The organism is Microbacterium enclense (assembly GCF_001456955.1).
Lineage (GTDB): Bacteria > Actinomycetota > Actinomycetes > Actinomycetales > Microbacteriaceae > Microbacterium > Microbacterium enclense.
Window position 1 is genome coordinate 283,918 of record NZ_KQ758467.1, and the last position, 56,400, is coordinate 340,317.

Below are 56,400 nucleotides of genomic sequence, written 5' to 3' on the forward strand. Positions count from 1 at the left end.
GCCGAGCGCTACCGCAACCTCCGCGACGTCGCGGTGCTCGCGCCCCACGTCTACTCCTGACGGCCGGCGGCGCGGCCGCCGGGCACCCTGTACGCCCAAAACGAACGCACAGGCCCGGCATAGTCGACACACGTTAGCCTGATGCGACCGCATTTCTGCGGAGGATCACGAAAGGGCTGGGCTCGCCCACCATGAATTTCAAGAAGATCACGCGCAATCCGATCATCTACGTTCTGCTGGTCGTTCTGCTTCTGATCATCGGTTTCTCCCTCATCTCCAACCTCACCGGCGCCCGTCAGGTGTCGACGAAGGAGGGTCTGGAGCTGCTCAAGGGCAGCACCGTGACCAAGGTGGTGACGAACGATCCCGATCAGCGCGTCGATCTGACGCTCTCCGAGCCCTTCGAGGGCGCCGAGAACGTGCAGTTCTACTACGGTCAGGCCCGCGCGGCCGAGGTCGCGAACGCGATCGACGCCGCCGCCCCCTCCGACGGCTTCAACGACGTCGTGCCCAAGCCCAGCTGGTTCGACGGATTCCTGGGACTCATGCTCCCCCTCGTGCTCCTCGGCCTGCTGTTCTGGTGGCTGCTGTCCAGCGCCCAGGGTGGCGGCAGCAAGGTCATGCAGTTCGGCAAGTCGCGCGCGAAGCTCGTCACGAAAGAGACGCCGACGGTCACCTTCCAAGACGTCGCGGGCTCCGACGAGGCCATCGAAGAGCTCGACGAGATCAAGGAGTTCCTCAAGGATCCGAAGAAGTTCGAAGAGGTCGGCGCCCGCATCCCGAAGGGCGTGCTGCTGTACGGCCCTCCCGGAACCGGTAAGACCCTGCTCGCCCGCGCCGTCGCAGGCGAGGCCGGGGTTCCCTTCTACTCGATCTCGGGCTCGGACTTCGTCGAGATGTTCGTCGGCGTCGGCGCCAGCCGCGTGCGCGACCTGTTCAACCAGGCGAAAGAGAGCTCCCCGGCGATCATCTTCATCGACGAGATCGACGCCGTCGGCCGCCACCGCGGCGCCGGCATGGGCGGCGGTCACGACGAGCGCGAGCAGACGCTGAACCAGATGCTCGTCGAGATGGACGGCTTCGACCCGAAGGTCAACGTCATCGTCATCGCGGCGACCAACCGTCCCGACATCCTCGACCCCGCCCTGTTGCGCCCCGGCCGCTTCGACCGTCAGATCGGCGTCGACGCCCCCGACCTGAAGGGCCGCCAGCGCATCCTCGAGGTGCACGGTCGCGGCAAGCCGCTGTCGGACTCGGTCGACCTCGAGGTCGTCGCGCGCAAGACGCCCGGCTTCACCGGTGCCGATCTGGCCAACGTGCTCAACGAGGCGGCCCTGCTGACCGCGCGCTCGAACGCGCAGCTCATCGACAACCGCGCGCTCGACGAGGCGATCGACCGCGTCATCGCCGGCCCGCAGCGCCGCACCCGCGTGATGAAGGACAAAGAGAAGCTCATCACGGCCTACCACGAGGGCGGTCACGCGCTCGCGGCCGCGGCGATGAACCACACCGACCCCGTCACGAAGGTCACGATCCTGCCGCGCGGCAAGGCGCTGGGGTACACGATGGTGCTGCCGCTCGACGACAAGTACTCCGTCACCCGCAACGAGCTGCAGGACCAGCTGACCTACGCCATGGGCGGCCGCGTCGCGGAGGAGATCGTCTTCCACGACCCCACCACCGGCGCGTCGAACGACATCGAGAAGGCGACGAGCATCGCCCGCAAGATGGTCACCGAGTACGGCATGACCAACGAGGTCGGCCCGGTCAAGCTCGGCTCGTCGTCGGGCGAGGTCTTCATGGGCCGCGACATGGGTCACGGCCGCGACTTCTCGGAGCGCATCGCCGAGCGCGTCGACGCCCAGGTGCGCGCGCTCATCGAGCAGGCGCACAACGAGGCGTACCAGGTCATCAACGACAACCGCGAGGTGCTCGACAAGCTCGCGCTGGCCCTTCTCGAGAAGGAGACGCTCGACCACAACGAGCTGGCCGACATCTTCAAAGACGTCAAGCGTCTCAGCCCGCGTCCGCAGTGGCTCTCGTCGGGCGACCGTCCCGTCTCGACGCTGCCGCCGGTGAACGTGCCGCGTCGCGAGCAGCCCGCGGGCGTGGCGGCATCCACCGAGGCCGAGGCGCAGACGCAGGCCCAGGCGCAGCCCCGTCCGAGCGGACAGACGCGCCCGGCCACCGCCTGAGGCGCCGTGGCCGTCGATCGAGAACGCATCGCGGCGCTCGTCCGTGAGTTGCTGGAGGCGATCGGGGAGGACCCCGATCGCCCCGGCCTCCGGCAGACGCCCACGCGCGTGGCCGACTCCTGGGCCGAGTTCTTCGGCGGAGTGGGTCAGGATGCCGGTGCCCCGCTCGAGCACACCATCTCGGTGTCGCGAGGGCCGGCGCCCGACACCCTGCCCTCCGGCGCGGTGATGGTGCGCGACATCGCCTTCCGTTCGATGTGCGAGCACCACCTGCTGCCCTTCCGTGGCCGTGCCCACGTGGCGTATCTGCCCGGTGAAGAGGTCGTGGGCCTCGGCGCGCTGCCGCGGGTCATCGACATCCTGGCCGCCCGCCCGCAGGTGCAGGAACGGCTCGGGGAGCAGATCGCGGATGCCATCGCCTCGGCGCTCGACGCCCGCGGCGTGCTGGTCGTGCTCGACGCCACGCACGAGTGCGTCACCATGCGCGGCGGACGTCAGCCCGACGCGTCGACGGTCACGATCGCCGCGCGCGGCGTCTACACCGAACCCACGGCGCGGGCCGAACTCGTCGCGTTGATCGGAGCGCGCGCGTGACCCTCGTCATGGGGATCGTCAACGTCACCCCCGACTCGTTCAGCGACGGTGGCCGCTATCTCGACCCCGACGTCGCGATCGCGCACGCGCGGCTCCTGCGAGAGCAGGGCGCCGAAATCCTCGACGTGGGCGGCGAGTCCACGCGGCCGGGAGCCGAGCGCGTCGCGCCCCGGGTCGAGCAGCAGCGGGTGCTGCCGGTCGTCGAGGCCTTGGCATCCGAGGGCTCGTCCGTGAGCATCGACACGATGAACGCCTCGACGGCGGTCGCCGCGGTCGACGCGGGAGCGCGGCTGGTCAACGACGTCTCGGGCGGGCTCGCCGACCCCGAGATGTTGGCCGCCGTCGCCGCGACCGGTGCCGACATCGCGCTGGGGCATTGGCGCGGTCCGTCGGCCGAGATGTACGCCCGCGCCGACTATGCCGACGTGGGCCGCGACGTCGCCGCCGAGCTCAAGGAGCGCGTCGCCGCCGCGGTCGCCGCGGGGATCGACCCGTCGCGGATCGTCGTCGACCCCGGCATCGGCTTCGGCAAGCGCGGTGCGCAGAACTGGCAGACGCTGCGGGCGCTGCCCGCACTCGGCGCCCTCGGCTACCGCGTGCTCGTGGGGACCAGCCGCAAGAGGTTCCTCGCCGAGGTGCTCGAGGGCGATGCCGACCTCGGCCGCCGAGACCTCGCCACCGCCGTCACCAGCGCCCTGGCCGCTCAGGCCGGCGCGTGGGCGGTGCGCGTGCACGATGTCCCGACCACCCTCGACGCGCTCGCCGTCGCCCGCGCCTGGGAGGCCTGATGGATGCCGCCGACCACATCACCCTGACGGGCGTGCGCGCCTACGGGTACCACGGCGTGTACGCCGACGAAAGGCGCGAGGGCCAGGAGTTCGTCGTCGATGCCGTGCTGGCCCTGTCGCTGCGGCGCGCGGCCGAGACCGACGACGTGGCCGACACCGTGCACTACGGCGAACTGGCCGAGCGCCTCGTCGCGGTCGTCGCGGGCGAACCGGTCGATCTGCTCGAGACCCTCGCGCAGCGCCTCGCCGACGACGTGCTGACCGACGAGCGCGTGGATGCCGTGACCATCACGGTGCACAAGCCGCAGGCGCCGATCCCGGTGCCGTTCGGCGACGTCGCGGTGACCATCACGCGGGTCCGCCCGTGAGCGTGCGACTGGCGCACGGCCCGGGCGAGGCTCCGCGGACGACGCCCGTCACCGCGGTCGTCGCGCTCGGCGCCAACCTCGGCCGCCGCGCGGAGACGCTGGCCGCGGCGGTCGACGAACTGCGACGCTTGACCCTCACCAACGACGTCCGCGTGTCGACACCGATCGAGACCGTCGCGGTGACCCTCGACGGCGAAGACGAAGACGCCCCGCGTTACCTGAACGCCGTCGCCCTGCTCACGACCCGACTGGCTCCGGCGGAACTGCTGGCATCCCTCCACCGCATCGAAGCGCGGCACGGGCGCGTGCGGCGGGAGCGCTGGGGCGACCGCACCCTCGACCTCGACCTCATCGCGTACGGTGACGACGTCATCGACGGCCCCGACCTCGTCGTGCCGCACCCGCGGGCTCACGAGCGCGAGTTCGTGCTCGGCCCCTGGGCGGAGTTGGATCCGGATGCCGAGATCCCCGGACGAGGGCGCATCGCCGACCTGCTGGAAGGGCTCCGACGATGAAACGCACGGGTGCCGGCATCCTGACCATCGCCGTCATCATCGGCGCCGCGGTCGGCTTCATCCTCGACACGCTGCTGACAGCGATGGGACGACCGACGTTCTCACCCGCCGCGAGCCTGCCCACGATCCTCGCCCTGCTCGGCGTGGTGATCGTCATGCTGGCCGTGCCGGTGCACCGTGCGGCGCGGAACCGCGGCGGGCGGCGCATCAACCCCTTCCAGGCGCTGCGCATCGCGATGCTCGCGAAGGCGTCGTCGCTGCTGGGCGCGGTGTCGCTCGGGTTCTCGCTGGGGCTCCTGGTCTTCCTGACGACCCGGCCGGTCACTCCGTCGCTAGGCTCGATGGGAACGATCATCGCGACGCTCGTGTGCGCTGTCGTCCTCGTCGTCGCGGGGCTCGTCGCCGAGCAGTTGTGCACCATCCGGAAGGACGACGATGACGACACCCCCGGAAACACCCCGACCGGACCCGTTCAGGCCTGACGGCGACGCGGACGCGCCGCCCGCGGAGCGCCTCGACGCGCCGGCGCACCACGGCCCGTCGGAGAGCGCCGCACCCGACCCGGGCGACGACGCCGTGCTCGGGGAGCGCACGTACGACCGGATCCTCGAGCCGCGTTCCCGCCGTCGCCTGCCCCTCGGCGACGGCACCTGGTATCAGCTCGCCCGTGCCTACGTGCGCGTGCAGCTCATCACCCAGGGCGCGGTCGTCGTCCTCGTGCTGGCCGCCGCCATCGTGGCCCAGGTGATCACCGGGGTGCGCTGGCAGTGGATCCCCGCCGGGATCATCCTCCTCGTGACGCTGGTGGGGCTCGTCATCACGCCGCGGCAGGCGCGTTCGTTCGGTTATCAGTTGCGCCGCGACGATCTCGTCTTCCGCCGGGGGATCCTCTGGCAGCGGGTGGTGGCGGTGCCCTACGGCCGCATGCAGCTCGTGGACATCACGCACGGTCCGCTGGACCGCGGTTTCGGCATCGCCCAGCTGAAGCTGGTCACGGCCGCGGCGTCGACGGGCGTCACCATCCCGGGGCTCACGCAGGAGGCGGCCGAGCATCTGCGCGACACGCTCGTCGCCGTGGCCGAGACGCGTCGGACGGGACTGTGAGCGACCCGGACGGCCCGCTCCCCGCTCCGGCGCGGACGCTCGTGCGCTCGCCCTACAGCGACGGCGAGTGGCATCGGCTGCATCCCCTCACCCCGCTGTTGCGCGGGGGTCTGACGCTGCTCGTCATCATCGGCCTGATCGTCGCGAACCTGCGCGAGAGGCTCGTGGAGTTCCTCTTCCCCGCGTTCACCGATCTGCCGCCGGGGGCGATCCCGCCGGACCCCGTCGATTTCCTCTTCGCGAACAACCTCCTCCTCATCGCGGGCGGTGCGGCCCTGGTGGTTCTCATCGTGCTGCTCGTGCTGTTCCGTCTGTCGTGGCGGTTCCACATGCTGCGCATCGGCGACGACGACGTGGAGGTGCGCTCGGGCGTGCTCTTCCGCACCCATCGGCGGGCCCCGCTCGACCGCGTGCAGGGGGTCAACCTCACGAGGCCGATGATCGCCCGGCTCCTCGGGCTCGCGAAGCTCGAGGTCGTGGGGGCCGGACTCGACGCGAACGTCAAGCTCGAGTACCTGTCGGGAAAGGATGCCGAGGCCATTCGCGGCGACATCCTGCGGCTCGCTTCCGGCCGCCGTCTCGCCGCGGGCACGGCGACCGCGGCGGAGCGCTCTTCGCTCGCACGCCAGGCCGCGGCGGCCGTGGGCTCGGGCCTGCAGGGGCTCGTCGACGGGGAGGACCTCTCCGACGCCGAGCCGGAGAGCATCGTGCGCATCCCGCTGGGCCGTTTGGTGGCATCCCGGGTGCTGAGCGGGTCGACGCTCTTCCTGATCGCGCTGGTCGTCGGGATCGTCGTGGCGGCGTCTTTGTCGACGCTCTGGTTGCTCTTCACCGTCGTTCCGATGTTCCTGGCCTTCGGGGCGTACTACCTGCGGTCCATCGCGCGTGGTCTGCGCTATTCGATCGCGCCCACGAGCGACGGAGTGCGGGTCACCTTCGGTCTCTTCACCACGGTCTCCGAGATCGTGCCGCCAGGGCGCGTGCACGCGATCGAGGTGCGCCAGCCCCTGATGTGGCGGCCGTTCGGGTGGTGGACGGTCTCGGTGAACCGCCTGTCGGGGCGTTCGTCGACCGACACCAGCACCGACCAGTTCGCCGCCGTCCTTCCGATCGGTACCCGCGACGACGTCGAACGCGTGCTCGCGATCCTCGCGCCCGCCCTGACCGGCGGCGAGTGGACGGGCGTGTTCCGTGACGGCATCCTGGGTCCCGTGGACGACGACCCCTACATGACGACCCCGCCGCGGGCGCGATGGCTGCGGCCGTTCTCGTGGCGGCGCAACGGCGTGCTGCTCACCGACGAGGCCCTGCTCATGCGTCGAGGGTGGGTGTGGCGCTCGCTCAGCATCCTGCCGCTGGCGCGCCTGCAGTCGGTCGGCGTGCAGCAGGGTCCGCTGGCCCGCGCGTTCGGCGCGGCGACCCTGACCGGTCACGTGATCGCCGGCACGGTGCAGACCTCCGTCGGCGCGCTCGATCGCGACGAGGTCGTCCGCGTCTTCGAGCGCACCGCGCGGGCGAGCGTCATGGCGGCCTCCACCGACCGCAGTCACCGGTGGGCCGGATGAGCGGCCGCGACGGACGCCTCGGCGTCGGGGTGATCGGCGCCGGCCGCGTGGGGCCGGTGATCGCCGCCGCGCTCGCCGGCGCCGGGCACGCCCTGACGGGGATCACCTCGGGATCGGACGACGACCGGGTCGAGGCGATCCTCCCCGGTCTGCCGGTCCTCACCGCGGACGAGGTCGTCAGACGGAGCGAGCTCGTCGTCCTCGCCGTTCCGCACGACCAGCTGCCCGCTCTCGTGACGGGTCTCGCGGAGCTCGGAGCCTGGCAGCCGGGGCAGCTCGTGCTGCACACCGACCCCGCGTACGGCGCGCGCGTGCTCGACCCGGCTGCGCGGTCGGGAGCCATTCCGCTCGCCATCCACCCGGCCATCGCCTTCACCGGCGCGTCGTCGATCGACCTGCGCCAGCTCGCACAGGCGTACGCCGCCGTGACGGCGCCGGCGCCGGTGCTGCCCATCGCGCAGGCCCTGGCGGTCGAGTTGGGCTGTGAACCCGTCGTCGTCGCGGAGGACGACCGCGCCACCTACGCCGAGGCGATCGCCACGGCGACGGAGTTCTCACGCTCGATCGTGCGGCAGTCCTCGGAGATGCTCGCCCGCGTCGGGGTCGACAACCCCGGCGGCTACCTCTCGGCGTTGGTCAGGTCGAGTGTCGACCAGGCCCTCGTCGAGGGCAGCGGGCGCCGCACGCCCGGCGGCGACGCTACGATCGACGGATGATCCGCACCCTCGAGGATCTGCGCACCCGACTCGGCGAGATCCGAGGCGCAGACCGTTCGTCCGGCGGCCCTCGCGTCGCGCTCGTCTCGACGTTGGGGGCTCTGCACGACGGCCACGTCGACCTCGTCCACGAAGCGCGCGAGCGCGCCGACGTCGTCGTGGTGTCGACCTTCGTGAACCCGCTGCGCTTCCGCACCGCCGACGAGACGGCGGCCTATCCGCGCTCGCCGGAGGCGGACGAGCGAGTGCTCCGCGACCTCGGCGTCGACGTGGTCTTCGCGCCCGGCGCGGCAGAGTTGCTGCCCGCGGGCACGGCGACCACCCGGGTGTCGGCGGGCGACGTGGGTCTGCGGTACGAGGGGCGGGTGCGCCCGTTCTACTTCGATGGCGTCCTGACCGTCGAGGCGAAGCTGTTCAACCTGGTGCGCCCCGACGTCGCCGTCTACGGCGAGCGAGACCTCCAGCGGGTCTTCCTCGTGGAGCGCATGGTGCGCGACCTCGATTTCGCGGTCGAGATAGCCACGGTGCCCACCGTGCGCACCGACGACGGGCTGCCGGTGTCCAGCCGTATCGGCCTGCTCGAGCCCGCCGATCGTCGCGCGGCGGCCAAGCTGCCGCGGGCGCTCGAGGCCGCGGCATCCAATGCCGATCTCGGCGTCGACGCGTGCATCGCGGCCGCCCAGTCGGCGCTGATGGGGGAGCAGCGCATCGCGCTGGAGTACCTGAGCGTCGTCGATCCCGCCACCTTCCTGCCCGTCGACGACGGACACCGCGGGCGCGCGCTGGCTCTCATCGCGGCGACCGTGGGCGGGCACCGTTTCATCGACAACGCTGAGATCTCGCTGCGCTGACAGCGGGGCCCGGCCTTGGGCGGGCACCGTCTCACCGACAACGCTGAAATCTTGCTGCGCTGACAGCGGGGCCCGTCCGTGGGCGGGCGACGACGGGCGGACTGCTCGTGGCCCCGGGCCGCGCGATCGCGGCGAATAGACTGGGGAAGACCCCGAGGAGCTTCACGATGACCGACGCGCCCGCGAACGACGCCGCCGAACCCACCGAAGACGAGGTCTTCGAGCAGAAGGCGGTACGCCTGGCCAAGCGCGAGCGACTGCTCGCCGAGCGCACGGACGCGGCCGGTGGACCGTACCCCGTGGCCGTGCCCGTCACGGTGACCATCCCCGAGCTGCGCGCGCGCTTCGGGGCGCTCGAAGCCGGCGACGAGACCGGCGAGACCGCGGGCGTCGCGGGACGCGTGGTGTTCAGCCGCAACACCGGCAAGCTGTGCTTCGCCTCGCTGCAGGCGGGCGACGGCAGCCGCATCCAGGCCATGGTCTCGCTGGCGAACGTCGGCGAGGAATCGCTGCAGGCGTGGAAGGAGCTCGTCGACCTGGGCGACCACGTCTTCGTCTCGGGCGAGGTCATCTCCAGCCGCCGCGGCGAGCTGTCGATCATGGTCGCCGAGTGGCGCATCGCCGCGAAGGCCGTGCTGCCCCTGCCCAACCTGCACACCGAGCTGAGCGAGGAGAGCAGGGTTCGCAGCCGCTTCCTCGACCTCATCGTGCGCGACCGCGCCCGCGCGACGGTGCTCGCCCGGGCCAAGGTCAACCAGAGCCTGCGTCGCACGTTCACCGAGCGCGACTTCGTCGAGGTCGAGACGCCCATGCTGCAGGTGCAGCACGGCGGCGCGAGCGCCCGGCCCTTCACGACGCACTCCAACGCCTTCGACACGGAGCTCTTCCTGCGCATCGCGCCGGAGCTCTACCTGAAGCGCGCCGTGGTCGGCGGCATCGACCGCGTCTACGAGATCAACCGCAACTTCCGCAATGAGGGCGCCGACACCACGCACAGCCCCGAGTTCGCGATGCTCGAGGCCTACCAGGCCTATACCGACTACAACGGCATCGCCGACCTCACGCAGACCCTGATCCAGGATGCCGCCGTCGCGGTCGCCGGCTCCACCACGGTGACGTGGGCCGACGGCACCGAGTACGACCTCGGCGGCGAGTGGGACCGCATCTCGATGTACGACTCGCTGTCGGAGGCCGCGGGCCGCTCGATCACGCCCGACACCCCCCTCGAGGAGCTTCGGGCCCTCGGTGCCGAGAACGAGGTCGATGCCCCGCCGCACGAGACGCACGGCAAGTGGGTCGAAGAGCTGTGGGAGCACTTCGTGAAGCCCGGCCTCACCCGTCCGACCTTCGTCATGGACTTCCCCGTCGACACCAGCCCGCTCGTGCGCGAGCATCGCTCGATCGCCGGAGTCGTGGAGAAGTGGGACCTGTACGTGCGCGGCTTCGAGCTGGCCACCGGTTACTCGGAGCTCGTCGACCCGGTCATCCAGCGTCACCGCTTCACCGAGCAGGCGAAGCTCGCCGCCCGCGGTGATGCGGAGGCCATGCCCATCGACGAGGAGTTCCTCCGCGCGCTCGAACACGGCATGCCGCCCACCGGGGGGATGGGCATGGGGATCGACCGACTGCTCATGGCCATCACGGGACTCGGGATCCGCGAGACGATCCTGTTCCCGCTGGTGAAGTAGGACGCTCGAACACCCACTCGGGAAGGCGTCCGGCGTCGATCATGGTGCGCATGATGTCGCTGAGACCGTGCCGGCCGTCGATCTCGAGGGCGGCCTCGGCGTAAGCGGCGGCGTGCGTCGAGCGCCCCGTCGCCCACGCGAGCCACGCGCACGCCGCGAGGGGCCCCGGTCGCCGTTCCCGGACCACGAGTGACGCGACCCGGCGGCAGAGCTCCAGCCCGATGCGTAGCCGCGCCGGATCGGGGCACGCGCCCTCGCCCCACATCGGGCGGGCGAGATCTTCCGGCACGGACTCGCCGCCGCGGAACGCGGTCTGGGCACGGAACACGGCGTCGCCGGTCGCCAGGTCTCCGGTCCACTGCATGAGGGCGACGTCGCGCAGCGCCGGTCGCTCGAGGCAGAAGGCCAGCGCTGCCAGCTGAGACAGCTCGACGTGCTCTCCAGGCAGGGTGACGACGTTCTCGAACAGGGCCGGCGGGTCGGCGATCTCGGCCGCGACCGCTTCGGCGGCTGCCCGCCGAGCGGGGGAGAGCCGGCGACGGTCGCGCGAGCGTCTCAGGGAGTGCTCCACGTCGATCAGAAGCTGCTCCACGCGCTCGGCGTCGGCGACGGATGACGCGGGCAGCCCGGCGGCGGCGAGGTGGTCGCCGCTGACGTCGCCCGCGAGCTCCGGGCGCGCGGCATCCTGGATCTCGCTCAGGGGACGCGTCTCCGCCGACGGATCGAGGTAGCTCGTCCATCCGTCGGCGCCCACGGCGAGCGCGTCGACGACGCGCAGTCCGCAGATGTCGGCCCGGGCGCGCACCGCATCCACGATCCCGGTGTGGGGAGCGTGGGCCCCGCCGGTCAAGACGTCGTCGGTGTACACGGCGATGGCGACGGCGTCGGTGCGGGCGACCTTGCAGGCCATCCCGATGACGGTCGAGGCCACGCCGTCTTCGGTCGATGCGTCACCGGCCGGCGGGAGATCGACGCGCATCGCCCCGAGCGAGCGGCCCCGGCCGAAGGGGACGACGACGAGGCTCTCGCGCGGCGTGCATTCGAGCAGGTGCGGGACGAGGGCGAGGAAAGCGGGCGACGAGGTGGCCCGAACGACGGTGGTTGTCATGCGTCGAGAGTGGCGCGCGGGGGTCGTCCGGCGCGGGGCGGAATCGCTCGATCGTGGATCATTCCGCGCATCGGTGCCGTGGGGAGAAGGCCTGCACGGGCGTTCGCCCAGCCGCCGCGGGTATCCTCGGAGCATGGATGCCACCTGGACCGCGATGCTGTGGGCGATCCTGCCGACCCTCGTCGTCTCGGTCGTCTTCTTCTTCATCCTGCGCGGTGCCATCCGCCTCGACCGCACGGAGCGCAAGGTGTACTCCCGGATCGAGGCGGAGGAACGGGCCAAGCGCGGGCTGCCGCCGGTCGCCCCCACCGGCGACGCTTCGGCGAACTGACGATCGCGCCACCGCTGTCGGGGGCCATCGCTACGCTGGGTCCACGACCTGTCCAGGAGGACCCGTGATCAATGCCACGTTCGACGCGAGCTGGCTCGTCATCACGCTGTTCGTCGTCGACCTGGTGGTGCGCATCGCGGCGGTCATCATCGTTCCGCGCAACCGTCGTCCCACCGCCGCCATGGCGTGGCTGCTGGCGATCTACTTCATCCCCTTCGTGGGGGTCTTCCTCTTCCTGCTGATCGGCAACCCGCGGCTGCCGCGGAAGCGGCGGCGCAAGCAGACGGCGATCAACCACTACATCCACGACACCAGCGAGTCCCTCGACTTCGGCACGCTCCGGCCGAACGCGCCGCAGTGGTTCCGGGCGCTGGTGCGGCTGAACCGCAATCTCGGCGCCATGCCGATCGCGGGCGACAACGCCGCGACCCTCATCGCCGACTATCAGCAGAGCCTCGATGCGATGGCCGAGGCGATCCGTCAGGCCACCCGCTACGTGCACGTCGAGTTCTACATCCTGCAGTCCGACGACTCCACCGACAACTTCTTCCGCGCGCTCGAAGAGGCGTCGGAGCGCGGTGTGGTGGTGCGCGTGCTGCTCGACCACTGGGCCAACCGCGGCAAGCCGTTCTATCGGCAGACGCTGCGTCGTCTCGACGCGATGGGCGCCCACTGGCACCTGATGCTGCCGGTGCAGCCGTTGCGAGGCCGTTACCAGCGGCCCGACCTGCGCAACCACCGCAAGCTCCTCGTCATCGACGGCGACGTGGCGTACATGGGCTCGCAGAACATCACCGACTCCTCCTACAACCTGCGCAAGAACATCCGCCGCGGTCTGCACTGGGTCGATCTGATGGTGCGCGTGGAGGGGCCGGTGGTTGCCAGCGTCAACGCGGTGTTCCTCTCCGACTGGTACAGCGAGACCGACGAGACGCTCCGCGACGAGATCGACCTGTTCAGCGTCACCACCGGGCCGGGCGACCTCGACTGCCAGGTCGTCCCCTCGGGTCCGGGCTTCGACTTCCAGAACAATCTGAAGCTGTTCCTCGGGCTGCTCTTCGCCGCTCAGGAGCGCATCATCATCGTCAGCCCGTACTTCGTGCCCGACGAGGCCCTGCTGCTCGCCATCACCACGGCCTGTCAGCGGGGCGTGCACGTGGAGTTGTTCGTGTCGGAAGAGGGCGACCAGGCCATGGTCTACCACGCGCAGCGCAGCTACTACGAGGCGCTCCTGCGCGCCGGGGTCGTCATCTGGATGTATCGCAAGCCCTACATCCTGCACAGCAAGAGCGTGACGATCGACGACGAGGTCGCGGTCATCGGCTCGAGCAACATGGACATGCGTTCGTTCGGTCTCAACCTGGAAGTCTCGATGCTCGTGCGCGGCGAGGAGTTCGTGCGCGACATGCGCGCCGTCGAAGACCACTACCGCCGTCTCAGCCGTCAGCTCACCATCGAGGAGTGGCGACGCCAGCCCCTGCGCTCGACGATCCTCGACAACCTCGCCCGCCTCACCTCCGCCCTGCAGTGAGGTGTCGCGGCATTCGCCGCCGGCATCCAGGAATCTCCGCCATCATGGGGCGGAACCGACCCCCCCCGGAGGTTTGCATGTCCCGTCACCGTCTGACCTTGATCGGCCTGCTCGGAGCGGGCCTGCTCGCCGCCGGTGCGCTCACCGGGTGCGCCTCCGGCGCCGCCTCGTCGTCGCCGACGTCCTCCTCGTCTTCGGATGCCGTGTCGCCCGAGCCCGCAGGCGGGGTCGAGGCCGCCTGGGTCGACGCGGGCCGCGCCATCGCGGTCGTCACCTCGGGCAGCTCGTCGTGCGTGCCGTCGGTGAACGGCGAGCCGCAGGTCGTCGACGGAGCGCTCGTGGTGGACCTCGTCGAACCGGCCCAGGAGCCCTGCACGCGCGATATGGCGCCGCGCGCCACCCTCGTGACGCTCCCCGCCGGGACCGGCGCGACCGCCGACCTCGCGGTGCGCGTGAGCGGAGCGGTCGAGGGTGAGACGACGCTCGCCGCGCTGGGTGACGTGTCGTCGGCATCCGAAGACCTCGCCCCGAGTGCGGGATGGGTGACGTCCTCGCTCGTCGCGATCGTCACCTACGGTAGCTCCAGCTGCGTGCCCGTCGTCGAGTCGGTGACGGCGGACGGCGATCGGGTCGCCGTGCAATTCGCCGCACCCCCGGCCGATCAGGTCTGCACGATGGACTACGCCCCGCGCGTGACCCTGGCCGACGTCGGCGCCGAGGCGGGCCAGGGTGAGGTGTCGCTGGTCCTGTCCGGCGGCAACGTGCAGGCGCCCGACCCGATCCCCGTGCTCGGAACCCGCTGACCCTCCTCCCCAGGGCGGGGTTTGTCCCCGTCGCCCGCCCGTGTCACTCGGTGCGGGCGGTGAGAGGGCATGTTGGGGTGATGCGCCCCCGTCCCCTCCCACCCGCACTCGGCGCTTGTTTCTCCGTGGGTGAGGCCCGCGACAGCGGGGTCACGGATCGGCGGCTTCGCGCCGGGGATCTCGCGCGGCCGTATCACGGGGTTCGGGCTGTGGTGCTGCCAGCCGGTGACCCCGCCTCCGCGCATCGTGGGCTGGTTCACGCGTACTCCCGGCGGATGCCGCCGCACGCATTCTTCAGCCACATCAGTGCCGCGGTGATCTGGGGTCTGCCGCTGCCCGCTCGGCTCCTTGCCGATGACCGGATCGACGTCTCCGTTCTCACGCCGCGTCGGCATCCCGTGGCACGCGGGGTGCGTGGCCACGAGGTGCTCGGCGCCGGCGTCATCGTCGAGAGGCATCCCGAGCTCGACCTGCCCGTCTCGTCCCCCGCGTCGACGTGGGCGCAGCGGGCGCGGTGGTCCGGCATCCATACGACCTCGTCGCGATCGCCGACGCCGCAGTCCTCACTCCGCGACATGACGACGACCCGCCCGCGCTCACAACCATTGCCCGCCTCGAACGCGCCGTCGCAGCCGCGCGCCGGGTGGGCGGGCCGGCTCTGCGTGATGCCCTTCCGCGTGTTCGTGACGGCTCCGCGTCGCGACCGGAGACCTGGCTGCGGCTGACACTGGTCGACGCCGGCCTGCCGGAACCCGAGATGCAGGTCGAGGTGCGCGCGGGCGGAAGGCTGATTGCGCGCCTCGACACCGCCTATGTCGCGGCGCGCGTTGCCGTGGAGTACGAGGGGCGGCATCACTTGACCGATGCGCGCCAGTGGCGGCGTGACATCCAGCGTTACGAGGACCTCACTCGGGTGGGATGGATTGTCATCCGGGTCACGTCCGACGACCTGTTCCGTCACCCTGCGACGTTGGTTTCACGCGTGCGCTCGGCGGTCGCTTCCCGCCTCGCTTGACGCAACGTTCCCTGGGTCCGGTGGTTCCCCCGCGCCGAAGTCGCGCAGTGGCGGTGATGCGGCAGTTCGCTGCGGGGAAACACGGCGTGCGTGGTGAGGGGGCGGTTCCCCCGCGCTGAAGTGTCGCCGGGCTGGTGGTGATGCGGCAGTTTGCTGCGGGGGAAGCTCCCGGGGGCGTGGAGGGGGCGAGCGCTGGCGTCAACGCTCGACCACGAGCAGGTCGCCCACCTCGCACTCGAGCACGCGGCAGACCGCCGCGAGCGTGGAGTAGCGGATGGCGCGAGCGCGATCGTTCTTCAGCACCGACAGGTTCACGACCGAGACGCCGACCAGCTCGCTCAGGCGGGTGAGTGTCATGCCGCGCGCCTCGAGCAGCTCGTCGAGACGGCAATGGATGCCGGTGGGCCCGTCATCCGTGACCGCCGGCGTCATACGAGGCCCTCGGTGTCGCGCTGCAGGCGATCGCCGACGGCGAAGACCGTGCTGGACAGACCCGCCACGAACCCGATGACGATGAGGACCGGCAGATCGATCTGCTGGGTCAGCCCGCGGTCGTAGGTTCGTTCCGACAGCCAGGCCAGGGCGCCGTTCGCGACCATGTTGTGCAAGAACGGCACCCCGATCGCGCCGATGAGCGAGACGACGCCGACGGCCGCGACGAGGCGGGTGTGTCGAGGGCTGAAGATCTGCCCGCGCAGGATGCCGACGCACAGCACGAGCAGTAGGGCCACCACCGTCACGACCGCGGCCGCGAAGAGCGCCTCCGACAGGAAGAGTGCCCAGAGGGACGCCAGCGGCAGTGAGGGTGCGGTGACGACCGCGCCGGTCAGTTCGACCGGGACGGACGCGCCGTCGGGGCCGATGGGTGCCTGAGCCACGGTGTCGAGGAACTCCACCGGCACGCGCACGTCGCTGTTTCCGGCCGCCTGGACGATGTTGCCGATGCTGCGTGCAACGGCCCATGCGGCGATGGCGATGCCCGCCACCATGAACAGCAGGAAGCTTCCGGTGTCACCGCGGGAGAGGGTGCGAGAGGTGGATCGGGGGGATGCCATGATCGCTCCTTATCGATGATCGTTGTTATTGCTTATCGATAAGTTAACGACAGTCGATATGTTTCGCAAGGCCCGCCGCCGTGACGGTATGCCCACGGCGAACACGCGTCCCCGGCCACCGGCCGCTGGTTACTCTCGATGTACGGCGCGCGGAGGCGTGCCTGTCAGCCCATTTCTGGAGGGACTGAGATGTTCGAGAGATTCACCGACCGTGCCCGTCGTGTGGTCGTCCTCGCCCAAGAAGAGGCGAAGATGCTCAACCACAACTACATCGGCACCGAGCACATCCTGCTCGGCCTGATCCACGAGGGCGAGGGTGTCGCTGCCAAGGCGCTCGAGTCGCTCGGCATCTCGCTCGACGCCGTCCGCGAGCAGGTGCAGGACATCATCGGCCAGGGTCAGCAGCAGCCGACCGGCCACATCCCCTTCACGCCGCGCGCGAAGAAGGTGCTCGAGCTGTCGCTGCGCGAAGCGCTCCAGCTCGGCCACAACTACATCGGCACCGAGCACATCCTGCTCGGCCTCATCCGCGAGGGCGAGGGCGTCGCCGCCCAGGTGCTCGTCAAGCTCGGCGCCGACCTGAACAAGGTGCGCCAGCAGGTCATCCAGCTGCTCTCGGGCTACCAGGGCAAGGAGCCCGCGGGCGTCGCCACCGGTGCCGGCGAGCAGCAGACCTCCGGTGCCCAGGGCGGCTCGGCCGTGCTCGACCAGTTCGGCCGCAACCTCACGCAGGCCGCGCGCGACAACAAGCTCGACCCCGTCATCGGGCGCGAGAAGGAGATCGAGCGCGTCATGCAGATCCTGTCGCGCCGCTCCAAGAACAACCCCGTCCTCATCGGCGAGCCCGGTGTCGGAAAGACGGCGGTCGTCGAAGGTCTCGCGCAGGCCATCGTCAAGGGCGACGTGCCCGAGACGCTCAAGGACAAGCAGGTCTACTCGCTCGACCTCGGCTCGCTCATCGCCGGTTCCCGCTACCGCGGTGACTTCGAAGAGCGTCTGAAGAAGGTCACGAAAGAGATCCGCACCCGCGGCGACATCATCGTCTTCATCGACGAGATCCACACCCTCGTGGGTGCGGGTGCCGCCGAGGGCGCGATCGACGCGGCATCCATCCTCAAGCCCCTCCTCGCCCGTGGCGAGCTCCAGACCATCGGTGCCACGACGCTCGACGAGTACCGCAAGCACTTCGAGAAGGATGCCGCGCTCGAGCGCCGCTTCCAGCCGATCCAGGTGGCCGAGCCGAGCCTTCCCCACGCGATCAACATCTTGAAGGGGCTGCGCGACCGTTACGAGGCGCACCACAAGGTGCAGATCACCGACGGCGCGATCGTCGCCGCGGCGAACCTCGCCGACCGGTACATCAGCGACCGGTTCCTGCCCGACAAGGCCATCGACCTGATCGACGAGGCCGGCGCTCGCCTGCGCCTGTCGATCCTGTCGTCGCCGCCCGAGCTGCGCGAGTTCGACGAGAAGATCGCGAAGGTCCGCGAGCAGAAGGAGCTGGCTTCCGAGGAGCAGGACTTCGAGAAGGCCGCGGCCCTGCGCGACGAGGAGAAGTCGCTCCTCGCCGAGCGTCTGCGCCTCGAGAAGCAGTGGCGTTCGGGCGACGTCGCCTCGCACGCGGTCGTCGACGAGGGCCTGATCGCCGAGGTGCTCGCCCAGGCGACCGGCATCCCGGTGTTCAAGCTCACCGAGGAGGAGTCCAGCCGCCTCATGTTCATGGAGAAGGCGCTGCACCAGCGCGTCATCGGCCAGGAAGAGGCGATCGCGGCCCTGTCGCGCACGATCCGTCGTCAGCGCGCCGGCCTGAAGGACCCCAAGCGTCCGAGCGGTTCGTTCATCTTCGCCGGCCCAACGGGCGTCGGAAAGACCGAGCTCGCCAAGGCGCTCGCCGAGTTCCTCTTCGACGACGAGGGTGCGCTGATCTCGCTCGACATGTCGGAGTTCGGTGAGAAGCACACCGTCTCGCGTCTGTTCGGTGCCCCTCCCGGATTCGTCGGGTTCGAAGAGGGCGGCCAGCTCACCGAGAAGGTGCGTCGCAAGCCGTTCTCGGTCGTGCTCTTCGACGAGATCGAGAAGGCCCACCCCGACATCTTCAACTCGCTGCTGCAGATCCTCGAAGAGGGTCGCCTGACCGACGGTCAGGGTCGCGTCATCGACTTCAAGAACACCGTGATCATCATGACGACGAACCTCGGTTCGTCGGCGATCGCCGGTGGTCCGGTGGGCTTCCAGGTCGAGGGCAGCGCGCAGACCTCGTACGAGCGGATGAAGGGCAAGGTCGACGAAGAGCTCAAGCGCCACTTCAAGCCCGAGTTCCTCAACCGCGTCGACGACGTCATCGTCTTCCCGCAGCTGAACAAGGACGAACTGCGTCAGATCGTCGGTCTGTTCGTCAAGCGACTGGCCGACCGTCTGCTCGACCGCGACATGACCGTGGAGCTGTCGGACGACGCGAAGGACAAGCTCATCGAGATCGGCTTCGACCCGACCCTCGGTGCCCGGCCCCTCCGCCGCGCCATGCAGCGCGAGGTCGAGGACCGGCTCAGCGAGAAGATCCTGCACGGTGAGCTCGAGTCGGGCGACCACGTGAAGGTCGGCGTCGAGAACGGACGCTTCACCTTCGACACCGCCCCCCGCGGCGAGAAGGTCGCGCTCGGTGTCGGCACGGCGGGTGAGATCGCCGCCACTCCCGACACTCTCGCCGGTAACTGACGCGACAACAGACAGGACCCGGATGCCATGGCATCCGGGTCCTTCTGTCTGCGCTCGGGGCGAGACGACCGGTCTTCGCCGAGCGGACCGGCGATTCACGGCAAGGACGCGGCGATCTCGTCAACCGGGAGTGATCTCGGCGGGGCGCGGGAGCCCCTCGGCGTACGCTGGGACGATGACTTCTTCCGCGCCGTTCGTCGTCCGCTCCGCCGGAACCGCCGACGTGCGACGTATCCACGAGCTGCTCGAGCCGTTCGTGCAGAAGCGCATCCTTCTCGGCAAAGACCTCGTCGTGCTCTACGGCTCGGTGCAGCAGTTCGTCGTGGCCGAGGTCGACGGTGTCGTGGTCGGCTGTGGCGCGTTGCACATCATGTGGGAAGACCTGGGTGAGATCCGCACCCTCATCGTGCACGACGACTGGCTGCACCACGGCGTCGGGAAGGCGATCGTCGAGACGCTCGAAGAACGCGCTCGCGAGCTGGGGGTGTCGCGGTTGTTCTGCCTCACGTTCGAGGTCGACTTCTTCACCCGCCGCGGGTTCTCGGAGATCGGCGAGCAGGTCGTGCCGCCCGACGTGTACTCGCAGCTCGTGCGGAGCCCCGACGAGGGCGTCGCGGAGTTCCTCGACCTCGCGCACGTGAAGCCCAACACCCTGGGCAACACGCGCATGCTCAAAGTCCTCTGAGCGCAGCGCTGGATTACCCCGGCGGGCCGCACCCGTGCCGTGGAGAATCGTCACGGCCGGGACGCCTACCCTGGAAGCATGACCGATGCCCCCCGTAGGCGGAGGCAGTCCCCGGCGGTCTATCGTCGACGTCGTCTTGCGGCAGGGCTGCTCGCCCTGCTCGTGATCGGCCTCGTCGTGTGGCTCGTCGCGGCTCCGCCGTGGCGTGTCGCCCCGACCGCCGCCCCGACCTCCTCGCCGTCCTCGCCCGCTCCCTCGACGTCATCGACCGCGAGCGCGGCGACCCCCACATCGTCGGCCGCGCCCACGGCGACGCCGACGCCGAGCGTCCCGTCGGGACCCGTCGAGTGCACCGCGGGCAGCATCGCCGTGGAGGCGCTCTCCGACAAGGCGGAGTACGCGCAGGGCGAGAATCCGCAGCTGTCGATCCGCCTGACGAACTCGTCGTCCAATCCCTGCACGATGAACGTCGGCACGAGCGCTCAGTCGTTCACCGTCACCAGCGGTACGGACGTGTGGTGGCGCTCGACCGACTGCCAGTCGGAGCCGAGCGACATGGAGGTGACCCTCGCCGCGGGCCAGGTCGTCACCAGCTCGTCACCCCTCGTCTGGGACCGGACGCGGTCGTCGGTGAGCACATGCGACGGCGAACGCCCGTACGCCCCGGGCGGCGGGGCCACGTACCACTTGAGCGTCTCGATCGGCGGCATCCCGTCGGCGGGAACCGCGTCGTTCGTGCTGCAGTGACACCTCGCCGTTGACGCGTCGCCCCTGACGCCGGGCTCGTGGCCGGGGGAGGGGTTGGGGCGTTCGGGTGCGTTTGTGTCCTCTCGTCCACCTATCCCCTCCCGTCCTCGTATCTCCTCCCTTCGGCGCCGGCGCGCCGTAGCCGGGGGAGGAGATGGGGTGGGCGGAGGATGTTCCCGCGCGTTTGCATCCTCCCCTCCCGGCATTTCCTCCCGTCGGCACCGGCGCGCCGTCGCTGCTCCAGCTGCGAAGCCGGACGGCCGCCACAGTCGCATCCCCCTCGCTAGGTCGCCGCAGCCTCCATACGACGCCGGACGGCCGCCGCAGCACCCAGCGGCGCCGGAGCGGCCTCGCGATTAGGCTCGGGGGATGGCCGCAGGCAAGAAGCGCAAGGGGAAGAAGCTCGACGTGGACTTCAAGAACACCGCCCTCACCGACGCGCTGCAGACGCAGGACATGGCCGCCATCGCCTTCGCTTTGCGTCACGGCCCCACCGTCGTCCCCCTGATGACCCCGGGTGACGCCGACAACCCACTGAGCGTCGGCGAGGTCTGGACCTACCGCGACCCGAACAACGGACAGGTCGCGCTGTTGCTCTTCAGCGACGCGGCGCACAAGCCCGAGACGCTCCCCCCGCACGTGGCGCTGCAGTCGCCGCAGTGGCTACGCGCGTTCCTCGGGGCGCACGAGGATGCCATCACCACGGTCTTCATGGACATCGCGGGGCCGCACCCCATTCAGGCTTCGCCGGCCGATCTGATCGCTGCGCTCGACGCCTGACCTGCGGGCCCCTCGGGCCTGCGCCTGCTGGCCTCGGCGCATGACCGCGGCCTCGCGCATGCGGCCGAGGTCTTTCGCGGGTGAGGGGAGAAAGTCGCGCGGGTGAAGTTCGCGTGCAAGACTCGGGGACATGGAGTACCTGATCGCCGGTGCCGTGTGCGCCGCCGGACTTGTCATCCCCGCCGTTCTGGGCATGACCTCGCCCCACCGCCGTCGCCGGTCGGCTCCTCCCGGCCGTTGATCTCCCGGCTGCGTCGCCCGGCTGTCGAACGCCCGGCTGCGTCGCACGGCCGCTGACACGGCCGCGCCGCACGACCCTTCCGCCGTCGGCCCCGGTGGTCAGAACCCGGGCTCGCTGTCGTCGCGGGGCAGGCCGCGCACCTGCAGTTCGTTCAGCGCCTGCGCGAGCTTGCGGGATGAGGCGTCGAGCACCGTGTGATACCCGAGGCGCTTGGCCTCGGACGCGCGTTGTGCGGCCTGCGTGACGTTGCGGATCTCGCCGGTGAGCGTGAGCTCGCCGATCGCAGCCAGTCGCTTCGACACCTTGCGGTTCTTCACCGCGTTGGCCACCGCGATCGCGATCGCCAGGTCGGCGGCCGGCTCGACCAGGCGCACCCCGCCCACGGTCGAGACGTAGACGTCGCGATCGGAGAGCGTCAGCCCCATGCGGCTCTCGAGCACGGCGAGCACCATCGCGACCCGTGAGGAGTCGACGCCGTTCACGATGCGCCGGGGGTTGGGCGCGGTCTGCCGCACCGCGAGCGCCTGGATCTCGACCGGCAGCGCACGGCGACCCTCCATCGCGATGGTCACGCACGTGCCCGGCTCGGGTTCGCCATGACCGAGGAACAGGGCGCTCGGGTCGGCGACCTCGGCGATGCCGGTGCCGGTCATGTCGAAGCAGCCCACCTCGTCGGTGGGCCCGAAGCGGTTCTTGAGGGCGCGCACAAATCTCAGCGAGGTCTGCCGATCGCCCTCGAAGTGGCAGACCACGTCGACGAGGTGCTCGAGGATGCGGGGACCGGCGATCGAGCCGTCTTTCGTGACGTGACCGACGATGATGACGGGCAGGCCGCGTTCTTTCGCCACGCGGATCAGCGCCGACGCCACCTCGCGCACCTGCGCGGGCTGCCCCGCCGCGCCGTCGCTGTGGGCCGACGACACCGTCTGCACCGAGTCGACGATGAGAAGGCCCGGCTCGACCTGATCGATGTGACCGAGGATCGTGGCGAGATCGGTTTCGGCCGCGAGGAAGAGCTCGTCATGCAGCGCTCCGGTGCGCTCGGCGCGCAGGCGCACCTGGGCCGCGGACTCCTCGCCGCTGGCGTAGAGCACCCGGCGGCCGGCACGCGCGCTCTGTGCCGCGACCTCGAGCAGCAGTGTGGACTTGCCCACGCCCGGTTCGCCGCTCAGCAGGATGGCGGCCCCCGGCACGATGCCGCCGCCCAGCACGCGGTCGAACTCGCCCACACCGCTCGTGCGACGAGGGGCGTCTTGCGTGTCGATCTCGGTGATGCGGCGGGCGGCGCGCGCGGCTCCGGGCGCCACCGGCACGATCGAGCGCACGATGCCGGTCTGCTCCGCGGCCTCGACCACGGTGCCCCACGACTGGCACTCGCCGCAGCGCCCGACCCACTTCAGCGTCGTCCATCCGCACTCGGTGCAGCGGTAGGGAGCGGGGGCCGCAGCGGGACGTCGGGATGCCATGGATTCAGGCTACGCGGGGCCTCCGACATCGCCCGAGCCGGGCTCCCGGCATCCACGATCTGCGTCGAGAAACAAAAGCGGGGCGAGCGGCGGGGCGACGGCATCTGCGTCGGGAAACGGCACCGACTTGGGCCCCGGGCACCGGCATCTGCGTCGAGAAACGGCAGCGGCGCGGGCAAACGCCGCGTCACAGCGTTTCCGAATGCGGGAAGCGTTTATCGCGCACCGTGAGCCCCCTCCGCGGCGTCGAGCCGCACGCACGGCCGGCCGACGTCAGGCCGCTCAGTCGCGCAACGAGCTCGCGACCTCGGTCAACGCGTCGGCGGAGCGGCGCAGCTGCGACACCTCGTGGTCGGAGAACGGCGTGCCGGCCACGGGGACGGCGCCCGCCGCACTCACGATCGACGGCACCGACAGGGCCGTGCCGTCGATGCCGTGGAAGCCGTGCAGCACGGTGCTGACGGGTAGGATCGCGTGCTCGTCGCGCAGGATCGCCTCGACGATGCGAGCGCTCGACAGGCCGATGGCGTAGTTCGTCGCGCCCTTGCCCTTGATCACCTTGTAGGCCGCGTCGCGGACGTCGACGGCGATGGCATCCAATTCGTCCTGATCGAAGCGCGAACCGTCGGGCAGCTCGAACTCCGTGATCGGCACCGAGCCGATGGTCGCGGTCGACCAGAGCGGGAACTCGGTGTCGCCGTGCTCGCCGACGATCCAGGCGTGCACGCTGGAGGTGGCGACGCCGGCCCGCTGCGCGATCTTCCAGCGCAGGCGCGAGGTGTCGAGCACGGTGCCCGAGGCGAAGATGCGGCGGGTGGGCAGGCCGGTCGCCTCCTGCGCCAGCACGGTCAGCACGTCGCACGGGTTCGTGACGATGACGTAGACGGCGTTCGGGGCGACCTCGAGCAGCTTGGGCATCATGTCGCCGATGATGCGGGCATTGGTCGCCGCCAGCTCGGTGCGGGTCTGGCCGGGGTTCTGCTTGGCGCCGGCGGTGATGACGACGACGTGCGAGCCCTCGGCCACCGACACGTCGCTGCCGCCGATGATGTCGCTCGACCCGGTGAACTGCGTGCCGTGGGCGAGATCGAGCACCTCGGCCTCGACCTTGTCGGTCGCGATGTCGTAGAGCGCGACGTGGCGCGCCGAGCCGCGGATGAGCGCGGCATACGCGACGCTCGCTCCCACGCTTCCCGCTCCCACGACCGTCAGCTTGGAGTTCTCGATCACGCTCATGGCTCGATCCTGGCAGTGGCCGCGAGCGCCCTCCAGCGTAGTGGTTCGACGGTGGACGAATGGATGCCGCGGCCTCACGGATGGCGTGGGCGGGGCCGCGCCGGGCTCCGGAGATCCCCGACGCGGGCGGCCGTGAGGCCGGGCTGCGATGCCCTCGCCGCGCGGTTTCTCCGGAGTCCGGAACGCCTCACGGCGCCGGAGCACGCCGTGCGGGGGCGCGGATTCGCGGCATCCGCCGATCTGTCGTAAGCTTCTCGGCGGTGACGTGTCCGAGCGGCCGAAGGTGCAACACTCGAAATGTTGTGTAGGTTCACCCCTACCGTGGGTTCAAATCCCACCGTCACCGCCACCACGAAGGCCCCGGATCCTCACGGATCCGGGGCCTTCGATCTGCGCGATGGGCCGTCAGTGCTTGTGGAGCACGGCCCACGCGATCAAGCTGTCGAGGCGGCGGATGTCGGCGCCCTTGGTCACCTTGACCTTGATGTGTCCGACCTTCGTCCACAGCTCGATCTCCGCGTCGCGATCGAGGAGACCGCCGGCGTTCTCGGACGACCACATCTCGATGGCCGAATAGGGCAGCGAGTAGATCTCGACCTTGCGCCCCGTGAGGCCCTGGGCGTCGCGCACGATGAGCCGCTTCGTCGTGAAGGTGGCGGAGTCGCGGAAGGTCTGGAACGACGCGACGGCCTGCTCGCCCTCGACCAGGAGCGACGAGATGTCGGCCGGTGTCGGGATCTCGCGCTGCAGGGTCCACGACAGGATCTGACTGGTTTCGACCATGGGAATGCTCCTTCGTCCGGCGCCCGTGCTGGCGCGTCGCTCTCACCGTAGCGGCGACGTACCGCGGTCGTCCGGTTCCGATGACGCGGTCGGCGCCGGGTGCAGGGAGTACTCGAGCCATGCGCGGCAAGCGCTGGCACCGATGCGCTCCGACCTGCGACGATTCGCGGATGGATGCCACGACCGACGACACGACCCTGCTCCCCGATCGGCCGCTCACCGATCCGCGCCGGCCGGTCGCGCTCGTGGTCGGTGTCATCGCGACGGTGCTGTTCGTGGGCCTGCGGTTCGCGGTCGAGCTGAGCGGTTCCGCCCCCTTGCCGATCGATCAGGCGTGGGATGACGCGATGTCGGCGCTCGCGAACCCCGTGGGCGTGATCGTGGCGTGGGTGCCCGCGATCGTCGGCGGCACGATCGGCATGATCGTCATCGGCGTCGCGACGACCATCGTGTTCCTCGTCGTGCGTCGCCCCTGGGACGCGCTCAACGTCGCGGCATCCATCGCGCTCGTCGTGCTGATCGGTGCGCCCCTGGCCGCGGTGATCGCGCGCAGTCGGCCCGCCGACTCCCTCGCCGAGACCGTGGCGACCTCGTTCCCCTCGGGGCACACGGCCGTGGCGACCACCATCGCCGTCACCCTCGCCCTCATCCTCCGTCGTCGCTGGGTGTGGGTCGTGGGGGCGGCGTGGGTGGTGCTCATGATGTGGAGCCGCACGTACCTGCACGCGCACTGGCTGTCGGATGTGGTGGCCGGCTTCCTCGAGGGGGTCGCCGTCGCCACCCTCGTCTGGGCCTTGGTCGAGGTATGGCGCGTGCGGCGCGCGCAACGCCTTACCCGCGCGTCGGACTGAGCGCTATGGTTCGCGGATGACTTCTGCATCCGCCGCCGCCGACAAGGTCCAGGACTCGCGCGCCTTCGAGGCCGTCGCCCGCGCCGGCTACGTCGTGCTCGGCCTGCTCCATCTGCTCATCGGACTGATCGCGATCGGCATCGCCACCGGCGGCGGGGGCGACAGCGCCGACCAGAGCGGAGCGCTGCAGCAGGTGCGGGACACGCCTCTCGGCCTGCCCTTGCTCTGGGTCATCGTGGTGGGCCTCACCGCCCTGGCCGTCTGGCAGATCGCCGAGGCGATCGTCGAGCGCGACCCGGATGCCGAGAAGCGCTGGGCGCACCGCGCCAAGTTCGTCGGCACCGCCGTCGCTTACGTCGCGATCGCCGCCACGGCGTTCACCCTCGCCGTGGGCGGGACGTCGGAATCGGCGGAGTCATCGAAGACGCTGACGGCTCAGGTGCTCGCGATGCCGGGCGGCGTCGCCCTGCTCGTGGTCGTGGGTCTCGGAGTCGCGGCGATCGGCGCCGCGTTCGTGTTCCGCGGGGTGACCCGGGCCTTCGAGAAGCACATGTCGATCCCGAGCGGCACCGCCGGCCGGGGCATCCGCACCTTCGGCACCGTCGGGTACGTCGCGAAGGGCATCGCGGTCGGGGTGGCCGGCATCCTGTTCGTGGTGGCGGCCGTCACGCACGACCCGAACACGGCCGGCGGGATCGACTCGGCGTTGCGTTCCCTCGCGGGCCTGCCGTTCGGCCAGGTCGTGCTGTGGCTCGTGGGTGCAGGGCTCGTCGTCTACGGCGTGTTCTGCTTCGCGCGGGCCCGCTACGCGCACATGTGACGACGAGGCACGCCGGCCGCGCTCCGATCACCGACCGGCGAAGTAGTGCGCTCGCACCTGGGCGGCGGTGAGGGCCGACGTGAAGATGGCGGCGTACTGGATGCGACCGGTGAAGTGGTCGGGGCCGTTGTAGTCGGATACGCCGATGTTGCGCCCGTTCGTCCAGTAGGTGAGTCGACCGCACCCGATCTTCCAGGTGCCGGTGTAGTTCTGGCCTGTCGTGTAGCCGGTCCGCGAGTCCACGAGTTCTCCGTCGACGTACAACGCCATTCCGCCGCTCGACAGAGTCGCGACGACGTGGTGCCACGCGCCGTCGGCATAGTCGGACCCGGCGGGGCTCGCGACCGTCACGCTGGTCCCCGGGAAGACGCCGAACACGACCCGTCCCGCGGCGTCGAGATAGACCAATCGATCCCACCGGCCCTCGGACGACCAGGATGCGCCGTCGCCGAACCCGATGATGCGGCCATTGCTGGTGGAGGACGTCTGGAACCACGCCTCGAGGGAGAACGTGTTCGGATTCCTCTGCGAGCCGGCGACGTAGACGCACTGGGAACCGTCGAAGGTGACCGACGCCTTCGGAGTGTCGCGCACGCAGCCCACGCTGCTCGTCGTCGTCCGGGGCTTCTCGAAGACTCCGGTGCGTCCGTTCCCCGAGAAATCGGCCTCGGTGAGGCTACCGGTGCCGGACAGGGCGAACGCCGCCCACGTCGACGGCGCCCCGACCGCGGCTTCGGCCAGTCGGCAGGAGAAGAAGGGGTTGGTCCCCGCGGTGTCGGTGCCGTTGCGGATGCTCGCGGCGAAGGCCGACATCGACGTCGAGACGGTGACGAGAACGACCACGGCGAGCACCGTGAGGGCGGACAGGGGCAGCACCACGCGACCCGCGCGGCGGTCGGGACGCGGACGCAGACCGGTCGTCGACAGCATGTCGGGAGGGCGCACGAGCAGCGCGACCAGGAACGGGAGAAGACAGACCGCGACCAGCAGCAGTCGCACCGGCCACGAAGGATCGGGGGTCGGCGCCAGAGTGTATGCGCCGTTGGCCAAGCGGGTGGTCGTGAGCACGGCGGCATCCTGTCCGCTCCCGAGCCGCGTCGTATCGGCTATCAGGGGGAGGATCCCGGTGTTAACGACGTGCATCACCACGCCGTCGCCGCTCTCGGCTGGCCGCCAATCGAGCAGGCGCACGTTGAACCACGGTCTCAGGATGAGCGATATCAGCGTCGTGGAGAGCGACCACCCCAGCAGGCGAACACTCCATACCCACGGTTGCGCCCGACGAAGGGAGGACACCGCCTCCGTGATGATCGCTCCCACCAGCAACCACGGAGCCGCAGTGAGCGCGAAACCCCATCCCGGAGCGATCGCGACGGCGCGGCCGAGGATGGCGTCGGGGGAGAGGGACCACCCGTCGGGCGAGCCGTTCAGGTCGCCCTTCGTCGTGAAGGTGCTGCCCGAGCTCCCGACGAGCCGGTGCGTGATCGTTCGATCATCGATGGTGAAGGTGACGATGTCGCCGATGTCGTACCGCGATTGCGCGTGCGCGACGATCAGGGAACCCACCGGTGCGGTCTGGCCCATGCTGGGCGTCTGGATGGCGAAGAGTCGCACGCCCAGCACGGAGAAGGCCGCGGCGATCGCGACGGCCACGAGAGCTGTCGCGATCGCCGCGGTGAAGAGAGCGTGACGAGCGCGCGCGCGGAGAACCGGTGCGGGGGCGTCGCCGCTCACGTCGAGGAACGTCGGCTCAGGAGCCGGCGCTGGAGTTCCAGGTCAGCGGCTGCGAGACCTGAAGCCCGGCGTAGGCGTTGCCGAGTCCGGACGGCAGAGTCACGGCGAACGAGAAAGGGACTGTGGCGCTCGGGGCGACGGACGTCGTTCCGAGCTTCGAGAGGATGTCGACGCCCGAGGCGAAGGCGGAAAGACTGCCGGAGTAGATCGTCGTCGAACCCGATGTGACGACGAGCGTCATCTTGGAGCACATGTCAGTCGCGGACCCGGTGGGGGTGCCGTTCGCGGACTGCGTGCATGATCCCGGGGTCAGGGTGAACGAACTCGCGCTGGCCGTGCCGATGTTCTTGATGGAGATGCTCGTGGTGACGGTCTGCCCGGGTGTCATGGTGAGCGTTCCGCCGTACTTGTTGATCGTGGAGCACGTGGCGCTGTTGCTGCTGCTGTCGGTGCTCTCGCAGATGACGTTGCCCGTGCTGTCGCTCTCTTGCATGATGAGCGTTCCGCTGCCGGCGGTGTTCACGGTGTTCTCGATCCGTGCGGTGAAGGCCGCGACGGTGGGTGAGAGGCCCAGGGCGAGGATGAGCGAGGCCACGCTCCCCGCCAGCACGACGGGCAGGGCGAGTCGACGACGACGCGACGGCGGAGGGGACTGGGTGGACACGTGAGCTCCTCAGACAGGGTGACAGAAGGGGTAAGGCGCTTCCTCGGTCTATCGGACGGCCTACACGGAGGGCCCGGTGCGGCACGTCGCCGCGACAGGGTGAACCGGGTCGGCCGGGTTGGTGCGCGGCTCGCCGCACTCGGGACCCGAACGAGACGAGGCGGGCTTCACCCGGCTTCTCGCCCCGGAGGTGAGTTTCCGCGTCGCGCGGAGCGTCGACCACCCGCGGCTCCGGGGGCGTTGTCCACCGCGGGCCCTGCGGTTCTGCCGTGGAGCGTCGTCCTCAGGCGACGTCGTCCGGTGACGTCCACTCAGACCGGGTGATCACCGCGTCGACGTGTCGGCATCCGGGTCGGAGAACGGGCCGCAGGCGGCGATCACCCGGCGCAGGCTCACCGCGGCCTCCCACGCGTCGAGCGGTTCCTCGTGCGCCTCGAGTGCGCGCAGGCGGTCGGTGTAACGGGTGAGGGCCCGCTCCGCGTCGCGGAGTTGGGCGGCGGTCGCGTCGGGCTCGGGCGGCGTGGTCACGAGATGCGACACCGCCTCGACCGCCTCGGCCAGCGCCCGGCGCGCTTCCTCGGGCAGGTGGGTGTCGACATCCGGACCGGCGGTGAGGCGGGCGAGCGCAGCCGACAGCTCGCGCGTCGCGTCGGCGGTGCCGGTGAGGGCGTCGAGGCGACGGCGGTTGAGGTCGCGCGGGGCGTGCACGCGACGGCCACGCGGGTTGTAGCGACGGCTCTCGTCGGCCAATTCGACCTCTTCCCGCACGTCGGCGAGCGTGCCCATCAGGTCGGCCGTCGCCGCATCGGCGGCCCGCGGGTCGAAGGCGCGGCCGGCGAGGGCGTCGGCGATGCGGTGCAGTGCTTCGCCGAGGTCGTCGCGCAGCCGGGAGAGACGGTTCTCGGCGCGCTGCACCCGCAGGGGCGGCACCACGACGAGGTTGACGACGACGCCCATGAGCACACCGAACGCCATCGTGATGAGGTACGACGACGAGTAGCCGTCGGGGTCCGCCCCGCCGAGCAGGAGGACGAAGAGCGCCGCGATCGCCACCCAATCCCGGCCGACGCCGAGGGCGCGGACCCCCGCCAGGAGCACGCCGAACAGGATGACGATGGCCACCGCGACGATGCGTGGCATCCCGAGTCCGACCACCGCCAGACTGGCAAGACCCAGGCCGATGCCGAGCGCCAGCCCGATCACCGCCTGCACGCCGCTGGAGGCTGACCGGGCGACGGTGGGGTACATGCTCACCAGCACGCCGAGCGGCGCGTAGTACGAGTACTCGCTCTGGGCGAAGGGCACGAGCGGCGCGAGGTACCAGGCGAGGGCAGCGGCTGCGGCGGTTTTGGCTGCGAGCACCAGGCGATCTGCGCTTACGGCATCGGCCCACCACCGCCTGGGGTCGAGCGAGGAGGGCAGCTTCATGGGCGGGAGGTGCGGGGACGAGTCGGCACCCCCTCATGCTGAACGTCGACGGCGCCACCGTCTCGGGGGTTGCCCACCCGGAGCCGGCGGGGTACCGCTCACCGCGAGGGGCGGTAGGCGTCCCACAGCACCCGCGCGTGACGCGCCTTCGCGCGCTCCACGCCGTCCTCGTCCTTTCGGGCGGCGCTGATCCACTCGGCCACCCGGCTCGCCATCGCCCCGAGCACCATGCGCACGTCGGCGTGGGCGGCGGGCGGAACGACCGCGTCGGCCGCTGGCATCCGCCCCTTCGGTGCGAGCTCGTCACGGACGTGCCGCATCGTCAGACGCGCGACACCCACGGCGTGACTGTTGACGACGCAGTGCGCCGCGCCCTCGATCTCCCACCGCCGGGCGGCGTGCGCGCGGGCGACGAGCCGCGAGTGCAGACGGCGAGGGGAGGGGCGGTCGTACTCGCCGCGCACGAGCAGCACGGTGGTGCGACCCAGGGCGATGCGCTCCGAGATGCGGTATCGCAGCATGTGCGGGAGAGCCTCGAAGAAATAGAGGAAACCGCAGAGGAGGTACGCCGACACCGCCAGCAGGGCGATGTGCATCGATTCGCGCACGGTGGACTGCACGAAGCGCACGGCCTGCAGCGGGGCGGTCGCCTCGGACTCGTCGACCACCGGACTCACCAGCACGGCGTGCGACAGGCCGTGACGTCGGGCCAGCACCTCGGTGACGACTTGCGTCCCCATCGAGTGGCCGATGAGCACGGGGTCGGTGAGGCCGTAATGGTCGAGGACTCCCTCCACCTGATCGGCGAAGAACTCCGCGGTCGGATGCTCTCCGGATGCCGGGACGCCGCCGAAGCCGGGAAGGTCGAGGGCGTAGACCTCGCCCTTCTCGGCCAGCAGGGGAGCGAGGAACTCGAAGTACGTCGATGCGACCCCGATCCCGGCGACGAGCACGAACGACCGGCCCGTGTTCGCGCCCGTCGTCACACGAGTGACGCGGGTGCGCGCCGGGCCCCGGCGGTACGTGTCGACCTGCACTTCGGCGGGACGTGAATCTCCGGGCATCCGACCAGGATGCCGTACCCACCTGGACGCCCTGTCAATCCCGGGGTCGGTGTCGTAGGTCGCGCCTAGCCTCGGGCCATGAGCGATTCCTCCCGTGATGAAGAAACCCTCGGCGCCGTCCGTGAAGGCGAGAACCCCGCCGAGAAGGACCCGTCCGACTGGGTCACCGGCGACGAGCCGATGACCGCCCCCCAGCGCAGCTACCTCGACACCCTCGCGCGCGAAGCCGGCGAGGAGATCCCCGCCGATCTGACGAAGGCCGAGGCGTCCGAGCAGATCGAGCGTCTGCAGTCCGAGACCGGCCGCTCCACCGAGTGACCCCGAGCGCGGGCGCCCCGGCATCCCTTTCAGGGGGTCCGGGGCGTTTCGTCGTTCGGGCACATCTCGCCCATGTCCTCCGTCTCGCCACGCGCGATGTCATCGAGGAAGTCGGCGACGATGCGTCGCTCCTCGGGCCCGAGGCGCTCGGCGGCTGCAACGGCGGACGCGCGGCGAACCGAGAGGATGCGTCGGGCGGGCGAGGAATCTTCGACGGTCTCGCGCACGACGATCGAGCGCCGGTCGCCCGGGTAGGGCTCGCGAGCGACCCAACCGGCCTCGGCGAGACGGTCGATCAGGGCCGTGGTGGCGGCCGACGAGATTCCCAGCATCGCCGCGAGCATGCGCGGCGTGACGGGCTCGTCATCCGGCCCGCGCTGGAGGAGGAACCGCAACACCTTGGCGTCGTTGGGTCCGATGCCCAGCGACTGCAAAGCGGTGCGTTCGGAGGCGATACCCGAGTCGGTGAGGTCGTTGAGCGCCTTCACCACGTCTTCCGTCGTCGCGCGGTCTCGCATCTCGCCTCCTCAGGTGTCTCGATAGGTGAGTGTTTTGTGATCCGATCAAGTAGCCAACCGTTCTAATCGATGGTACCCGCCCCCGGCGCGCGTCGGCAGGGGGCTGGACGAGCTCCCCTGGCATAAGATGCCCTGGTGGAACTCGGGTCTGACACGTCGCGCTACTGGTACGGCGCGAGCGAAGAGGATCGCCGCCGACGGGCGGTCGACGTGCTCCAGGCCTTCCGTGTCTACCGAGCGGCCGAGGTGGCCATGCGCCGCCGGACTCGCGAGTCGATGTCGATGGGCGAGAACGAGCTGCTCGTTCTGCGCTATCTGTTGAAGGCAGCGGGCCAGAATCGCCAGGTCTCGCCCAGCGAGCTGACGCGGTACCTCGGGGTCTCGACGGCCTCGACGACGGCGATCGTCGATCGCCTCGAGAAGACCGGGCATGTGGTGCGCGAGCCGCACCCGACCGATCGCCGCAGCATCTTCATCGTCGCCACGGCCGAGAGCGACGCCGAGGTGCGCGCGACGCTCGGGTCGATGCACTCGCGCATGATGGCGGCCGTCGTCGACATGACGCCGGAAGAGAGCGCCGCGGTCATCGCCTGCCTGAGCCGACTGCAGGATGCCGTCGACCAGGTCGACCCGCACCCGGTCGGCGCCGGAGCGGCGAACGGCTCGCGTGGCGAGTCCGGAAACGACTGAGAAAGTCGCCGAAGGACTTTCCCCGCAGCATTAGGCGCGCGTTCCGCGGCGTGAAACCATGGGGGCATGGACGAGCGCGACATCGAGACGAGTTCGTCCGCTCACGCGCATGACGTCGTCCTCTCCGTGGACGGTGTGCCCGTGGCGTCGTTCCGCGAGGTGGTGGCGCGTCTGCGAGCCGACTACCCCGGTGAAGACCCCGCGCACGTCGAGGGGATCGTCCTGCGCGAGTGGGAGGCGTTCTCGGCCGGACGCCCGCTCGTCGTACCGGCTGCCGTCGAAGAGGGTGCGCGCGAGATCCTCGACCTCGCGCGCGACTGAGTCAGGAGCCTTCGGCGGCGGGTTCGTCGACGAGGAGCAGTCCGCCCGACGAGTTGGCCGAGTTCGCCAGTGCTTCGATCCACGCGCGGCTGAGCAGGGCGGGTTCGGGCTCGTCGAAGACGAAGCGCAGGGGAATGGACGGGTGCAGCCAGACCGTGCTGCGTCCCACCTCCTGGCCGGGGCCGTGCGTCCACGACAGGGTGAAGCTCTCGCCGCGGCGCAGCTTGGTGGCGATGACGACCTTGACGTGCGCCAGCGCCCGGTCTTCGATGTCGATCGGCGTCGCGACGTCGCCGTAGTAAAGCGTTCCCACACCGGCACGTTAGTCGCGCTCCGCGAGACGTGCTCGAGGGGTTGATTCGAGTGGGCCGACGTGGCATCTCGGAAAGCGGATGACGTCGTGCGTTCCTCGACTAGGCTCGTCGGTATGGGCAGATTCATCTACGACACCGTGGCCAATGCGGTCGACATCGATGACCGCACGTTGGCGCACCTGCGCATCGTCGTGATGAACAAGCTGCGCCGCTCGGAGTCGTTCATGTTCGACGTCGAGGTGGGCGACGGCAGCGGTCGCCGCAGCTTCTGGATGCACCCGTCGGTGCCCATCCAGTTCCACTTCTACGGCAGCCGCCAGCCGCGCATCAACCGTGTCTGGGTCGAAGACCTCATGCTGGCCGCCTCGGGACCGAACGGCCTCGCCATCACGCCCGAGCCCAGCGAGGACGCGCACGTCGAAGAGGGCTGAGCCCTCCGCGTCGTAAACCCCGATCGGGTGATCCCGCTCGCGAGTCGACGGTAGGTCAGTCTGTTCGTCGACGGGCTGGTCGGCTCGCGCGGTGACGGGTGGGTCAGCTCGTGGGCGAGTGCTCCGCCGGGGTCATGTCCTCGGGGACCAGCATGATGCCGCCCGACGAGTTGGCGGAGTCGGCCAGGCGCTCGATCCACTCACGGCTCAGCGTGGCGGGTTCGGCCTCGTCGAAGACGAAACGCAGCGGGATCGCGGGGTGCAGCCACAGCGTGCTGCGGCCGCGCTCTTCGTCGTCGCGATGGCGCCACGACAGCGTGAAGCTCTCGCCTCGACGGAGCTTGGTCGAGATCACGACCTTCAGATGAGCCAGGGCTCGGTCTTCGATGTGGACGGTCGTGCCGCTTCCGCCGTAGTGAATGGTCCCCATACGGCCACGATACGCCAGTGGCAGCGGCGACGATGTGGGTGATCCGGAGATGTCAAGACCGCCCGTCTGCGAGGCGGTCGTTTGACATCGTTGACTCATCTACGGAAGGAGAGCGCCGTGGCATATCCCCCGATCCCCGGTCATCCTGAGCCGGCGAACGACCCCGACGACCTGCCGGACGTGTTCCGCGGTCTGATCGGCATCGACGTCATCGACGGCGAACTCGTTCCGCGCGCGTCCGAACCGCCGCGAGACTGACGCTCTCAGCGCCCTCGTAGTGATCGCCGCTAGCGTCGAGGGCATGTCGGACCCGCTGGACGATCAGCAGATCACCGTCTCCGGTGCTGCGCTGCGCGCGTTGCGCGACGAGTTCCAACGCTTCCTCATGGAGTACCGCTTCGGCCTCGCCGAGGTCGAGACGAAGATCTCGATCCTGCGCGAAGAGTTCCAGGAGATGCACGCGTACAACCCGATCGAGCACGTGTCGAGCCGTGTGAAGTCTCCCGACAGCCTGGTCGACAAGGTGCGACGGAAGGGCATCGAGGCCGACTTCGACTCGATCCGCTCCGCCATCACCGACATCGCCGGCATCCGCATCACGTGCAGCTTCGTCGACGACGCCTATCGGCTGTCCGACCTGCTCACCCGGCAGGACGACATCACCGTCCGCGACGTCAAGGACTACATCGCCGAGCCCAAGGCCAACGGGTACAAGAGCCTCCACGTCATCGTCGAGGTGCCGGTCTACCTGTCGACGGGGCGGGTCGACGTGCCGGTCGAGGTGCAGTTCCGCACCATCGCGATGGATTTCTGGGCCAGCCTCGAGCACAAGATCTACTACAAGTACGACCGCCTCGTGCCGGCGGAGCTGCTGGCCGAGTTGAAGAACGCCGCCGATACGGCGTCGGAGCTCGATGCGCGGATGGAGCGGCTGCACCGCGAGATCCGCGGTCCGCGTCCGGGGGTCGTCTCGCTCTGAGCGGGCGGCGGTCGCTGGCCCGTTCCCGCTCGGGCGGAGACAATGGATGGATGAGCGACGACGACGCCCGCCTCGACGAGGTCGCCGCCGAGCTGCTCGCCCTGCCGCCCGCGCGTTTCACCGCCGCGCGCAACGAGCGTGCCGCCGACCTCGGCGGTGTCGTCGGGCGCCGCGTCGCGAAGCTGCGCAAGCCCACCGTCGCCGCGTGGGCGCTGAACCTCCTCGTTCGCGACGGGCAGCTCGGCGAGGCCGTCGAGCTCTCGCGCGCGCTGCACGAGGCGCAGGACGATCGGGATGCCGCCGAGCTCGCGCGACTGGGCCGCCAACGGCGGCAGCTTGTCGCGGCGCTCGCCCGTCGCGCGGGGGAGCTCGCAGCCGACGCGGGGACACCGCTGAGCCCGGCGATGGCGGACGCCGTGGAGAAGGGCGTCAACGCCGCGATCGTCGACGAGACAGCGGCGGCGGCGATCCTGACCGGGCGCCTGGTCGCGGCGGTCGATCTGGCGGCCCTGGACGGCGACACCCTCGGGCAGGCCGTCGCGGGTTCGGTTCCCGACGCGCTCCCCGCGCCTCCGCCGCGTGACGACCTCGCGGCCCGCCGTGCCCGCAAGGCCGCCGAACGCGCGGTCCGCGAGGCCGAGCGGGCGCGCGCCGACGCCGAGCGCGAGCAGGCCTCGATCGAGAGGAAGCTCGATGCGGCGCGCGAGAAGGCCGACCGGGCGCACGAGCGGGTCGACGCCCTCCGGGCCGACCTCGTCCGGGCCGAGAACGACGCCTCCGAGGCCGACGCGGCGGTGCAGCAGCGCGAGGGCGAGCGAACGGATGCCGCAGACGCGGTGCGCGCGGCCGTCCGCGCCCTCGCGCGTGCCCAGGCCGAGCGGGATGGAGTCGAGGAATGAACGGTGCCCTCACGGAGCAGCTCCTGTCAGCCGCTCGCGCGCGCTTGGGGGAGACACCGCGCGAGCGTATCGGCGAGCTGCAGGAGGGGCGCCGGCTGCTCGGCATCCCGCGCCCTGCCCGCATCGTCGCCCGTGGGACGGCGTGGCACCTGGGCGTGCTGCTGCTCACCGACGACGGCGTGCTCGCCACCGGCGACATCGTGCGCTCCCGGGCGGAGGTGCGCCGCGGTTTCGCCGCGGAGTCCCAGCGGCGTCGCGCCGAGCTCGCGGCAGCGGCCGCGCGCGGCGGCGTCCCCGAGGGGGAGACGGTGCACATCGGCTGGCATCCGATCGATCCCGCCCGCCTGGATGCGGCGTCGAGCCCACTCGCCGTGCGCGGGGACGACGCGCTCGTGCGCTGGAGCGCGGCCGGCGGGTACATGCCGCTCGAGCGCTACCTCGACGAGCGGATCGACTTGTTACGGCATCCCCCGGAGCGCGCATAGAGACCCGCGCGCATAGTCGGGGCGGTGGTGACTGTCAACAGCGATGACTGCGGCCCGAGACGGCAACAACGCTGGTCTATCGTGAGCGACGTGCAGCAGGTATGGCCAGGATCCAGTTATCCCCTCGGGGCCACTTACGACGGTAACGGGACGAACTTCGCCCTGTTCAGTGAAGGAGCGGAAAAGGTAGAGCTCTGCCTCTTCGACGAGGACGGCACGGAGACGTGCTACGAACTGATCGACGTCGACGCGTTCGTCTGGCACGCGTACCTCCCGAACATCCTCCCGGGGCAGCGGTACGGCTACCGCGTGCACGGCGAGTACGACCCCGCGAGCGGCAAGCGCTTCAACGCGCGCAAGCTCCTGCTCGACCCCTACGCCAAAGCGGTCGAGGGCCAGGTCGACTGGGGTCAGGCCGTCTTCAGCTACGAGTTCGGCGACCCCGACTCGTTCAACGACGAGGACTCCGCCCCGCACATGATGAAGGGCGTGGTCGTGAACCCGTTCTTCGACTGGTCGGGCGACCGCCAACCGAAGACGCCCTACTCCGAGACCTTCATCTACGAAGCCCACGTGAAGGGCCTCACCCAGCTTCACCCCGACGTGCCCGAAGAACTGCGCGGCACCTACGCCGGCATCGCGCACCCGGCCGTCATCGACCACCTCAAGAAGCTCGGCGTCACCGCCATAGAGCTGATGCCCGTGCACCAGTTCGTCAACGACTCCACCCTCATCGAGAAGGGGCTGTCGAACTACTGGGGCTACAACACCATCGCGTTCCTCGCCCCGCAGAACACCTACTCCTCGACCGGTGACCACGGGCAGCAGGTGCAGGAGTTCAAGGCAATGGTCAAGGCGCTGCACGCCGCCGGCATCGAGGTCATCCTCGACGTGGTCTACAACCACACCGCCGAGGGCAACCACATGGGCCCCACCCTGTCGATGCGCGGCATCGACAACGAGGCCTACTACCGCCTCGAAGACGACGACAAGCGGTACTACACCGACTACACCGGCACCGGCAACAGCATGAACGTGGGCAACCCCCACACGCTGCAGCTGATCATGGACTCGCTGCGCTACTGGGTGCTCGAGATGCACGTCGACGGCTTCCGCTTCGACCTGGCATCCACTCTCGCCCGCGAGTTCTACGAGGTCGACCGCCTCGCGGCCTTCTTCGAACTCGTGCAGCAGGACCCCATCGTCTCGCAGGTGAAGCTCATCGCCGAGCCGTGGGACGTGGGCCCCGGCGGCTACCAGGTCGGCAACTTCCCGCCCCAGTGGACCGAGTGGAACGGCAAGTACCGTGACACCGTGCGCGACTTCTGGCGCGGCGAGCCGCAGGCGCTCGCCGAGTTCGCGTCGCGCCTGACGGGATCGGCCGACCTGTACGAGCACTCCGGCCGCTTCCCCGTGGCATCCATCAACTTCGTCACCGCGCACGACGGCTTCACGCTCCGCGACCTCGTGTCGTACAACGAGAAGCACAACGACGCCAACGGCGAAGACAACAACGACGGCGAATCGCACAACCGTTCCAGCAACATGGGCGTCGAAGGTCCCACCGACGACCCCGAGGTGCTCAAGCGCCGCGCGCAGCAGCAGCGCAACTTCATCGCCACGCTGCTGCTCAGCCAGGGCGTGCCGATGCTGCTGCACGGCGACGAGCTGGGCCGCACACAGGGCGGCAACAACAACGGCTACGCGCAGGACAACGAGATCACCTGGGTGGACTGGTCGAGCATCGACACCCCGCTCATCGAGTTCACCGCCGCCCTCGCGCGCCTGCGCAAGCAGCACCCCACCTTCCGCCGCAGCCGGTTCTTCGACGGCCGCCCCGTGAAGATGGAGGAGGGGGCGCCGATCCCCGACGTGGTGTGGCTGCGTCCCGACGGCTCGCTCATGCAGCCCGAGGACTGGGACAACGGCTTCGGCCGCGCGGTGGGCGTCTTCCTCAACGGCCAGGGCATCCGCGAGCGCGACCGTCGCGGCCAGTCGATCAGCGACGACCACTTCCTCGTGCTGTTCAACGCCGGTGACGAGCCGGTCGACTTCCAGCTGCCCGACTTCGAGTACGCCCCGAAGTGGGACGCCTACGTCGACACCGCGGGGGAGCGGGCCAACACCGAGCCGCTCAGCCCGGGCGAGACGCTGCCGCTGGAGCCCAAGTCGCTCATCGTGCTGCGCGAGCACCACCTGCCCGAGCCCGAGGTCGACCACTCGGTGGCCGCCTCGCTCACGGCGCAGATCCAGGTGATCGGCGCCGACGACCTGCCCGGGCAGGCGCCCAAGCCGGAGCTGTGATCCTGATGCGGCATCCGCTTTCGACCTACCGCCTGCAGATCCGCGAATCGTTCACGCTCGACGAGACCCCGAGGTCACGGACTACCTCCGTGACCTCGGGGTCTCGTGGGCGTACCTCTCGCCGATCCTCGAGGCCACCCCGGGCTCCGACCATGGATACGACGTCGTCGATGTCACGCGCGTCGACCCGGCCCGCGGCGGCGCCGAGGGGCTCTCGCGCTTCGTCGAGGCCGCACGCGCCCAGGAGCTCGGCATCCTGATCGACATCGTGCCCAACCACATGGGCGTCTCGGAGCCGCGCACGAACGCGTGGTGGTGGGACGTGCTGCGGCAGGGCCGTGCCTCGGCGTACGCGGACTCGTTCGACATCGACTGGGAGTTCGGCGAGGGCAAGCTGCGCGTGCCGGTACTGGGCGACCACCTCGACGCCGTGATCGACGAGATCTCGTACGATCCGACGCCGGCGGCCGACGCGCCCGACGGGCTGATCCGCTACTACGACAACGTCTTCCCGGTGGCGCCGGGGACGGGGACGGATGCCGCGGCCTCGGGCTCGCGCGATGCCCTGATCGCGCTGCTCGACGCGCAGAACTTCGAGCTGCGCTTCTGGCAGGACGAGGCGGCCGACCTCAACTACCGCCGCTTCTTCGCCGTCACCACCCTTGCGGGCGTGCGCGTCGAGCTGCCCGAGGTGTTCCAGGCGACGCACGCCGAGATCCTGCGGTGGGTGCGCGAGGGGCTCGCCGACGGCCTGCGCGTGGACCACCCCGACGGGCTCGTCGACCCGGGCGGTTATTTCGACCAGCTCGCCGTCGCGCTCGAAGAAGCGGGTGAGGGCGAAGTCGGGTACGTGCTCGGCGAGAAGATCCTCGAGCACGGTGAGGCGCTGCCGTCGTGGTGGAAGACCGCCGGTACGACCGGCTACGACGCGCTCGCCGAGATCGACCGCGTGCTCACCGACCCCGCGGGGGAGGCGGCGCTCGATGCCCTCGACGCGCGGCTGCGCACCGACAGCGATCTGCCCGCGCTCACCGGCTGGCACGACCTCATCCACGACACGAAGCGCAAGATCGCCGACTCCATCCAGGTGTCGGAGATCCGGCGCCTGGTGCGCGGCCTGCCCTCAGGGCTCCGAGAGGAGTTCGAGGCCGAGGTGCTGCAGGATGCGCTCGCCGAGCTGCTCGCGTGCTTCCCCGTGTACCGCTCCTACCTCCCCGCCGGTCGTCGGCACCTCGACGCCGCCGCGGGCGAGGCCGAGGTGCGTCGCCCCGAGCTCGGCGATGTGATCGAGAAGCTCGTGCCGGTGCTCGCCGACACGAGTCTCGAGGTCGCCTGGCGCTTCCAGCAGACGACCGGTCCCGTGATGGCGAAGGGCGTCGAGGACACGGCGTTCTACCGCTACACGCGGCTGGGCTCGCTCACCGAGGTGGGCGGCGACCCGGGGCAGTTCTCGCTCGACGTCGCCGGTTTCCACACCGCTCAGGCGCTGCGTCACGCGTCGTGGCCGACGGCGATGACCACGCTTTCGACGCACGACACCAAGCGCGGAGAAGACACGCGCGCCCGCATCGCGGTGCTGGCGGAGATCCCGGCGCGCTGGGCCGAGGTGCTGGGCGAGTTCCGGGAGATCGCCTCGACCGGGCACGGACCCTTCGACGCGCTGCTGTGGCAGGCGATCGTCGGCGCCTGGCCGGAGTCGGCATCCACTCCCGAGGGCTTGAAGGTGTATCGCGAGCGCCTGCACGCATACGCCGAGAAGGCCGCGCGCGAGGCGAGCGAGGTCACCGGCTGGTGGGAGCAGGACGAGGCCTTCGAGGAGCGCATGCACGCGGTCGTCGACGCGGCCACCGGGCCCGCCGCCGAGCGCGTGCGCGCCTTCGTCGACGAGATCTCGCCGGCGGGGTGGTCGAACGGCCTGGCGGCCAAGCTGCTGCAGATCATGGGCCCCGGCGTCCCCGACGTCTACCAGGGCTCGGAGCTGTGGGAGCAGTCGCTCGTCGATCCCGACAACCGTCGCGCGGTCGACTTCGCCGAGCGTCGCCGCATGCTCGCCTCGCTCGACACGCCGGGCGCGACTCTTCCCGCGGTGGATGCCACGGGCGCGGCGAAGCTGCTCGTCACCTCGCGCGCGCTGCGCCTGCGCCGCGAGCACCCGCTCGAGATCTACCGTCCGCTGGAGGCCGCGGGGGCGGCATCCGATCACGTCGTCGCCTTCGACCGCGGGGGCGTGTTCGCGGTCGCGACCCGTCTGCCGCACGGTCTGGAGGCCGCCGGCGGATGGCGCGACACGGTCGTGCTGCTGCCCGACACCCCCGTCATCGACGTGCTCACCGGTCGCTCGTTCGCCGGCGGCCCCACGCCCCTGGCCGACCTGCTCTCGGTCTACCCGGTGGCGCTTCTGATCTTCTGACCCCCAAGGCGCGTGAGTCGCCAAGAATTGTCGCCTCACGCGCCCCCGAAGCGACAATTCCTGGCACCTCACGCGAGAAGGACACACCATGAGCATCGACGTCTGGGCACCCAAAGCAGAACGGGTGCGGTTGCGCCGGCTGGATGACAGCGGCGACGCCGTCATCGAGGACATCGAGATGGAAAGCACCACCGACGGTTGGTGGACGGCGCCGATCGACCTCGCCGACGGCGAGCGGTACGGCTTCGTGCTCGGCGACGGCGACGACCTGCGCCCCGACCCGCGCTCGCGCCGGCAGCCGGGGGGCGTGCACGAGGCGTCGGCGTGGTTCGACCCCGCGGTGTACACGTGGAACGACGCCGCGTGGACGGGCAAGCAGCTCGCCGGTGGCCTGATCTACGAACTGCACCTCGGCACCTTCACGCCCGAGGGGACCCTGGATGCCGCGATCGGCCGCCTCGAGCACCTGGTCGACCTGGGCGTGACCCACGTCGAACTGCTGCCGGTGAACGGCTTCAACGGCACGTGGAACTGGGGCTACGACGGGGTGCTCTGGTACACCGTGCACGAGGCCTACGGCGGCCCCGAGGCCTACCAGCGCTTCGTCGACGCGGCGCACGCCGCCGGACTCGCCGTCATCCAGGACGTCGTCTACAACCACCTCGGCCCGTCGGGCAACTACCTGCCCGAGTTCGGCGAGTACCTGCGCGAGGGCAGCCGCAACACGTGGGGCGACTCGGTCAACCTCGACGAAGACGCCGTGCGCGCCTACATCGTCGAGAACGCCCTGATGTGGATGAGCGACTACCACGTCGACGGTCTTCGCCTGGATGCCGTGCACGCGCTGCTCGACCACCGCGACCCGCACGTGCTGCAGGAGATCGCCGAGCGCACCGACGCCCTGTCGGCGCACCGCGGCATCCCGCTCACGACGATCGCCGAGAGCGACATGAACGACCCGAAGCTGATCCTGCCCCGTGAGGCCGGCGGCTACGGCCTGACGGCGCAGTGGTCGGACGACTGGCACCACACCGCGCACGTCGCCCTGACCGGCGAGACGATCGGGTACTACGAGGACTTCGCCGACCTCGACGCCTTCCGCAAGGTCAGCGAGGGCGGTTTCTACCACGACGGCACCTACTCGTCGTTCCGCGAAGAGAAGCACGGCAAGCCGATTCCGAAGGACGTGCCGAACTGGCGCCTCGTGACCTTCGCGCAGGATCACGACCAGATCGGCAACCGCGCCGCCGGCGACCGCCTGTCGCAGACGCTCGGCTACGACCGCCTCGCCGCGGCCGCCGTGCTGACGCTCACCGCCCCGGGGACGCCCATGCTGTTCATGGGGGAGGAGTGGGGGGCTACCACGCCGTGGCAGTTCTTCACCTCGCACCCCGAACCCGAGCTCGGCAAGGCCACCGCCGAGGGTCGCATCGCCGAGTTCGAGAAGATGGGGTGGGACGAATCGACCGTCCCCGACCCGCAGGACCCGTCGACCTTCGAGAACTCCAAGCTCGACTGGGACGAAGCCGGCGAGGGCGACCACGCGCAGCTTCTCGGGCTCTACCGCGAGCTGGCGAAGCTGCGCCGCGAGCGCCCCGAGCTCACCGATCCCTCCCGCGATGGTCTCTCGGCCGTGGCGCGCGAGGCGACCGGTGGCCGGGTGTACGAGCTTCGGCGCGGTGATCTCGTGGTCGTGGTGAACCTCTCGGATGCCGAGGCCTCGGCATCCGTCGTCTCCGGCGCCCGCGTGCTGCTGGCGACGGCCGAGGGCGTCGTGCTCGACGGAACCGAGCTCACCGTCCCGGCGGGCGCGAGCGCGATCGCGGGTCCGGTCCTCTGATCCTGGTGTCGGTGCCGCGCTCCGGCGCTCCTGTGCGTCAGCCACGTCCGATGGATGCGGCACACGGCCAGGGGGACGGATGTTCCGGAGCGCGGCACGGCGACCATGGCTTCGTGGCGCGCGGCGACGCAGCCCGGCGGCGAGGAGGCCCCGGTGATCAGGCCGAGATCGCGAAGAGGCCGCCGATGCCGACCGCGTACAGAGCGAGCACCGTCAGCGAGTCGACGCCCATCCCGAGGAGGCGGCGCTGCGGCCGGAAGATCAAGCCGACCACGTACACGAGCGTCAGCAGCGCCGCCAGGGCGGTGAGGTAGATGTCCGCCGCGTTCGCGCGCGGGAGCACCGCCGAACCCGAGATCACCGTCGCGAGCAGGAACAGCACCGGCAGGAAGGCGTTGCCGCCGAAGATGTCGCTGATGGCGAGCTCGTCGTCACCCTGACGGATCGCCTGCAGGCCCGTGGAGATCTCGGGGAGCGAGGTCGCCAGCGCCAGCACCGTCGCGCCGAACAGCACGCCCGAGAGTCCGATCTGAGAGGATGCCGCGTCGCCCGCGCGCTCGAGCACGACGCCGGCGACGAGCGTGGCCAGCGCCGAGATCGAGAAGACGACCGCCGCCTTCTTGGTGCTCATCGATCGTTTCGGCTTCTGCGGCTTCGGACTCCGATCGGGAGCGCGCCCGTCTTCGTGCCACGGCAGGTGCGAGCCCGCGCGCTGGACGAGAAGCAGCCCCACGATCCACAGTGCGGAGATGAGCACGACGTCGGGCGTGAGCCGGAGGACTTCGAGACCGTCCGGGAGCTGGCTGCCGGCGATCACCACCGCCAGCACGGCGACCACGACGAGCCCTTCGAGCACGAGAGTGAGGGATGCCGCGCGGTAGGTGAGGGGTTTCACACCGCGCCCGCGCTTGCCGAACGCATCGAGGATCACCAGCACGACGGTCTGCAGGGCGATCCCGCCGAGGATGTTGCCGACCGCGACATCGAGGTTGCCCGAGACCGCTGCGGAGACGGTGATGGCGATCTCCGGCAGGTTGGTCGCCACCGCCAGCACGATCAGGCCGCCGAGCGCGCTCCCCAGGTGCAGACGGGCATCGAGCACGTCGGTGGCTTTGGACAGCTGGATGCCGGCGACCCACACGACCGCTGCGGCAGCGACGAAGATACCGACGAGGAGGGCGAAGGGGAGGGAGTCCACGTGCTGATTACAGCGCGCGCCCCCGCGGTGCCCGACCCGCTTGCGGGCGGGATGCCGAGGGTCTAACGGTCAGTCGACGGTGGGGCGGATCAGGCGCAGCACCCGCACGATGGCCGGGGGCAGCAGCACCACCGCCGCGACGACGAGCGCGGTCGCACCGATGGGTCCGCTCTGCGGTTCGCCGGTGAAGCGCTCGACGGCCAGCCAGCTCAGGCCCCACGCGAGAGCGAGCGCCGGCGTGATGCGCCAGCCGCTGCGCCACGCGATGGCGAGACCGATGACGGCGACCACGACCAGGACGGCGATGCCGATGGCATCCGCTGCCTCCTCCCAGCTCGGCGGAACGACGGTGGTGAGGAAGGCGGCGGTGTTCGCCACGGTGGCGAGGGTGACCCAGCCGAGGTGCAGGCCGGTCACGCCGTCGATGAGGACGGAGTCGGCGACGCCGCCGCGTGCGTCGCGGGTGGCGACGGCGACCTCGAACGTCCAGCCGAGGGCCGCGAGCAGCAGCACGATGTCGAGGACCGTGAGCAACAGGGTGCCGAAGCGCGCGGCCACCAGCCAGAGCCCGTTGAGGGTCATGGTGAGGGCGATGAGCCACCCGAGCGACCGCTGGCGGGGGGCGGTGCGCTGGCCCGGCAGGGCCTGCCACACGCCGTACGCGATGAGGCCGAGGTAGATGACCGACCAGATCGAGAAGGCGGGCCCGGCGGGCGCGAGGTAGGAGCCGTCGGTGTCGAGGGCTCCGCCCTGCTGATCCTGCACGGCGGAGTTGCCGAACGCCCCCGCTCCGATCACGGCCGCGATCAGCATGAACGACAGCGCGGAGAGGACGACGATCTGACGCGCGAGGTCGGAGCCTCGCCAGGTGCGTGAAGCGTTCATACCGAGAACACTAGAAAAGCTAGGTAAATCTATGAGGTGGGCTTGACAGGGAGAGCCCGGGTCGTCCAGCCGGCCGACGTTCAGGCGGCGACGGCGCGCGCCGCGAACGAGCGCAGCAGGCGTGTCGGCTGCTCGATCGAGGCGGTTCGCACGTGAGCGGAGACCTCGTCGAACGCATCGGCGTCGAAGTACCCCGCGTCGCGGTACACCCGCATGCGGGCGACGAACGCATCGGTGGTGGGTTCGGGATGGAACTGCGTCGCCCACAGACCCCGGCCCGCGCGATACGCCTGGACGGGGCACGCGTCGTTCTGCGCAAGCAGGGTCGCGCCGGGGGGCACGCTGTCGGTCCCCTCCTTGTGCGCCGTGAGCGCCTCGAAGCGGGGGCTCAGGATGCCGAACAGCTCGTCGTCGCGGCCGGCGTCGGTCAGCACGATGTCAGCGGGACCCGTGCCCTCGGGGTGCTGCAGCGTCACCACCCCGCCCAGCAGACGGGTGACGACGCCGATGCCGAAACAGGTGAACAGGGCGGCGGTGCGGCCCTCGATCGCGGTGGCGGCCAGCCGCTCCAGGTCGCGTTCCAGGCGACGCTGCCCGTCGGTCTTCTCGTTGTCGGTGACGTTGAAGGGGCTCCCGCCCACGACCACGGCCGCGAACCGCTCGATGTCGTCGGGAAGCGGCTCGCGCACCAGATCGTGGTGCACCAGGTCGTCGTCGCCGACCCCCAGGCCGTCGCGGAAGGACGCCCACTCGGCCACGGCCGCATCGCGCTGCGGGCGGACGCAGACATAGAGCAGGGGCGCGGTCACTCAGGGATTCTATGCAGGTCGATGCATCCTTCGGCGAGGCCGGGAAACCTGGCGAAACGTTCGGGGGTCGGGGTCACGTCACCGCGACGAGCGGGCCGTGCGTCCGCGGACGACGCCGACGAAGGCCTCGACGTCGGCGCTGGTGCGCTCTCGCACCCACGCGAGGGCGACCGTCGATGTCGGCCCGTCGCGCAGCACCCGGTACTCCACATCGCGCCGCTGATGTGCGCGTGCGAGCGACATCGGCATGATCACGACCCCCACCCCCGCGGCGACGGTCGCGACTGCCTCGGCGGTGTCGCTGGGAGCCGCGAACGCCGGGGCGGTGGCATCCGGGATCTCCGCGTTCAGCACATCGTCGAGGGGCACGATCACGACCTCGCCCGCCAGGTCGGCCGCATCGAGCTCTTCGGCGGCGGTCAGATCGGAGTCGGCGGACATCACGACGACCGGCCGTTCCTCGTACAGCGCGATGATGTGCAGGTCGTCGGGATCGTGGACCGGCAGACGCACCAGGGCGGCATCCACGTCGTCGAGGGCAGCGCGCTGATCGGCCACAGCGATCTCGCGCAGGACGAGGGCCACGTGCGGCATCCGTTCGCGCCATACGTCGATCCACTTGCCGGGGGTCGCTCCGGGAATCGCCCCGAGCACGAAGTCGCGCGGAGGCTCGGGGGGCGCGGGGGCGGCCCGCTGGCTCTTGGGTGTGTTCGTGCGGGGCCGCGGCGCCGATCTCGCGCCGCCGGCGCGGCGGGGAGCACCGGAACGTCCACGGGATCCGCCGCTGTTCGCCATGGTCCCAGGCTAGTCGTCGGCGGTAGCGTGGACCCATGATCGGCACCCCGGCCCTCGTCTTCGCCGGCCTCGCAGCCCTGCTGCACGTGTACATCTTCGTGCTCGAGAGCGTGCGGTGGACGCAGCCGAAGACGTGGAAGGTCTTCGGGATCGCCGACCAGCAGACGGCCGATGCGACCCGGCCGATGGCCTACAACCAGGGCTTCTACAACCTCTTCCTCGCGGTCGGCGCCGCCATCGGCATCGTGCTGTGGATCGTGAACGGCACCGGTGACGTCGCCGGGCGCACGCTGCTGCTCTTCTCGCTCGGCTCCATGCTGGCCGCCGCCCTCGTGCTCGTCACGTCGGGGCGCAAGTACCTGCGCCCCGCGAGCATCCAGGGCACACTGCCGCTCGTCGGGCTGGTGCTCACGCTGCTCGCCTGAGATCGACCCCTCCGGTTCGTGGCACGTCTCGGTGGTAGGGCTTCGCGCCGGGGAGGGGCGCGCGATGCACGGGCGGCGTTCGTGACGAGATCACCCGGGGGAGCGGGCGTGCTCGCGCGGGCGATGTGCCCGCGGTGTTCGTGACGAGATCGCCCGGGGAGTCGAGGTGCCCGCGCGAGTGATGCGGTCGCGGCGTTCGCGGCTGGACCTCCCGGAAGAGCGGTCGCCGCGCGGGGGCGGGAGCCGCGCGGGGCAGACGAAAACCCGCACGCTCCGAAGAGTCGTGCGGGTCGTGGATGCCGTGCGTGCGGTGGCTCAAGCGGCCAGGCGCAACCCCCGGCGGTCGGTGGCGACGGCTTCGCCGTCGTTGATGATCTCGTCGTCGCCGATCAGCGAGCCGACCGCGATGCGGGCGTTGTGGCCCACCTGCGTGCGAACGCCGATGTGAGCCCCCGCACCGATGACGGCACCGGCGCAGATGTGCGCGTGAGGCTCGATGTGAGCCTCGGGTCCGATCACGGCGTCGGACTCGATCCAGGCGCCACGGCCGACACGAACACCCGCGGCGATCTGCACGCCGGGTTCGACGTAGGCGCCGTTCTCGACCAGCGCCGACGGGTGGACCTTCGCGCCGTGCGCGACGAGTCCGCGACCATTGACGTGCTTGCGGTAACGCAGCGTCTCGCCGTGGTCGTTCTCGATGTCGATGTAGTTCTTTCCCACGATCCCCTCCGGTCGGTCATCGGGTGAGCCGACATGTATGACAACGGGTCCGGAAGACCCTTCATTCCCTCGAATGGTTCTTCGTCGCCCTCGTGCCGATCGGTTTTCTCGATGTCGAGAGACCCGATCGACGTTGTGTCGTCCCCTTGTTCTCGCACGCCGGGCCGGTCGGCGCGGGCGGGTTGACACGCGGGCCGGGGCGGTTCGTTCTCGCGCGGGCGCAGGCGCGGGCGCGGGCGCGGGCTCGGGCTCGGGCTCGGGCTCGGGCTCGGGGATCGGGCGCGGGGATCGCCGGTGCACGAGGGGAGGGGGCGGTGCCGGGGGTGGAGTGTCCGCGCCCGAGCGGAGGCGCCGGGTGCCGGGGCGGGCGGCGTCGGTCAGCCGGGCTGGCAGGTCGGGCACCAGTAGACGTTGCGCTCGCTCGTCGCCGACGCGCCGAGGCTGGTGGCGCGGATGGGCGTGCCGCACCGCCGGCACGGCGCGCCCTCGCGGCCGTAGACCCAGAAGCGGCGACCGGGCCTGCTGTCGCCGGTGAACGTGCGCTCGGGCCGCGGCAGGTTCGCCCGGATCATGCGCTCGCCGAGGGCGATCGTCGCCTGCGCGTCGATCTCGGTCGCGGGCGTGGTCGGCGCGATGCCGCGCACGAAGAGCAGCTCATTGGCGTAGACGTTGCCGAAGCCCGCGACGTTGCGCTGGTCGAGCAGTGCGACGTGGGCGGCGCGGTCGTCGGCGGAGACACGGCGCACGGCCTCGGCCTCGTCCCAGTCGTCGGCGAGCAGGTCGGGGCCGAGGTGGCCGATGACGGTGTGCTCGTCGGTCGTGCGCAGCACCTCGACCATGGCGAGGTCGAAGCCGATGGCATCCGCTCCCGCGACGCCGACGATCGCGCGCGCCTTGAAGGCGGGTCGTCGCCACCGCTCACCGGATCGGTAGACGTCCCACCGGCCCTCCATCTTGAGGTGCGAGTGCAGGGTGTACCCGCCGATCCGGTGCAGGAGGTGTTTCCCGCGGGCGGCGACCTCGTGCACCGTCTCGCCGCGCAGATCGGCCGTCGCGCTGCCCGGTACGCGGATGTCGAAGCGTGTCACGACCTTGCCGGCGAGGGCGGCGTGAAGCTTGGCCGCGGCGCGGTACACGGTGTCGCCCTCAGGCACGTGCAGCCTCCGTCCGGCGCGCGACGGCGCGCGCGCACGACGACCGGGCCCGCACGGGCGAGACCGACGGCTCAGGCACGGGCGGCCTCTCGCAGAGTGTCGCCCGCGGTGAGTTTGCGAAGCGTCAGCCCCTTCGGCGACTCGACGAACCCCGCCTCGCGCAGGGCCCGGCCGACCGCCGTGCCGTAGACAAACTCGCCGTTGACCTGTTCGACGGTCAAGGTCTCGAGGCGCCGCTTCTTCGCCGTCTCGGCGAGGTGGCGCGCGGCCGCCTGCAGGGGCGCCTCGGCGTCGGTGAAGGCGAGGGCGCTGCGACCCCCGCGCTCGAGGTAGAGGGTCAGCTCACCGTCGACGAGCACCACGAGTCCGCCGGCTTTGCGGCCCGGCCGATGGGTGACGCCCTCGAGGGCGGGCCATCCGAGGGCCGCCCCGTAGGGGTTGGCGGGGTCGGTCGCGGCGAGGGTGACCGTGCGCAGGGGTGGCGGGTCGGCCACCGCGGCGAATTCTCGGAGGCGGTCGACGGTCGACGATGCGGCGAACTGCGCCGCGCCGAGCTTCTCGATGACGTAGCCGCGTCGGCAATGGCCCGCCTCCTCGAACCCGGCGAGGATGCGGTACACCTGCGCGAAGCCGCCGGGCACACCCTCGGACTGCACCGCGCCGCGGGTGACGACCCCGTACCGGTCGAGCAGCAGGCTCGCCGTCGCGGTGGCGCGGGCTGCGGCATCCGGTTCGCGCTCGGGCAGGAGCGACCATCGACCACCGAGCGAGGGAGGTCGAGGGGCCGACGTCGCGCGAGGCATCGTCGCGCCGCGGTACATGCGGGCGCGCGGTGCCCGACGGGCGACGCGGTGCGACTGCCCGCCGCCGCTCAGCAGGGTGCGGACGGGGGCGAAGGTGTCGTTGGTGACCCGTCCCGCCCAGGTGAGCGCCCAGAGGGCGTCGTTGACCGACTGCTCGTTGTCGGCGCCCGCGAGCTGCTTCAATTGCGCGGCGAAGTAGGCTCCGCCGCCGGCGAGGGCGGCGAGAATGCGCGCTTCGAGCGAGTCGGGTGCGGGATCGTCGGCGTCTTCGGGATCTTGCAGCGTGAACGGTGCTGCTTCGGCCGGGTGCAGAGCGATCCAGCCGTCGCGTCCGGGGAGCGTGCCGTGGCCCGACCAGACCACCTCGCCGGTGGCCGTCAATTCGTCGAGCAGGGCGGGGGAGTAATCGGAGACGCGCGATGGGAGCACCAGGGACTCCCACGCGCTCGCCGGGATGGGCACGCCCGCCAACTGCTCGATGACGGCGAGCACCCCGTCGATGCCCTCGAGCGGGCGGCCGAGATGCTGCCAGACCGGCAGGAAGCGCGCATAGGCGGCCGGCGGCACCGGCTCGACGCTGCCGCGGATCGCGGCGAGGGAGCGCATGCGCAGACGTCGGAGCACCTCGACGTCGCACCACTCGGTGTCGTCACCACGCGCGGGGTCGCCGGTCCCCGAGCCGGTCGAAGGGGCGGGGAGGAAGAAGCCGCTCGCCAGACGCCCCTGCGACTCGAGCCGTTGCAGGGTGAGGCGCGCGACGGCGGTCCCGACGCCCAGCCGTTGCGCCACCGCCTCGGTGGTGAAGGGCGCGTGCGTGCGGGCGAAGCGCGCGACGAGGTCTCCGAGCGGGTCTGCGAGGGGTTCGAGGAAGGCGTTCGGGATGCCGACGGGCAGGGCCGCACCGAGGGCGTCGCGCAGGCGCCCGGCGTCTTCGATGCCGGCCACGCGCGAGACGCCGCCGATCGTGACGCGGATCGCGCGCCGGTCGTCGACGAGGGTCGCCAGGTGCCGCTCCGCCTCGGCGAGGGCGTCGGTCTCGGCATCGAGGCGCTCGGCGACCTCGGCGGCATCGAGCGGGCCGAGGATGCGCAGCAGATCGGCCACGCCTTCGACGCCTCGCGCGCGCCTGTCGGGGTCGAGGCGCTGGGCTTCGCGCTCGAACTGCGCGATGACGTCGGGGTCGAGCAGCTCGCGCATCTCGACCTTGCCGAGGAGTTCGCTCAGCAGGGCGGGGTCGACCGACAGGGCGGCCGCGCGCCGCTCGGCGAGTGGCGAATCGCCCTCGTACATGAACGCGCCGACATAACCGAACAGCAGATCGCGGGCGTACGGCGAGGGCTGAGACGTCGTGATCTCGACCAGGCGGATGCGGCGCTCGCCGATCTGCCGGGTCACCCGCAGCAGGGCGGGCAGGTCGTAGACGTCTTGCAGCACCTCGCGCAGCGTCTCGAGGATGATCGGGAAGGCGGGATGCCGCTTGGCGACCTCGAGCAATTGGGCGGAGCGCTGGCGCTGCTGCCAGAGCGGCGAGCGGCGGTTGGGGTTGAGCCGCGGCAGGAGCAGGGCACGGGCGGCGCACTCGCGGAAGCGCGAGGCGAACAGCGCCGAGCCACCGACCTCGTCGGTGACGATCTGCTCGAGCTCGTCGGGTTCGAAGACGAAGAGGTCGGCGCCGGGGGGTTCGGCCGCGGCATCCGGAACCCGGGCGATGATGCCGTCGTCGCTCGCGACGGCGGCGCCCTCGACCCCGAGCCGTTCGCGGATGCGCGCGTTGACCGCCAGCGCCCACGGGGAGTGCACCTGCATGCCGTAGGGCGAGTGCAGGATGATGCGCCAGTCGCCCACCTCGTCGCGGCTGCGTTCGACCGTGAGGCTGCGGTCGGTCGGCAGGCTGCCGGTGGCCTCGCGCTGCTCGGCGAGGTAGGACAGCAGGTTGGTGATGGCGTAGTCGTCGAGTCCGGACTCGCGCAGGCGTTCTTCGGCCTTGGCGCGCTCCGCTCCGGAGATGTCGCGCGAGAATTTGCCGAGCGCCTCGCCCAGCTCGGCGGGGCGGCCGATGCCGTCGCCGTGCCAGAACGGCAGCTTGCCGGGCTGACCGAAGGCGGGCACGACGTTGACGCGGTCGTGGGTGATCTCGACGATGCGCCAGCTCGTCGTGCCGAGCGTGAACACGTCGTTGACGCGCGATTCGTACACCATCTCTTCGTCGAGCTCGCCGACACGGGCGTTCTGGGTCTCGCCGGCCACGAACACCCCGAAGAGACCGCGGTCGGGGATGGTGCCGCCGCTGGTGACGGCGACGCGCTGGGCACCCGGTCGTCCCGTGAGCGTGCCCGCGTCGCGGTCCCACACCAGGCGGGGGCGCAGCTCGGCGAACTCGTCGGACGGGTAGCGGCCCGCGAGCAGATCGAGGGTGGCCTCGTAGGCCGAGCGGGGGAGCGAACGGAACGGCGCGCTGCGCTTCACCGTCTCGAACCACTCCTCGACGTCGATCGAGCCGAGCGCCGACGCGGCGACCGTCTGCTGGGCCAGGATGTCGAGCGGGTTCTGCGGCACCGAGATGGCCTCGATGCGTCCGGCGAGCATGCGCTCGGTCACCACGGCGGTGTGCAGCACGTCGCTGCGGTGCTTGGGGAACAGGGCCGCGCGGCTGACCTCGCCGACCTGGTGTCCGGCGCGCCCGACGCGCTGGAGTCCGGAGGCCGCGCTCGGCGGCGCCTCGACCTGGATGACGAGGTCGACCGAGCCCATGTCGATGCCGAGCTCGAGGCTGCTGGTCGCCACGACGCACCGGAGGGCGCCCGACTTCAGCTCGTCTTCGACCTGGGCGCGCTGCTCTTTCGAGACCGAGCCGTGATGGGCCTTGGCGAGGATCGCGGAGACGCCCGCGGACGATCCGGCCTGGGCCATCACACTCGCCGGCACCGTCGGCTCGGGCACGTCGATCCCGACGCGCTCGGCGTAGATCTCGTTGAGGCGCCCGGTGAGGCGTTCGGCGAGGCGTCGGGAGTTCGAGAACACGATGGTCGAGCGGCGTTCGAGAATGCGGTCGACGATCGCCGCTTCGACGTGCGGCCACACCGACCCCGCCATCTCGGTGCTCTCGGGTCGCTCGGAGAACCATTCGCCGTCGGCCGCCTCGTCGGGCGCGGGCGAACCCGGCGGAGGGGGCGGATTGAGCATGTCTTCGATGGGGACCACGACCGACAGGTCGAACGCCTTCGTCGCCTTGGGGGCCACGATGTCGACGGGCTGAGCGCCGCCGAGGAAGCGGGCGACCTCGTCGATCGGCCGCACGGTCGCCGACAGCCCGATGCGCTGCGCGGGCTCGTCGAGCAGCGCGTCGAGGCGCTCGAGGCTCACCGCCAGGTGGGCACCGCGCTTGGTCGCGGCGACCGCGTGCACCTCGTCGATGATGACCGTGTGCACACCGCGCAGGGTCTCGGCGGCCTGGCTCGTGAGCATGAGGTAGAGCGACTCGGGCGTCGTGATGAGGATGTCGGGCGGATCGGTGACCAGCTTGCGCCGGTCGCTCGAACTCGTGTCGCCCGAGCGCACGCCGACCGTCACCCCGGGGACCTGGATGCCGAGACGTCGGGCCGACTGCCCGATTCCGACGAGCGGCGAGCGGAGGTTGCGCTCCACGTCGACGCCGAGCGCCTTCAGGGGTGAGATGTAGAGGACGCGGGTGTTGGTCGGTGGGGCTTTCGGCGCTGCTTTCTTGCCGCGGCGCGGGGGCTCGGCATCCGGAGTCTCGGGCGCCTTCTCGCGGAAGATGCGGTCGATCGCGAAGAGGAACGCCGACAGCGTCTTGCCCGAACCGGTGGGCGCGACGACGAGTGCGTTGCGCCCCGAGGACACGGACTCCCACGCGCCCTTCTGCGCGTTGGTGGGAGCGCTGAAGGCGCCACGGAACCAGTCCTGCGTCGCAGGACCGAATCTCTCCAACACGTCGGCCATGCCGACATCCTCTCCCGGACCTCCGACATCGGGTCGGGGTTGACGTTCGCCGGTCGCGGAACGCACCTCTCGTCGGGCACCGGCGGCGGCGCTGCGAGCCGGCCTCGGGGCACCTTCCCTCAGGCGCTGGGCCAACGGCGGCGGCGACGGGAGCTGACCTCACGGCACCTTTCGCAGACCTCCGTCCGCCAGCTCGACCCGCAGATCGAGGTCGAGCCGCTCGAGGAACGCGTCGTCGTGACTCACCACGAGAACGGCGCCCCGGTACGCCCGCACGGCCGTGACCAGTTGCTCGACGGTGTCGAGGTCGAGGTTGTTCGTCGGCTCGTCGAGTACCAGCAGCTGCGGCGGCGGATCGGCCAGGAGCACCCGCGCCAGGGCGACGCGGAAGCGCTCGCCGCCCGAGAGGGTGCCGACGGGACGGGTCACGGCATGCCCCCGCACGAGGAAGCGTGCGAGCCGATCCCGGAGCTGCGCGACCGGGACCGACGGCGCTGCGGCGGCGACGGCGTCGAGAACGGATGCCGTGTCGTCGAGACCGTCGAGCCGCTGCGGGAGATAGCCGATGCGATTCACGCTCGCCGTCGCTCGAACGGATGCCGAGTGCTCGGTGTCGCCGAGGACGAGACGTCGCAGCAGCGTCGTCTTCCCCACCCCGTTCCGCCCCACCAGTGCGACGCGCTCGCGGCCGGTGACGATCCACTCGCGCTCGTCGTCGCCGAGCGTCAGGATCCGCCGCCCGGCCGCGTTCTGCGGGTCGGGCAGGTCGATGCGCACCACGTCGTCGTCGCGCACCCGTGCCGATGCCTCGCTCAGCGCCGCCCGCGCGGCATCCTCCTTCCCCCTCATCTCGGCGCTGAGCCGACCGGCGCTCACCTGCGCCGCGTTGGCCCGCCCGCCCGCGATGATCTTCGGGACCCGCTTCTCGACCTGCGCCTTGTGCGCGACGCGCGACCGGGCGGCGAGCTTGTCGGACGACTCGATGCGCTGCCGGCGCTCGCGCCGAAGCGATCGCTCCGCGTCGCGCTCGGCGCGCACGGCGGCCTCCTGCTCCGCGTCGCGATGCTCCCGCCACGCGCTGTAGGGGCCGCCGACGACGCTGAGGGTCCGGCCGTACAGCTCGGCGGTGGCATCCATCACCTCGAGCAGGGCGACGTCGTGGCTGACGACGACCAGAGTCCCGGGCCAGGACCGCACGAGCTCGTACACGCGCGCCCGCGCGTCGCGGTCGAGATCGTTGGTCGGTTCGTCGAGGAGCGTGATGTCGGCCGCACCGGCCCGCAGCCCGACGAGCGCGGCCAGCATGGTCTCACCGCCCGACAGCTCCCCGATCGTGCGGTCGAGGGCATCGGATGCCAGACCCGCCTCGGCGAGCAGCGTCTGCGCGCGCGCCTCGACGTCCCAGTCCTCGCCCACGGCGTCGAAGTGGTGCGGCGCGACATCGCCCGACTCGATCGCGCGCACGGCGGTGAGCGCCCTCTCGACGCCGAGGAGCGCGGAGACGGGGCGACGCGGATCGGCGGCGAGACGCTGCGGGAGCAGGGCGACGTCACCGGATGCCGAGACGGTGCCGGACGTCGGGGCGATCCGTCGCGCAGCGAGGCGCAGGAGCGTGGACTTGCCGGCGCCGTTACGGCCGACGAGGCCGGTGCGTCCTCGGCCGAGGGCGCCAGAGACGTCGTCGAGGGCGACGGTCCCGTCGGGCCAGACGAGGCGGACGTGGTCGAAGACGAGGGACGGGGAGACGGCTGACATGGGGAACTCCGGGAACGCGGGATGCGCGGACACCGGACCCGTCCGCGTCAGCGGAGGGCGGCCGAGAAAACGGCGGGTCGACGGGTCAGCGCGCGGACAGGGGCGCGGAAGCGTCGACGATCTTCACCGGAGGGGACCTCGTTCTCGGGGACAGGGCTGTCTACGGTAGCCGATGACCGGCAGTGACGGAACCCCTCTGCGCCGCGGGCGCCCCGGTTCGGTCTCCGTCGGGGTGCGATCCCCCGTCGCTCCCGCTCACGTCGTGGCCTGTGCGGCCATCTCGCCGAGCCGCGCGTCGAGGAACGCCCGGACGTCGTCGAGCTCGTCCTGCGAGATCGAGTGGGTGAGTCCGGGGTAGACGCGCCCGCTCAGTTCGCTGTGCACGGGGAGCCACTGCGCCGTCGCGTCGACGAGGGCCGGTGGGATGACGTCGTCGGCGGCGCCGCGACCCCAGAACACCGGGGGGCGCCGCTCGGCCAGGACGATGTCGCCGGGGAGCTCCCCGCCCGCCGC

The 56,400-nt window shown here is 70.7% G+C and carries 55 protein-coding genes, 1 tRNA gene and 1 pseudogene (2 of these 57 cut by a window edge); 35 read left to right on the forward strand and 22 right to left on the reverse strand.

Translation table 11 applies throughout. The features are described 5' to 3' along the window. The 12 genes from hpt to lysS all read left to right on the forward strand — a co-directional run. Positions 1-60 carry the 3' portion of a hypoxanthine phosphoribosyltransferase gene (hpt, locus tag AS029_RS01285; RefSeq protein ID WP_058230799.1) on the forward strand. It extends 492 nt beyond the left edge of the window, so 60 of the gene's 552 nt are visible here — the last part of the coding sequence; its start codon lies off the left edge, out of view; it ends in the stop codon at positions 58-60. Positions 61-191: 131 nt separating this feature from the next. Beyond that, positions 192-2,195, forward strand: a complete 2,004-nt coding sequence (ftsH, locus tag AS029_RS01290) for an ATP-dependent zinc metalloprotease FtsH (protein WP_058230800.1) — start codon at positions 192-194, stop codon at positions 2,193-2,195. Positions 2,196-2,201: 6 nt separating this feature from the next. Further along, the gene (gene folE / locus AS029_RS01295; RefSeq protein WP_058230801.1) at positions 2,202-2,789 is read left to right on the forward strand and encodes a GTP cyclohydrolase I; all 588 of its coding nucleotides are present in this window, start codon (positions 2,202-2,204) and stop codon (positions 2,787-2,789) included. Beyond that, a complete protein-coding gene (folP, locus tag AS029_RS01300; RefSeq protein ID WP_058230802.1) occupies positions 2,786-3,577 on the forward strand; it encodes a dihydropteroate synthase in 792 nt (263 codons plus the stop codon). The genes folE and folP overlap by 4 nt, the downstream gene beginning before the upstream one ends. Beyond that, entirely contained in the window at positions 3,577-3,945 is a 369-nt protein-coding gene (folB, locus tag AS029_RS01305; protein WP_058230803.1) for a dihydroneopterin aldolase, read from the forward strand. Before folP ends, folB begins: the two co-directional genes overlap by 1 nt. After that, positions 3,942-4,460: a 2-amino-4-hydroxy-6-hydroxymethyldihydropteridine diphosphokinase gene (folK, locus tag AS029_RS01310; RefSeq protein ID WP_058230804.1), complete on the forward strand. Its 519-nt coding sequence runs from the start codon at positions 3,942-3,944 to the stop codon at positions 4,458-4,460. The genes folB and folK overlap by 4 nt, the downstream gene beginning before the upstream one ends. Then, positions 4,457-4,942 carry a DUF3180 domain-containing protein gene (locus AS029_RS01315; protein ID WP_058230805.1) on the forward strand — a complete coding sequence of 162 codons (486 nt, stop codon included), beginning with the start codon at positions 4,457-4,459 and terminating at the stop codon, positions 4,940-4,942. Before folK ends, AS029_RS01315 begins: the two co-directional genes overlap by 4 nt. Continuing rightward, a complete protein-coding gene (locus AS029_RS01320; protein ID WP_082642090.1) occupies positions 4,896-5,564 on the forward strand; it encodes a PH domain-containing protein in 669 nt (222 codons plus the stop codon). Before AS029_RS01315 ends, AS029_RS01320 begins: the two co-directional genes overlap by 47 nt. Then, positions 5,561-7,129, forward strand: a complete 1,569-nt coding sequence (locus AS029_RS01325) for a PH domain-containing protein (protein ID WP_058230807.1) — start codon at positions 5,561-5,563, stop codon at positions 7,127-7,129. Before AS029_RS01320 ends, AS029_RS01325 begins: the two co-directional genes overlap by 4 nt. Beyond that, positions 7,126-7,845, forward strand: a complete 720-nt coding sequence (locus AS029_RS01330; RefSeq protein WP_058230808.1) for a DUF2520 domain-containing protein — start codon at positions 7,126-7,128, stop codon at positions 7,843-7,845. The genes AS029_RS01325 and AS029_RS01330 overlap by 4 nt, the downstream gene beginning before the upstream one ends. Then, positions 7,842-8,696 carry a pantoate--beta-alanine ligase gene (gene panC, locus AS029_RS01335; RefSeq protein ID WP_058230809.1) on the forward strand — a complete coding sequence of 285 codons (855 nt, stop codon included), beginning with the start codon at positions 7,842-7,844 and terminating at the stop codon, positions 8,694-8,696. The genes AS029_RS01330 and panC overlap by 4 nt, the downstream gene beginning before the upstream one ends. A 167-nt stretch (positions 8,697-8,863) precedes the next feature. Then, positions 8,864-10,384: a lysine--tRNA ligase gene (gene lysS, locus AS029_RS01340; RefSeq protein WP_058230810.1), complete on the forward strand. Its 1,521-nt coding sequence runs from the start codon at positions 8,864-8,866 to the stop codon at positions 10,382-10,384. On the opposite strand, the gene AS029_RS01345 is transcribed toward lysS, so the two are convergent. Beyond that, positions 10,335-11,492, reverse strand: coding sequence for a DUF4192 family protein (locus AS029_RS01345; RefSeq protein ID WP_058230811.1), 1,158 nt, complete (start codon positions 11,490-11,492; stop codon positions 10,335-10,337). The genes lysS and AS029_RS01345 overlap by 50 nt on opposite strands. Positions 11,493-11,625: 133 nt before the next feature. On the opposite strand from AS029_RS01345, the gene AS029_RS01350 reads away from it, so the two are divergent. The 4 genes from AS029_RS01350 (at position 11,626) to AS029_RS17845 (ending at position 15,172) form a co-directional block, all read left to right on the forward strand. Further along, on the forward strand, positions 11,626-11,823 hold the full coding sequence (locus AS029_RS01350; RefSeq protein ID WP_058230812.1) for a hypothetical protein: 198 nt from the start codon (positions 11,626-11,628) through the stop codon (positions 11,821-11,823). Positions 11,824-11,887: 64 nt separating this feature from the next. Further along, on the forward strand, positions 11,888-13,354 hold the full coding sequence (cls, locus tag AS029_RS01355) for a cardiolipin synthase (protein WP_058230813.1): 1,467 nt from the start codon (positions 11,888-11,890) through the stop codon (positions 13,352-13,354). A 77-nt stretch (positions 13,355-13,431) separates the two neighbouring features. Next, positions 13,432-14,157 carry a hypothetical protein gene (locus AS029_RS01360; protein ID WP_058230814.1) on the forward strand — a complete coding sequence of 242 codons (726 nt, stop codon included), beginning with the start codon at positions 13,432-13,434 and terminating at the stop codon, positions 14,155-14,157. 496 nt (positions 14,158-14,653) lie between these two features. Beyond that, positions 14,654-15,172, forward strand: a complete 519-nt coding sequence (locus AS029_RS17845) for an endonuclease domain-containing protein (RefSeq protein WP_228375851.1) — start codon at positions 14,654-14,656, stop codon at positions 15,170-15,172. Positions 15,173-15,370: 198 nt separating this feature from the next. Here the strand turns inward: AS029_RS17845 and AS029_RS01370 are convergent, their stop codons facing one another. Together AS029_RS01370 and AS029_RS01375 are read right to left on the reverse strand one after the other, a co-directional pair. Beyond that, positions 15,371-15,604: a helix-turn-helix domain-containing protein gene (locus tag AS029_RS01370; RefSeq protein ID WP_058230815.1), complete on the reverse strand. Its 234-nt coding sequence runs from the start codon at positions 15,602-15,604 to the stop codon at positions 15,371-15,373. Continuing rightward, positions 15,601-16,227 (reverse strand): hypothetical protein, encoded by a 627-nt coding sequence (locus AS029_RS01375; protein ID WP_058230816.1) that lies wholly within the window; start codon positions 16,225-16,227, stop codon positions 15,601-15,603. Before AS029_RS01375 ends, AS029_RS01370 begins: the two co-directional genes overlap by 4 nt. Before the next feature lie 189 nt (positions 16,228-16,416). Here AS029_RS01375 and AS029_RS01380 point away from each other — a divergent pair, with 189 nt between their 5' ends. The 4 genes from AS029_RS01380 to AS029_RS01395 all read left to right on the forward strand — a co-directional run bounded on the left by AS029_RS01380 (position 16,417) and on the right by AS029_RS01395 (position 21,154). Further along, a complete protein-coding gene (locus AS029_RS01380) occupies positions 16,417-18,942 on the forward strand; it encodes an ATP-dependent Clp protease ATP-binding subunit (RefSeq protein ID WP_058230817.1) in 2,526 nt (841 codons plus the stop codon). A gap of 175 nt (positions 18,943-19,117) precedes the next feature. After that, a complete protein-coding gene (locus AS029_RS01385; protein ID WP_058230818.1) occupies positions 19,118-19,627 on the forward strand; it encodes an amino-acid N-acetyltransferase in 510 nt (169 codons plus the stop codon). A 78-nt stretch (positions 19,628-19,705) separates the two neighbouring features. After that, positions 19,706-20,374, forward strand: coding sequence for a hypothetical protein (locus AS029_RS01390; protein ID WP_175456614.1), 669 nt, complete (start codon positions 19,706-19,708; stop codon positions 20,372-20,374). A gap of 369 nt (positions 20,375-20,743) precedes the next feature. Next, on the forward strand, positions 20,744-21,154 hold the full coding sequence (locus AS029_RS01395; protein WP_058230819.1) for a hypothetical protein: 411 nt from the start codon (positions 20,744-20,746) through the stop codon (positions 21,152-21,154). A gap of 339 nt (positions 21,155-21,493) precedes the next feature. Here the strand turns inward: AS029_RS01395 and radA are convergent, their stop codons facing one another. Continuing rightward, positions 21,494-22,861 (reverse strand): DNA repair protein RadA, encoded by a 1,368-nt coding sequence (gene radA / locus AS029_RS01400; protein WP_058230820.1) that lies wholly within the window; start codon positions 22,859-22,861, stop codon positions 21,494-21,496. Positions 22,862-23,143: 282 nt separating this feature from the next. Next, entirely contained in the window at positions 23,144-24,097 is a 954-nt protein-coding gene (locus AS029_RS01405) for an L-lactate dehydrogenase (RefSeq protein WP_058230821.1), read from the reverse strand. A gap of 259 nt (positions 24,098-24,356) precedes the next feature. Between AS029_RS01405 and AS029_RS01410 the strand changes: the two genes are divergently transcribed. Next, positions 24,357-24,446, forward strand: a tRNA-Ser gene (locus tag AS029_RS01410). Between the two features lie 56 nt (positions 24,447-24,502). Here AS029_RS01410 and AS029_RS01415 read toward each other — a convergent pair. Continuing rightward, the gene (locus AS029_RS01415) at positions 24,503-24,880 is read right to left on the reverse strand and encodes a PH domain-containing protein (RefSeq protein WP_058230822.1); all 378 of its coding nucleotides are present in this window, start codon (positions 24,878-24,880) and stop codon (positions 24,503-24,505) included. 170 nt (positions 24,881-25,050) lie between these two features. Between AS029_RS01415 and AS029_RS01420 the strand changes: the two genes are divergently transcribed. Both AS029_RS01420 and AS029_RS01425 read left to right on the forward strand, forming a co-directional pair. Continuing rightward, positions 25,051-25,731, forward strand: coding sequence for a phosphatase PAP2 family protein (locus AS029_RS01420; RefSeq protein WP_058230823.1), 681 nt, complete (start codon positions 25,051-25,053; stop codon positions 25,729-25,731). A 16-nt stretch (positions 25,732-25,747) separates the two neighbouring features. Next, positions 25,748-26,551 (forward strand): DUF1206 domain-containing protein, encoded by an 804-nt coding sequence (locus AS029_RS01425; protein ID WP_058230824.1) that lies wholly within the window; start codon positions 25,748-25,750, stop codon positions 26,549-26,551. Between the two features lie 27 nt (positions 26,552-26,578). Here AS029_RS01425 and AS029_RS01430 read toward each other — a convergent pair whose 3' ends face one another. The 4 genes from AS029_RS01430 to AS029_RS01445 all read right to left on the reverse strand — a co-directional run bounded on the left by AS029_RS01430 (position 26,579) and on the right by AS029_RS01445 (position 31,441). Further along, a complete protein-coding gene (locus AS029_RS01430; RefSeq protein ID WP_058230825.1) occupies positions 26,579-28,285 on the reverse strand; it encodes a LamG-like jellyroll fold domain-containing protein in 1,707 nt (568 codons plus the stop codon). A gap of 16 nt (positions 28,286-28,301) precedes the next feature. After that, complete coding sequence (locus tag AS029_RS01435; protein ID WP_058230826.1) at positions 28,302-28,949, reverse strand: COG1361 family protein; 648 nt, start codon at positions 28,947-28,949, stop codon at positions 28,302-28,304. Positions 28,950-29,273: 324 nt separating this feature from the next. Then, positions 29,274-30,377, reverse strand: coding sequence for an FUSC family protein (locus tag AS029_RS01440; protein WP_058230827.1), 1,104 nt, complete (start codon positions 30,375-30,377; stop codon positions 29,274-29,276). A gap of 98 nt (positions 30,378-30,475) precedes the next feature. Then, on the reverse strand, positions 30,476-31,441 hold the full coding sequence (locus tag AS029_RS01445; protein WP_058230828.1) for an alpha/beta fold hydrolase: 966 nt from the start codon (positions 31,439-31,441) through the stop codon (positions 30,476-30,478). 78 nt (positions 31,442-31,519) lie between these two features. On the opposite strand from AS029_RS01445, the gene AS029_RS01450 reads away from it, so the two are divergent. Next, positions 31,520-31,759, forward strand: a complete 240-nt coding sequence (locus AS029_RS01450; protein WP_058230829.1) for a DUF3072 domain-containing protein — start codon at positions 31,520-31,522, stop codon at positions 31,757-31,759. Positions 31,760-31,788: 29 nt separating this feature from the next. Here the strand turns inward: AS029_RS01450 and AS029_RS01455 are convergent, their stop codons facing one another. Further along, positions 31,789-32,277 (reverse strand): MarR family winged helix-turn-helix transcriptional regulator, encoded by a 489-nt coding sequence (locus AS029_RS01455; RefSeq protein WP_058230830.1) that lies wholly within the window; start codon positions 32,275-32,277, stop codon positions 31,789-31,791. A 135-nt stretch (positions 32,278-32,412) separates the two neighbouring features. Here AS029_RS01455 and AS029_RS01460 point away from each other — a divergent pair, with 135 nt between their 5' ends. Then, positions 32,413-32,967 carry a MarR family winged helix-turn-helix transcriptional regulator gene (locus AS029_RS01460; RefSeq protein ID WP_058230831.1) on the forward strand — a complete coding sequence of 185 codons (555 nt, stop codon included), beginning with the start codon at positions 32,413-32,415 and terminating at the stop codon, positions 32,965-32,967. A gap of 66 nt (positions 32,968-33,033) precedes the next feature. Next, positions 33,034-33,288, forward strand: coding sequence for a three-helix bundle dimerization domain-containing protein (locus AS029_RS01465; protein ID WP_058230832.1), 255 nt, complete (start codon positions 33,034-33,036; stop codon positions 33,286-33,288). Between the two features lies 1 nt (position 33,289). Here AS029_RS01465 and AS029_RS01470 read toward each other — a convergent pair whose 3' ends face one another. After that, positions 33,290-33,601, reverse strand: coding sequence for a DUF7882 family protein (locus AS029_RS01470; protein WP_058230833.1), 312 nt, complete (start codon positions 33,599-33,601; stop codon positions 33,290-33,292). Between the two features lie 114 nt (positions 33,602-33,715). Between AS029_RS01470 and AS029_RS01475 the strand changes: the two genes are divergently transcribed. Next, the gene (locus AS029_RS01475; protein WP_055959437.1) at positions 33,716-34,033 is read left to right on the forward strand and encodes a DUF7882 family protein; all 318 of its coding nucleotides are present in this window, start codon (positions 33,716-33,718) and stop codon (positions 34,031-34,033) included. 103 nt (positions 34,034-34,136) lie between these two features. Here the strand turns inward: AS029_RS01475 and AS029_RS01480 are convergent, their stop codons facing one another. Continuing rightward, a complete protein-coding gene (locus AS029_RS01480; RefSeq protein ID WP_058230834.1) occupies positions 34,137-34,463 on the reverse strand; it encodes a DUF7882 family protein in 327 nt (108 codons plus the stop codon). Between the two features lie 117 nt (positions 34,464-34,580). On the opposite strand from AS029_RS01480, the gene AS029_RS17485 reads away from it, so the two are divergent. The 7 genes and pseudogenes from AS029_RS17485 to treZ all read left to right on the forward strand — a co-directional run bounded on the left by AS029_RS17485 (position 34,581) and on the right by treZ (position 43,380). After that, positions 34,581-34,721: a hypothetical protein gene (locus tag AS029_RS17485; protein WP_167345217.1), complete on the forward strand. Its 141-nt coding sequence runs from the start codon at positions 34,581-34,583 to the stop codon at positions 34,719-34,721. 43 nt (positions 34,722-34,764) lie between these two features. Continuing rightward, on the forward strand, positions 34,765-35,442 hold the full coding sequence (locus AS029_RS01485; protein WP_058231176.1) for a GTP pyrophosphokinase: 678 nt from the start codon (positions 34,765-34,767) through the stop codon (positions 35,440-35,442). Positions 35,443-35,492: 50 nt separating this feature from the next. Beyond that, a complete protein-coding gene (locus AS029_RS01490) occupies positions 35,493-36,341 on the forward strand; it encodes a hypothetical protein (protein ID WP_058230835.1) in 849 nt (282 codons plus the stop codon). Continuing rightward, positions 36,338-36,826, forward strand: a complete 489-nt coding sequence (locus tag AS029_RS01495) for a hypothetical protein (RefSeq protein WP_058230836.1) — start codon at positions 36,338-36,340, stop codon at positions 36,824-36,826. Before AS029_RS01490 ends, AS029_RS01495 begins: the two co-directional genes overlap by 4 nt. Positions 36,827-36,907: 81 nt before the next feature. Next, positions 36,908-39,130: a glycogen debranching protein GlgX gene (gene glgX / locus AS029_RS01500; protein ID WP_228375852.1), complete on the forward strand. Its 2,223-nt coding sequence runs from the start codon at positions 36,908-36,910 to the stop codon at positions 39,128-39,130. Between the two features lie 5 nt (positions 39,131-39,135). Beyond that, positions 39,136-41,540, forward strand: a pseudogene (gene treY / locus AS029_RS01505) (malto-oligosyltrehalose synthase). Between the two features lie 88 nt (positions 41,541-41,628). After that, positions 41,629-43,380, forward strand: coding sequence for a malto-oligosyltrehalose trehalohydrolase (gene treZ, locus AS029_RS01510; protein ID WP_058230837.1), 1,752 nt, complete (start codon positions 41,629-41,631; stop codon positions 43,378-43,380). Positions 43,381-43,537: 157 nt separating this feature from the next. Here treZ and AS029_RS01515 read toward each other — a convergent pair whose 3' ends face one another. The 4 genes from AS029_RS01515 to AS029_RS01530 form a co-directional block, all read right to left on the reverse strand. Beyond that, positions 43,538-44,578 carry a sodium:calcium antiporter gene (locus AS029_RS01515; protein WP_058230838.1) on the reverse strand — a complete coding sequence of 347 codons (1,041 nt, stop codon included), beginning with the start codon at positions 44,576-44,578 and terminating at the stop codon, positions 43,538-43,540. A gap of 69 nt (positions 44,579-44,647) precedes the next feature. After that, the gene (locus AS029_RS01520; RefSeq protein ID WP_058230839.1) at positions 44,648-45,463 is read right to left on the reverse strand and encodes a tryptophan-rich sensory protein; all 816 of its coding nucleotides are present in this window, start codon (positions 45,461-45,463) and stop codon (positions 44,648-44,650) included. A gap of 80 nt (positions 45,464-45,543) precedes the next feature. After that, positions 45,544-46,272 carry a glutamine amidotransferase-related protein gene (locus AS029_RS01525; protein ID WP_058230840.1) on the reverse strand — a complete coding sequence of 243 codons (729 nt, stop codon included), beginning with the start codon at positions 46,270-46,272 and terminating at the stop codon, positions 45,544-45,546. 78 nt (positions 46,273-46,350) lie between these two features. Beyond that, positions 46,351-47,067 carry a LysR substrate-binding domain-containing protein gene (locus AS029_RS01530; protein WP_058230841.1) on the reverse strand — a complete coding sequence of 239 codons (717 nt, stop codon included), beginning with the start codon at positions 47,065-47,067 and terminating at the stop codon, positions 46,351-46,353. 35 nt (positions 47,068-47,102) lie between these two features. Between AS029_RS01530 and AS029_RS01535 the strand changes: the two genes are divergently transcribed. Then, positions 47,103-47,492, forward strand: a complete 390-nt coding sequence (locus AS029_RS01535; protein WP_058230842.1) for a DUF1304 domain-containing protein — start codon at positions 47,103-47,105, stop codon at positions 47,490-47,492. A 315-nt stretch (positions 47,493-47,807) separates the two neighbouring features. Here AS029_RS01535 and AS029_RS01540 read toward each other — a convergent pair whose 3' ends face one another. From AS029_RS01540 to AS029_RS01560, 5 genes are all read right to left on the reverse strand, one after another. After that, entirely contained in the window at positions 47,808-48,215 is a 408-nt protein-coding gene (locus tag AS029_RS01540; protein WP_056226142.1) for a transferase, read from the reverse strand. A gap of 377 nt (positions 48,216-48,592) precedes the next feature. Next, a complete protein-coding gene (locus AS029_RS01545) occupies positions 48,593-49,369 on the reverse strand; it encodes a DNA-formamidopyrimidine glycosylase family protein (protein WP_058230843.1) in 777 nt (258 codons plus the stop codon). A gap of 71 nt (positions 49,370-49,440) precedes the next feature. Further along, entirely contained in the window at positions 49,441-54,132 is a 4,692-nt protein-coding gene (locus tag AS029_RS01550) for an ATP-dependent helicase (RefSeq protein ID WP_058230844.1), read from the reverse strand. Positions 54,133-54,291: 159 nt separating this feature from the next. Further along, positions 54,292-55,887: an ABC-F family ATP-binding cassette domain-containing protein gene (locus AS029_RS01555; RefSeq protein ID WP_058230845.1), complete on the reverse strand. Its 1,596-nt coding sequence runs from the start codon at positions 55,885-55,887 to the stop codon at positions 54,292-54,294. 255 nt (positions 55,888-56,142) lie between these two features. Further along, positions 56,143-56,400, reverse strand: partial view of an alpha/beta hydrolase gene (locus AS029_RS01560; protein WP_058230846.1) — the 3' end only. 411 nt of this gene lie beyond the right edge of the window; 258 of the gene's 669 nt are visible here — the last part of the coding sequence; its start codon lies beyond the right edge, outside the window; its stop codon occupies positions 56,143-56,145.

Coding starts and splice junctions, on each gene's coding strand:
- ftsH (WP_058230800.1), top strand. CDS start 192: ATGAATTTCAAGAAGATCACGCGCAATCCGATCATCTACGTTCTGCTG.
- folB (WP_058230803.1), top strand. CDS start 3,577: ATGGATGCCGCCGACCACATCACCCTGACGGGCGTGCGCGCCTACGGG.
- AS029_RS01315 (WP_058230805.1), top strand. CDS start 4,457: ATGAAACGCACGGGTGCCGGCATCCTGACCATCGCCGTCATCATCGGC.
- AS029_RS01320 (WP_082642090.1), top strand. CDS start 4,896: ATGACGACACCCCCGGAAACACCCCGACCGGACCCGTTCAGGCCTGAC.
- AS029_RS01330 (WP_058230808.1), top strand. CDS start 7,126: ATGAGCGGCCGCGACGGACGCCTCGGCGTCGGGGTGATCGGCGCCGGC.
- panC (WP_058230809.1), top strand. CDS start 7,842: ATGATCCGCACCCTCGAGGATCTGCGCACCCGACTCGGCGAGATCCGA.
- lysS (WP_058230810.1), top strand. CDS start 8,864: ATGACCGACGCGCCCGCGAACGACGCCGCCGAACCCACCGAAGACGAG.
- AS029_RS01345 (WP_058230811.1), bottom strand. CDS start 11,492: ATGACAACCACCGTCGTTCGGGCCACCTCGTCGCCCGCTTTCCTCGCC.
- AS029_RS01350 (WP_058230812.1), top strand. CDS start 11,626: ATGGATGCCACCTGGACCGCGATGCTGTGGGCGATCCTGCCGACCCTC.
- AS029_RS01360 (WP_058230814.1), top strand. CDS start 13,432: ATGTCCCGTCACCGTCTGACCTTGATCGGCCTGCTCGGAGCGGGCCTG.
- AS029_RS01370 (WP_058230815.1), bottom strand. CDS start 15,604: ATGACGCCGGCGGTCACGGATGACGGGCCCACCGGCATCCATTGCCGT.
- AS029_RS01375 (WP_058230816.1), bottom strand. CDS start 16,227: ATGGCATCCCCCCGATCCACCTCTCGCACCCTCTCCCGCGGTGACACC.
- AS029_RS01380 (WP_058230817.1), top strand. CDS start 16,417: ATGTTCGAGAGATTCACCGACCGTGCCCGTCGTGTGGTCGTCCTCGCC.
- AS029_RS01385 (WP_058230818.1), top strand. CDS start 19,118: ATGACTTCTTCCGCGCCGTTCGTCGTCCGCTCCGCCGGAACCGCCGAC.
- AS029_RS01390 (WP_175456614.1), top strand. CDS start 19,706: ATGACCGATGCCCCCCGTAGGCGGAGGCAGTCCCCGGCGGTCTATCGT.
- AS029_RS01395 (WP_058230819.1), top strand. CDS start 20,744: ATGGCCGCAGGCAAGAAGCGCAAGGGGAAGAAGCTCGACGTGGACTTC.
- radA (WP_058230820.1), bottom strand. CDS start 22,861: ATGGCATCCCGACGTCCCGCTGCGGCCCCCGCTCCCTACCGCTGCACC.
- AS029_RS01405 (WP_058230821.1), bottom strand. CDS start 24,097: ATGAGCGTGATCGAGAACTCCAAGCTGACGGTCGTGGGAGCGGGAAGC.
- AS029_RS01415 (WP_058230822.1), bottom strand. CDS start 24,880: ATGGTCGAAACCAGTCAGATCCTGTCGTGGACCCTGCAGCGCGAGATC.
- AS029_RS01420 (WP_058230823.1), top strand. CDS start 25,051: ATGGATGCCACGACCGACGACACGACCCTGCTCCCCGATCGGCCGCTC.
- AS029_RS01425 (WP_058230824.1), top strand. CDS start 25,748: ATGACTTCTGCATCCGCCGCCGCCGACAAGGTCCAGGACTCGCGCGCC.
- AS029_RS01440 (WP_058230827.1), bottom strand. CDS start 30,377: ATGAAGCTGCCCTCCTCGCTCGACCCCAGGCGGTGGTGGGCCGATGCC.
- AS029_RS01445 (WP_058230828.1), bottom strand. CDS start 31,441: ATGCCCGGAGATTCACGTCCCGCCGAAGTGCAGGTCGACACGTACCGC.
- AS029_RS01450 (WP_058230829.1), top strand. CDS start 31,520: ATGAGCGATTCCTCCCGTGATGAAGAAACCCTCGGCGCCGTCCGTGAA.
- AS029_RS01455 (WP_058230830.1), bottom strand. CDS start 32,277: ATGCGAGACCGCGCGACGACGGAAGACGTGGTGAAGGCGCTCAACGAC.
- AS029_RS01465 (WP_058230832.1), top strand. CDS start 33,034: ATGGACGAGCGCGACATCGAGACGAGTTCGTCCGCTCACGCGCATGAC.
- AS029_RS01475 (WP_055959437.1), top strand. CDS start 33,716: ATGGGCAGATTCATCTACGACACCGTGGCCAATGCGGTCGACATCGAT.
- AS029_RS01480 (WP_058230834.1), bottom strand. CDS start 34,463: ATGGGGACCATTCACTACGGCGGAAGCGGCACGACCGTCCACATCGAA.
- AS029_RS01485 (WP_058231176.1), top strand. CDS start 34,765: ATGTCGGACCCGCTGGACGATCAGCAGATCACCGTCTCCGGTGCTGCG.
- AS029_RS01490 (WP_058230835.1), top strand. CDS start 35,493: ATGAGCGACGACGACGCCCGCCTCGACGAGGTCGCCGCCGAGCTGCTC.
- AS029_RS01495 (WP_058230836.1), top strand. CDS start 36,338: ATGAACGGTGCCCTCACGGAGCAGCTCCTGTCAGCCGCTCGCGCGCGC.
- treZ (WP_058230837.1), top strand. CDS start 41,629: ATGAGCATCGACGTCTGGGCACCCAAAGCAGAACGGGTGCGGTTGCGC.
- AS029_RS01520 (WP_058230839.1), bottom strand. CDS start 45,463: ATGAACGCTTCACGCACCTGGCGAGGCTCCGACCTCGCGCGTCAGATC.
- AS029_RS01530 (WP_058230841.1), bottom strand. CDS start 47,067: ATGGCGAACAGCGGCGGATCCCGTGGACGTTCCGGTGCTCCCCGCCGC.
- AS029_RS01535 (WP_058230842.1), top strand. CDS start 47,103: ATGATCGGCACCCCGGCCCTCGTCTTCGCCGGCCTCGCAGCCCTGCTG.
- AS029_RS01550 (WP_058230844.1), bottom strand. CDS start 54,132: ATGGCCGACGTGTTGGAGAGATTCGGTCCTGCGACGCAGGACTGGTTC.
- AS029_RS01555 (WP_058230845.1), bottom strand. CDS start 55,887: ATGTCAGCCGTCTCCCCGTCCCTCGTCTTCGACCACGTCCGCCTCGTC.